The organism is Streptomyces sp. NPDC087420, from assembly GCF_044744165.1.
Classification (GTDB): Bacteria; Actinomycetota; Actinomycetes; order Streptomycetales; family Streptomycetaceae; genus Streptomyces.
On the sequence record NZ_JBIUXU010000014.1, the window covers coordinates 1 to 56,659 of the forward strand.

Consider the following 56,659-nt stretch of genomic DNA (forward strand, 5'->3'; position numbering starts at 1 on the left):
GCCCCCGCCCCCGCTTCGCCGCCCCCCGCGGGGGGGGGGCGGCGGGGGGGGGGGGGGCGCGCCCGGGGGGCGGGGGGGGGGGGGCGGCGCGCCCCCCCCCCCCCCCCCCCCCCCCCCCCCCCCACCGCCCTGGGGCCGACAGTCACTCATATGCCTCCACCGCCCTGCCGACATGACCGTTTCATGCTTATTTGGTCATGACCGCGGCTCGGAACTAGGTGGAGGCAGGCGCTCATGGCAAAGGGATTGAGGAACACCCTCCTCGGGGAGATGGCCGCGGAGTTCGCCGGCACGTTCATCCTCATCATGTTCGGATGCGGCGTGGTGGCGCAGGTGCAGGCACCGAACCTGGGTGACCACGACAGCATCGCCTGGGCGTGGGGCTTCGGCGTCATGCTCGGCGTGTACGTGGCGGCCCGGGTCAGCGGGGCCCACATCAACCCCGCCGTGACGCTGGCCCTCGCGGTCTTCCGGGGCTTCTCGTGGCGCAAGGTGGGACCGTACGCCCTCGCCCAGACGCTGGGCGCGTTCTGCGCGGCGCTGCTGGTGCGCTGGAACTACACGGAGATCCTGGCGAAGTTCGACCCGGGTCACACGTTCAAGACCCAGACGGTCTTCTCCACCCTCCCCGGCAACGGGGTGCTGCCGGTCAGTGAGTGGGGCGCGTTCCGTGACCAGGTCATCGGTACGGCGCTCCTGGTGCTGGTCATCTTCGCCATCACCGACCTGCTGAACACGCCTCCCGGCGCCAACCTCGGCGCGCTGATCACGGGTCTGCTCGTGGTCGCCCTCGGCATGGCGTGGGGCGCGGACGCCGGATACGCGATCAACCCGGCCCGTGACTTCGGCCCCCGCCTCGCGAGCTTCATCACCGGGTACGACACGGCCTGGCGGGACCAGTACGGAAACTTCTACTGGTGGATCCCGATCGTCGCCCCGCTGATCGGCGGACTGATCGGCGCGGCCTTCTACAAGTTCGTGATCTCCACGTTCCTGCCCGTCGCGACGAAGCAGGAACAGGGACGGGCCCCCATCTCGGACGTCTGACCGACCGGAGCCTCCCTGCGGCGGGTGCGGACCCTCACGGGTCCGCACCCGCCGTTTTGGCCGTTGCTTTACGTGCGCCTTGCAACCGCTTTGCCATGGTTCATGTCTGTATGGGTACAGGGGCGGCCAAGGGGGCGGATGTCAGGCCTTGGGGCACATGACGGAGTGGAGTACGGAATGGGCACGCGCACGCGCAGGGGCACCGCCAGGGGCTTCGCCACGAGCAGGATCAAGAGCGGCGGCATAGGCATCGCGCTGGCCGCCACCGCGGCGCTGCTGGGGGCGACCGCCTGCGGGGCGAGCGCCTCGGCCTCGGGCTCCGCCACCGGCGCCGCCTCGGGCGCCGGCGCGGGGACCGCCACCCACGCCGCCCACGCCGCCCACCCGGCCGCCGCGAGTCCCACCCCGTCCCGGCCGGCCGGCCCACCGATGCTGCTGGACACGATCGCCCCGCGGACCGGCACCACCGTGGGCGTGGCGATGCCGGTCTCGGTGAACTTCACCGACCCGGTCGCGCCGTCCGCCCGCGCCGGGATCGAGAAGCAGCTGAAACTGACCACGTCGGTCCCGGTCCATGGGGCCTGGCACTGGTTCGGCGACAAGCGGGTGGACTGGCGGCCCGCCTCGTACTGGCCGAGCGGCACGAAGGTGACCCTGGACGCCGAGCTGACCGGCGTCACCGACGGCCACGGCCGCTACGGCACCCACGCGTACCGCCACAGCTTCACCGTCGGCAGCGACACCGAGGCCACCGTCTCCGCCTCCGGCCACACGATGAAGGTGACCCGCGACGGCAAGACCGTCCGTACGCTGCCCATCGACGCCGGCAGCAAGGACTGGCCCTCCTGGGACGGGACGATGGCCGTGATGGGCAAGGCGAAGACGGTCCGTATGACCTCGTGCAGCGTGAACATCACCTGCGACAAGAAGGACCCCGACTTCTACGACCTGACGCTGCCCTGGGACGTCCAGCTCACCGCCTCCGGCACGTACCTCCACTACTCCACCGGCGACCCCCAGCCCGGTCACAGCAGCGGCTCGCACGGGTGTGTGCACCTGTCGCTGGCCGACGCCAAGTGGTTCTACGACTACGTCAAGCAGGGCGACCCGGTCACCATCACGGGCTCCCCGCGCGGCAACGCGGCGGCCGACAACGGCTACGCCGACTTCAATCTGACCTGGACGCAGTGGCTGGCGCGGAGCGCGACCGGCGCGCACGTGACGCCGGTCGCCCTGTAGGGCCTGTCGTTCGGATCTCCGTGGCGTCGCGGTGCGCTGATGCGATGACCACAGCGTCCTGACAGGTTCCTCATAACTTCACGCCAGCCTGGGAGCGAGCCAGGGACCCCGGCCACCGGGGCCCCCGGCTCGACCGAGTTCCCGCTGGAATGGAGCCACTCCCATGACTCACCGTCCCTCCGCGCGTTCCGCCGTGCTGGTCGCCGCGACGCTCTGCGCGGTCCTCGCGCCGTCCGCCGCCGCCTTCGCGTCCGACGCGCCCTCCGCCCGTGCCGAGCGGCCCACCGCCCGCGCGGCGGCGGGGACCGCCACGCCCGTCCCCGCACGGCCCGGGACCGCCAGGCCCGTTCCCGCACCGGCCGACGGGCGCCCCTCCGCGGTGCCGCGCGGCGGGGTGGCGGCCGGCGAGCGGCCCGCGTCGGGCGGCGGCGACACCGCCGCACTGGCCGGCTCGGCCGCGGGTCTCGCCCTGCTCGCGGGAGCGGGCGCGTACGTGATCCGCCGCCGTACGACCACCGCCCACCGCAGCAGCTGACCGACTTCCGAGGGGCCCCCGTCCGGCCGGGCGGGGGCCCCTCGGTGCGCCGCACCGCCCAGGAGACCCTCCATGCCCCGTCCGCAGCAGGACCCGCGACAACGCTCGCACCGCCGCCGCGCGCGCGCCCGCCTCACACTCGCCCCGGCGGCCGTCCTGGCCGTCCTCGCCGTCCTCACCGCCGGATGCTCGTCCGGCTCCGGCTCCGGCTCCGGCCCCGACACCAGGGCCGCCGCACCGCCCTCCGCGCCGGCCGGCTCCTCCGCCGCAAAAGGCTCCGGGGGTACGACCCCGCCCGCCGCCGACCCCGCCCGCGTCACCATCCCCTCCCTCGGCGTGGACAGCTCCCTGATGGCCCTCGGCCTCAACAAGGACGGCACGGTCGAGGTGCCCCCGGCGGACCGGGGCATGACGGCGGGCTGGTACACGGGCGGAGCCGTACCGGGCGAGCCCGGCGCCGCCGTGATCATCGGCCACAACAACACCCGCCTCGGCCGGGCCGTCTTCCACGACCTGAAGGAGATCCGCGAGGGCGCGGACATAGCCGTACGGAACACCCGGGGCGCGACCGCCCACTTCACCGTCACCGGCACCGAGACGGTCGGCAAGAAGTCCTTCCCGTCGCAGAAGGTCTACGGCCCCACCGACGCGCGGGCGCTGCGGCTGATCACCTGCGACGGCGCGTTCGACGCGCAGGGGCACCCGGTGGACAACCTCATCGTGTACGCGACCCTGAGCTGACGTCGCCGTCCTCAACCCGCCCCGGAAGCCTGGGCGTTGGTGTGGCAGGATGCCTCGGGGCGGTGGTGGTCCGCGGCGGGGGACAGGTCGGCACACATCTCAGCCCCGTGGCCCGGCCAGACACCCTTGGAGCCCTTCATGACGCCCGGTACGCCGAAGTCCCAGGTCGACACCAGCAAGCCGCACCCGGCCCGGATCTACGACTACCTGCTCGGCGGCAAGGACAACTACGCCGTCGACCAGGCGCTGGCCGACCAGCTGACCCCCGAGGCACAGGAAGGCGCCCGGCAGAACCGCGCCTTCATGCACCGGGCGGTCGGCTGGGTGGCCCGCAGCGGCATCGACCAGTTCCTGGACATCGGTACGGGCATCCCGACCGAGCCGAACCTCCACCAGGTCGTCCAGGAGGTCGACCCCAAGGCGCGAATCGTCTACACGGACAACGATCCCATCGTCCTGCGGCACGCCGAGGCCCTGCTCATCAGCACCCCCGAGGGGCTCACCGACTACATCGAGGCCGATGTACGGCGCCCCGAGGAGATCCTCGACCACGCCCGCTCGCTGCTCGACTTCCGGCGCCCGGTGTCGCTGTCCCTGATCGCCCTCATGCACTTCGTGCCGGACGAGGACGACCCGTACGGCATCACCCGTACCCTGATCGACGCCCTGGCGCCCGGCAGCTGCCTGGTGCTCTCCCACCTGACCGGGGACTTCCTCACCCCGGAGCAGAACCGGATCTCCGAGTACCGGTCCAGCGGCATCAACCTGCGCCCCCGTACCCGCGCGGAGGTCGAGCGGTTCTTCGAAGGGCTCGACCTCATCGACCCGGGCCTCGTCACCCACTGGTACAAGGACACACCCGCGCCCGCCGACAGCACGGGCACGGACCTCCTCTACTCCGGGATCGCCCGCGTCCGCTGAGTCGGTCCGGTGAGCCAGTCCGGTGAGTCCGCCGGTCCCGCCCGCCCGGCGGACTCATATGCGCCCCACAGGTTCGCCACACTGAGGTGACAGCGGCCGCCGCGACTGTCGGAGCATGCGAACCGACACTGTGTGGGGCGCCCTCCCGGCCCGGGAGCATCTCCTGGCCGACGCGACCGTCGCCCCCTTGCTCGACGTGACGATCCCCGTCCACAACGAGGAGCGGGACCTTGAACCGTGTGTGCGGCGCCTGCACGATCACCTGACCGCCACCTTCCCGTACAGCTTCCGGATCACCGTCGCCGACAACGCCTCCACGGACGGCACCGCCGAGGTGGCCGCGCGGCTGGCCGCCGAGATCCCCGAGGTGCGCGCGTACCGCCTGGAGGAGAAGGGGCGGGGGCGGGCGCTCCGTACCGTCTGGACCGACTCGGACGCGCCCGTCCTCGCCTACATGGACGTCGACCTGTCGACCGACCTCAACGCGCTGCTGCCGCTGGTCGCCCCGCTGATCTCCGGGCACTCGGACCTGGCGATCGGGTCGAGGCTCTCCCGGTCGTCGCGGGTGGTGCGGGGTCCCAAGCGGGAGTTCATCTCGCGGTCGTACAACCTGATACTCAAGTCCTCGCTCTCCGCGCGGTTCAGTGACGCGCAGTGCGGCTTCAAGGCCATTCGCGGTGATGTCGCCGAGCGGCTGATGCCCATGGTCAAGGACAGCGGGTGGTTCTTCGACACCGAGATGCTCGTCCTCGCCGAGCGGGCGGGACTGCGCATCCACGAGGTGCCCGTGGACTGGGTCGACGACCCCGACAGCCGGGTGCACCTCGTGAGCACCGCCGTGGCCGACCTCAAGGGTGTCTGGCGGGTGGGCCGGGCCCTCGCGGTGGGCGCGCTGCCGCTGGACCGGCTCGCCCGGCCCTTCGGCGACGACCCGCGGGACCGGCAGATCTCGGGCGTGCCCCGGGGGCTGGCCCGGCAGCTGGTCGGTTTCTGCGTGGTCGGGGCCCTGTCCACGCTGCTGTATCTGCTGCTCTACTCCGGCTTCCGTACGGTCGGCGGACCGCAGATCGCCAACGGCGCGGCGCTGCTGGTGTCGGCGGTCATCAACACGGCGGCGAACCGGCGGCTGACCTTCGGTGTACGGGGGCGGCGGAGCGCGGTCCGGCACCAGGCGCAGGGTCTGGTGGTGTTCGCGATCGGGCTCGCGCTGACCAGCGGCTCGCTGGCGGCCCTGGACGCGGCTTCCGGAGATCCCGCGCACTCCACGGAGCTGGCGGTGCTGATCGCGGCCAACCTGGCGGCCACCGTGGTGCGCTTCCTGCTGCTGCGCGCGTGGGTCTTCCCGGACCTGCCCGACCCGCGAGACCGCTCCGAAGTGTCCGACCCGCACGACCGCTCCGAAGTGCCCGACCCGCACGACCGCTCCGAACTGCCCGACCTGTCCGACCCGTACGACCCGAGGACGGCCCGATGACCACGACCCTGCACCCCGGAGTCCCGGCGGAGGCCGCGGACGGACACCGCCGTACCACCGGAGGCGCCCTCGGACGCTTCTGGCGGGGCAGGCCGGAGGACTCAGCCGCCGTACGGCCGGCTCTGTTCGCCGTCCTCCTGGCCGCGCTCGTGCTCAACCTCTGGGACCTGAACGCGTCCGGCTACGCCAACTCCTTCTACTCCGCCGCCGTGCAGGCGGGCAGCGAGAGCTGGAAGGCCTTCTTCTTCGGTTCGTCCGACGCGGCGAACTCCATCACGGTCGACAAGCCCCCGGCCGCGCTGTGGCCGATGGCGTTGTCCGTACGGCTCTTCGGGCTCGGCGGCTGGCAGATCCTGCTGCCCCAGGCGCTGATGGGCGTCGGGACCGTCGCGGTGCTGTACGCGGCCGTACGCCGCCGGTTCAGCGCCTCCGCTGGGCTGATCGCGGGTGCGGTGCTGGCGCTGACGCCCGTCGCCGCGCTCATGTTCAAGTTCAACAACCCCGACGCGCTGCTGGCGTTGCTGATGACCGCCACCGTCTACTGCGTGCTCCGCGCGCTGGAGCGCGGGCGGACGAAGTGGCTGGTGTGGGCGGGGGTCGTGATCGGGTTCGCGTTCCTGACGAAGACGCTCCAGGCGTTCCTGATCCTGCCGCCGCTGGCGGTGGTGTACGCGGTGTGCGCGCCGGCGTCCCTGCGGCGCAGGTTCGGCCAACTCGCCCTCTCCGGGCTGGCCGTGGTGGTCGCGGGCGGGTGGTGGGTGGCGATCGTGGAGCTGTGGCCCGCCTCTTCGCGTCCGTACATCGGTGGTTCGCAGGACAACTCGTTCCTTGAACTGACCTTCGGCTACAACGGCCTGGGCCGCCTCAGCGGCGACGAGGCCGGCAGTGTCGGCGGGGGCGGTGGCGGGAACAGCGCCGGCGAGACCGGTATCGGCCGGATGTTCAGCGAGTCGGTGGGCAGCCAGATCGCCTGGCTGCTGCCGGCCGCGCTGCTGCTGCTCGTCGCCGGGCTCGTGGTGACGCGGCGGGCGGCCCGTACGGACGCGACCCGTTCGGCGTTCCTGGTGTGGGGCGGGTCGCTGCTGATCACCATGGGTGTCTTCAGCTTCATGGCGGGGATCTTCCACCAGTACTACACCGTGGCGCTCGCGCCGTACCTCGCCGCTCTGGTCGGCATGGGCGCGGCCGTCCTGTGGCGGGAACGCGCGCACCTCCTCGCCTCCCTGGCGCTCGGGGTGACGGTGGCGGTGACGGCGGTGTGGTCGTACGTCCTGCTCGGCCGGACCCCGGACTACCTGCCGTGGCTGCGCTGGGCGGTGCTCGTCGGCGGTCTGCTCGCGGCGGTCGCGCTGCTGGGGGTGGGGCGCTTCGGACGGCGACTCGCGCTCGGGGCCGCCGGGCTGGGGATCGCGGCCTCGCTGGCGGGACCGTTCGCGTACACCCTGACGACGGTCGGCACCCCGCACTCGGGGTCGATCATCACCGCGGGTCCGTCCGGTGGCCGGTTCGGCGGCGCCGGTGGGCGTGGCGGTGGGGGTGGCGCCAGGTTCGGCGCCGGTGGCGAGGCGCCTCCCGGCGCCGTACCCGGGCAGCAGGGGCAGGGCCGGCCCGCCCAGGGCGGCGGTCAGGGAGCCGGACAAGGCGCGGGCCAGGGCGGCGGACAAGGAGCCGGACAAGGCGGCGGTCAGGGCCAGGGCCAGGCCGGGGGCGCGATGCCCGGTGGCGGTACGGCTCCGCAGGGCCGGGCCGGCGGCGGCGCGACCGGTGCCGGTGCCGGAGCCGGCGCGGAAGCCGGGGGCGCGGCCGGGATGATGGGCCTGCTCAACGGCACCACGGTCAGCGACCAGGTCGCGGCGGCGGTGAAGAAGAACGCGGGGGACTACACCTGGGTCGCCGCCACCATCGGCTCGCAGAACGCCGCGGGCTACCAACTCGCCACCCAGCAGCCCGTGATGGCCATCGGCGGCTTCAACGGAACCGACCCGTCGCCCACCCTCGCCCAGTTCAAGCAGGACGTGGCCGACGGCAGGATCCACTACTTCGTCGCCGGGGGCCGGGGCTCGAACGGGGGCAGCAGCGGGCAGATCACCGCGTGGGTCGAGGCCGGGTACAAGACGGTCACCGTGGACGGCACGACTCTCTACGACCTGACCGCTCCGAAGGCCACGACGGGCTGACGGGCTGACGGGCTGCCGGGCTGCCGGGCTGACGGGCTGACGGGCCGACGGCCCGACCGCGCCGGGTCACCGCTCCGCGGTGTCGGCGGGGGCCGCGGTGACCAGGAGGACGGCGGCGTCGTCGGCGAGCAGTTCCCCCTCGGAGTGCTGGACGAGGGCGGTGCGCAGGCGCTCCAGCAGTTCGCCGGGCGGGAGCCCGGCCAGCTCCCGCAACGTGTCCGTCAGGGGGAAGAACACCCCCTGGCGGTCACGTGCCTCCGTGACCCCGTCCGTGCACAGCACGAGCACACAGTCCGCCGTGATGGTCGAGTCGAGCGGTGTGCGCGGTACGCCGATCAGCGGGCCCAGCCCGAGCGGGAGACCGGGCTCGCTCATCGCGACCTCCGTCACCCGGCCGTCGGACACGACGTAGTGGGGCACGTGCCCGCACACCACCGTCGTGGTCCGCCCGTCGGGCCCCGCCTGGATGACCGTGGCGGTGACAAACCGTTCCATGTCGGCGCCGTCGACCGACGCGGTCGCGTTGTAGCGCAGGAGCGCGCTTTCCATCTGCTCCGTCAGCCGGACGACGTCCGGCTGGTGGAAGGCGGCCTCCCGGTACGCGGTGAGGACGGCGTGCGCGGCTCCCAGCGCGGCGAGGCCGTGGCCCTGGACGTCCCCGATGAGGATCCGTACCCCGTACGGCGAGTCCACCACCTCGTAGATGTCACCGCCGACGCGGGCGCCCTGCTGCGCCGCGAGGTAGAACCCGGTCGCCGTGAGGGGCCCCGCGGTCAGCGGGAACGGCTGCAACAGGGTGTTCTGTACGGCGTTGGCCACCGCGCGGGTCTCCGCGAGGAGGTGCTCCCGCTGGATGCGGACCCGGGAGATCAGCAGGGTCGCGAGCACGAACAGCGCGGTGGTGACCAGCGACAGGGCTTCGAGGACGGGCCGCCCCAGGGGGTCGTTCACCGCCTCGGCGACACTCACCGCCGCGACGGCCGCGGCGGAGATCAGCGACTGGCGGCGGGTGCCGAGCAGGGCGGTGGCGAGCAGCCCCAGACCTGACAGGCCGGCGAGCCGGATGTCGTTGCTGACGACCACGTCGGCGAGGAACAGGCCGACCGACAGGACGACCGACACCACACACGCCCAGAGACCCCAGGCCGGGGACGGTTCGTCCAGGTCGCGGATCTCGGCCGCCAGCCGCGCCCGCGCACGGCGGAACGGCTTCCACGTCACGGGTGGCACCGGGCCCGGACGTCCCCCGGCGGACAAATCGTATGGTCGCGCACCGGATCAGTGTCACCGACGCCACGGCGCGGGCGCCGAATGCCACGCCGTCCCGCCCGGCGGCGGTGCACGGCGCGGGCACCCCATGGCGCACCAAAAAACAGGCAAAGGACCAGGAAATAAATCGGCCCCGCGCGCCCCCCGGACCCTGTCCGATATGTAGTCCAACCGCCACTCCGCACCGGATGTAACTTTCTCATTAACTTGCCGCGTGCTCTTTGTCTATTTGGCCTGGTCGACGTCCGGGGTGTGCGCAGACGAATCGGCGGACAATTTCTTCCGGTGGCCGCCGCCGCCAAATCTTTCAACCTTCTGTTTGATTTCCTTTGGCCTTCTTTCTGTCGTGTTCGTTGTCTGTGGACGCCTCTAGTAGCGTTGTTGGCGGCAGAGCGGTCCACGTAGGGGGACCGCCAAAGGAAAAGGAATTGGACATGGCAGTTTTTGAATCTTCGGCGGCGGCCGAGGAAATCTTCGGACGGCTTTTCGGAATTCTGCTGGAGGACGAGGCATTCACGTCCCAGCTGCGCGCGCACGATTTGAGCATCCGGCTGACCCAGACCGGCCCGGACTGCCACATTCACGTCTCCGCCGACAAGCTGATCGTCGGCGCGGATGCTCCCGAGGACGCGACCATAAAGATCAAGATGTCGAGTGACACGGCTCACTCCCTCTGGCTCGGCAAGCTGATGATGCCCACCGCCATAGCCACCGGAAAGGTGCGCATCCGGGGAAAGGTGTCCCGTGTTCTGGAGCTGGTTCCCATCCTGCGTCCCGCATTCGACGAGTACCCGGAGATCGCGGCGAAGGCGGGCCTGCCTGTCTAGGCCGGGTCCCGGCCGCGCATTCGGCCGCGCCGGAACCCTCGTACACCAGCACCCCCGTTTACCAGCCTTGGAGGATATGCGATGTCCGATGTGTACGACAACACGCAAGAACTGAACTTCGACGTGCTCCCCGGCGAGCTGGAGAAATTCCGGCTGCGTGTCCGTGAGTTCGCGCAGGACGTGGTGGCGCCCCGCGTGCAGGACCTCGACGCGGCGCCGGCGGACGACTTCGACTGGGACATGGTCACCCAGGGCCACTCCATCGGCCTGACGCGTGTCGCGATCCCGCGGGACTACGGCGGGCTCGGATTCGGCATGCTCGGCGCGGCGGTCGCGCTGGAGGAGGTGGCCACGGTCTGTGCCGGCACCGCCCTGATCTTCGGCGCCGCCATGCTCGGCCAGGCCCCCGTCCTGCTGTCCGGCGACCCCCGTATGCAGGCCCGTTTCCTGCCGCTGTTCTCGGGCGACGCGCCCGTACTGGCCTGCAACGCGGTCACCGAGGAGGAGGCCGGGTGCGACCTGATCATCCCTGACAACGCTGTCCACGCCCGTGACGTCATGACCGCGCGCCTCGACGGTGACCACTACGTCCTCAACGGCCGCAAGCGCTTCATCACCAACGCGCAGGTCGCCACCTTCGCCTCGGTGTTCGCCAACATGGAGGGATCACCCGGCGCGACCGGCCTCACCTCCTTCATCGTGCCGCTCGACGTGCCCGGCGTGGTGCGCGGTCCTGTCGCCGACAAGCTCGGCTACCGCCTCTGCCTCGGCAGCGAGCTGACCTTCGACAACGTCCGCGTACCGGCCGAGAACATGATCGGCGGGGAGGGCGACGGCATGGCGATCAACATCGCGCAGAGCAACATGGCGCGTGCCTCCGTCGCCGGTATCTCCACCGGAGTCGCCCGGGGCGCCCTCGCCCTGGCGATCGACTGGTGCGACACCCGGGTGCAGGGCGGACGTCCGCTGCGGGAGCACCAGTTCACCGCGGCCAAGCTCGCCGAGATGACCTCCAAGGTCGACGCCGCCCGGCTGCTCTACCTGCGCGCCGCCCACAAGGTGGACAACGAGCTGCCCGCCCCGCAGTACGAGCCCGCCGTGGCCAAGTACTTCGCCGACCGGGTCGCCATCGACGTCGCCGACATGGCGATGTCCCTCGCCGGGGCCCGCGGCTACCTCAAGTCCTTCGGGCTGGAGAAGCGCCTCCGCGACGCCTACGGCGCCCGCATCTACGAGGGCACGCCCGAGGTGCTGGCGCTCGCGATCACCGAGAGTCTGTACGACGAGGAACGCGCATGACCCGAGCGGCCGTGGCCGACGGCGGTACCAGACACGAGGGGTCGCCCACCGGCCCCGTCTGGGAGGCACCGGAACTCCCGAAGGATCCGGAGAACCGATTCGTCAGGGACATCGTCCATCTGCACTCCACGATGGACTTCCGCGATCTCCCCCAACACCTCTCGGGCGCCCCGCTCTACCACCGCCACGACGAGCGGGACCACCTGATCACCCTGACGGTCACGGACGACCAGCTTCCCCTGCGCTACCTCAACGGGATCATGGGCTTCCGGCTCGTCCAGTACCTCCGCCTCGGCTGGATCTCCTCCCAGCTCGTCTACCGCCGGGCGGTCTTCCGCGAGACGGTCACCCACCCGCCGGGCGTGCAGAACATCCACACCATCAGCCTGTGCACCAGGACCGGCAGGATCCGCGGCTACATCAGCCTCGCCTGCACGGCCGACCGGCTGCCGTTGCCGCTGGACCATCCGCGCCGCTACCGCTTCTCCACCGAGACGGCCCACCGCATCGACCTGCTGGGGCAGTTCGCCGCGCCGGGTCTCGGGACCCACCAGGTCTTCGAGATCAAACGTTTCGTACGCGACCTCCACATGCCGCAGGGCCGGATCGCGGAGCGCGTGCCCTGGCACCTGCTGCTCGGCCTCGGACAGACCATGGTGGACCTCGGTGACCAGGTACGGGTGGTGTTCGGCGACGCCAAGGAGCACGTGGCGCTGCGGCACTTCCGGCTCACCGGCTTCGATCTCCAGGTGCCGCGCGGGACGACCCCGAACCTGCCGGAGTCGGACCTGATGGCGCCCATCTACCACCAGGACGTCGTGGCCGTCCCCTTCGTGGCGCCGGTGCCGCCCGATCTGGGGGACTACATGGACCTCATCCGGGGCCACCTCGACGAACGCCAGGATCTCCTCTCGCTCAAGGACATGGTCACCTCCATGAACGCGCGCAAGGTGGCGTCGCGGCGACAGGCACGACAGAACGCGGAGCAGCTCGGAAAGGGCGGCACAAGTGATCACCGAGAATGACGTCACCGAGGACACCACGGGCGGGACCCCGCAGGCCGGCCCCGCGGGCGGTCTGAGCCCCGACGACTTCTACGCCGAACTGACCACCCGTAACCGGGGAGTGGTCAGCGCCGCCGAGCAGGACGCCCTGCGCACGTCGACGATTCTGGTCGCCGGCTGCGGATCGATCGGCGGGGCCGCGGTGGAACCACTGGTCCGCCTGGGTGCCCGGTCGTTCCTGCTGGCGGACCCGGGCGAGTACGAGGTGAACAACCTCAACCGGCAGAGCGCCACGGCCGCCGACACGGACCGCAACAAGGCCCTCGTCGCGTCCGAGCGGATCCTCGGCATCAATCCCCATGCCAGGACAGCCGTCTTCACCCAGGGCGTCGGCGAGGACACCATCGAGCGGCTGACGGCGGACTGCCAGGTCATCGTCGACGGCATCGACGTGACCACCATGTCCGGCTGGCGGGCCAAGCACCTGCTGCACCGCACCGCCGTGGCCCGCCGGCTGCCGCTGGTCACGGGCTGGGACATCGCGGGCGCGCAGTACGTGCGCTGCTACGACTACCGGACCGTACGCAAGCCGTTCGACGGAGCCATCAGCGAGGCCGACATCGAGAACCTCACCTCGTGGCAGTTGCTCCTCAAGGCGATCCCGCTGCGGTACGTCCCGGTCGAGATGCTCACCGAGGTGAAGGACAACCTCGGCCGCCCCGACTACAGCTTTCCCCAAGTCACCTACGTGGCGCTGACGTTCGGTGCGATCACCTCCCACATGGTGGTGAAGCTCCTCGCCGGCGAGCAGGTACGTCCCGAGGTCTACATCGACGTCCACCAGGAAATCCGGTCGAACTGGGGGCAGTTGCTGACGCGCCTGCGGTGGGTCGGCGAGCTTGCCTCGCTCGCCCCGAAACTCCTCAAGCTCTCCCGGGGCGCCCAGGCCTGACCCGCGCGGCGGACCCCGGCGCACGCGTCACGTACACCCCCACTACAGCGGAGCACCCCTTCATGGCTGAACTCCACGATCTGACCGCTCTCGAACAGGGAGCGGCCGTCGCCGGGGGCGAGTTGTCCTCCGTCGCGCTGACGGACCACTACCTCGACCGCATCGACCGGGAGGACGGGTCCCTCGGCGCGTACCTCACCGTCACCGCGGACCTCGCCAGGGAACAGGCGGCCGAGGCCGACCGGGACACGGCCGCCGCCAGGAGGGACGGCACGCGGCTGTCCCCGCTGCATGGCGTCCCGCTGGCGGTCAAGGATCTCGTCCAGGTCGCCGACGTGCGGTACACCGCCGGCTCCCGGGCCTTCACGGACCGCGTCGGGGACCTGGACGACCACGTCGTCACCCGGCTGCGCGCCGCGGGCACGGTCCTGCTCGGGAAGACCAACCTCCCCGAGTTCGCCCTGCCGTGCTACACCGAGAACCGGCTCGGTCCGCCCACCCGCAACCCGTGGGACCCGGAGCGTTCCCCCGGCGGGTCCAGCGGCGGGTCCGCGGCGGCCGTCGCCGCCGGGCTCGCCCCGCTGGCGCACGGCACCGACGCCGGCGGATCCGTCCGCATCCCGGCCTCCGCCTGCGGCCTCGTCGGGATCAAGCCCAGCAGGGGCCGGGTGAGCAACGGCCCCTCACGGCCCGACATCACCGGCCTGTCCACGCACGGCGCGCTGGCCCGTACGGTCGCGGACGCGGCGGCGCTCATCGACGCGATGGCCGGCCGCATGCCGGGCGACGTGTACACGGCTCCCGGCTATCCGGGCGGCGGCACGCTGCTCGACCACGCCGGCAGGGAGCCCGGCCGGCTCCGGATCGCGGGCCTGCGCGCCCCGATGGTGCCGGACGCCGAACTCCACCCCGACTGCGCCGCCGCGTACGGCGCCGCCGCCGGGACTTTGGCCGCCCTGGGTCATACGGTCGAGGAAGTGGAGATGCCCGCCGACGGCGGCATCGTCGAGGCGTTCACCCACGTGTGGTCGGTGGAGGCTGCGAGCTACGAGCTGGAGCCTTACGAGGAAGGGGAGTTGATGCCGTTCACCGCGTATCTGCGTGACATTGCGGACACGGTCACCGCCCGGCAGTACCATCAGGCTCTCCGCACGTTCCGCGGGGTCGGCCAGATGCTCACCGACCTGCTGTTCAGCGCGTACGACGTGATCCTGACCCCGACGCTGGCCGAACCTCCCGTCCTCACCGGCGAGTTGTGCGAGGACAAGGATCCGGCGGCGGATTTCGCGCGGATGACCGCGTTCATGCCGTACACCACCGTCTACAACCTCACCGGACTCCCCGCCGTGAGCGTCCCGTTGAGCTGGAACCCCGACGGGCTCCCCACCGGCGTGATGCTCGGTGGGCGCTACGCGGACGAGCCCTCCCTGGTCTCGCTCGCGGCGCAGCTCCACGCCTCGGCGTCGCTGACACCGCGTCACCCGGCCATGTGGTGACCGTATAGGGAGAGCGCGTCTTCACCGCGTATTGCTGAACAGGCAAGGCCCGCATGCGTATTCATGTGCGGGCCTTGCCCTTTCACGAGTTCCGGAGAAAATTGATCGAGAAAAGTAGGTACCATGCAGGACGTGCAGGTTGTCCGCTGGCCGACCGAGCTGACGAGGCTGGCCGCTCTGCGACGTGAGGGAATTCCCTGTGTTCTTCTGGTGGCCCCGGGCGTCTCCGTTCCGGAGCTGAAGGGGACGGGCGAGGACTGGATCCGGGTCCCCGTCGATCCGCTGGAACTCAAGGCCCGGATATCATCCCTGCGGGCCAAGGTCGGCCACTATCCGCAGCCTTTGGTGGACGAGGACGGAATACTGCGGTTCGGCACGTCCCTCACCCCCCTGACCGCCACGGAGACCGTGGTGGTGCGCTTCCTCGTCGAGCGGATGTCCAAGGTGGCCGGCCGCCAGGAACTGGCGGCCAGGCTCTCCTCGGCCCATCGCTCGACGAGCAGGAACGCGTTGGACCTGCACATCATGCGGCTCAGGCGCAAGCTCTTGTCCGTGGGGCTTTCGCTGGACACGATTCATGGCCGGGGATATCTGCTGAACAGAATGGACGCCTGATCCCCGCCGACCGGTCTCAGGTGGCCGGGGTGTTTTCCTCGCGTACCGGTTTCCGTACGGGCTTCCCGGGACCTTCCGTTTCCCCGGCCGCGCTGTCGCCGGCCCGGCCCGGCAGCCAGACCGCGGCCACCACGGCGGCCACGGCGAGCGCGCTCGCGGCGATCGCGAAGGAGAAATGCATCGCGGCCATGTACGAATCCTGGGCGGCGCCGAGCAGGTGGGGAAGCGCCTCCTTGACCGGGGCCGATCCGGCCGTGCCGCTCTCCTGGATCCGCTGGGCCACGGTGAGTGTGCCGCCCAGTGATTCGGATGCGGACTCCCTCAGATCCGGCGGGAGCACGTCGGTCGCGGCGCCCAACTCGTCGCGGTAGCGCACCGAGAGCACCGAGCCGAGGACGGCCACGCCCAGCGCGGCGCCGACTTGACGCAGCGTATTGTTCACGGCCGCTCCGACCCCGGCCTTCTCCGGCGCGACCACCGCCATCGTGACCGTGGTGGAGGTGCCCATGACGAGCCCCAGCCCCAGGCCCGACAGCCCGAGGTTGATCTCGAACAGCCACAGCGCGGTGTCGGCCTTGACCCACGCCTGCCAGGTGAAGGCCAGCGCGAGCAGGAGAAGACCGCCGGTGACGGTCGCCTTGGGGCCGAACTTGCCGGCCAGGGTGTTGCTCTGCGTCGCGGAGACCACCGTACCGACGGCGACCGGAAGGAGGATGAGGCCCAGCTCCAGGGGGCTGTAACCGCGTACACCCTGGATGTAGAACACCATCAGGAACGTGCCGCCGGTGAGGGCGAAGAAGGACAGGGCCAGGGAGGCGGTCCCGGCCGCGAACGCCTTGTTGCGCAGGAGTTTCACGTCGAGCGCGGGCAGCGCGGCGCGGCTCTCGAACCGGATGAACAGGGCGAGCAGCGCCACACCGCCCAGAATGGAACCGAGGACTTCGGGGCTCGTCCAGTGGTTCGTGTCGCCGCCGCGGATCACTCCGTAGATCAGCGCACCGATGCCGACGATCGACAACAGAACGCCCGGCAGGTCGAGTTGAGGCTTCGCGGCGGCGCGGGACTCGGGGAGGATCAACAGGAGCAGCACCGCGCAGCCGACCACGACGGGCACGTTGATCAGGAAGACGGATCCCCACCAGAAGTGGTTCAGGAGGAAGCCGCCGATGATCGGGCCCAGCGCGATGGACAGGCCGCCGAGCGCGGACCAGATGCCGATCGCCTTGCCGCGCTCCTCGCGGGGGAAGATGTCGTTGATGACCGCCAGTGTCGCGGGGGGTACGACCGCGCCGCCGACGCCCATGACGGCCCGCCAGAAGATGAGCTGGTCGGGGGTGTCGGCCCAGGCCGCGAAGCCCGACGCCACCCCGAAGACGACCAGGCCGATCAACAGCACCCGGCGGCGGCCGAAGGCGTCGGCGAGGATGCCGGCGGAGAACATGAGCGCCGCGTAGAAGAGGATGTACGAGTCGAGCGCCCACTGGAGCTCCGCGTTGGAGGCCCCCAGCTCGGTCTGGAGCGTCTGGAGCGCGACGTTGAGGATGGTGTTGTCCATCATCACGACGAGGAAACAACCGCCCAGGACAGCCATCACCAGACCTCGGTTGACCTGAGCGCCTGCTCCTCCGGTGTCAACGGGTAGCGAACTCATGGGACTTCCTCCACAGCTGTCGATGACTTGTCTCGCGCGGACGGACACCACGCATCTACTACGTGTGGATAGTAGTTGGGGTGGGGGTGCACGGGTCGGCGATTGAAAGATTTCCGACAGACGTGACGCCGCCCGGCCGGACGGCAGGGGTCAGGCCCCGGGCCCTTCCACCATCAACCGCTTCAGGCGGGCCAGCAGATCGGGGGAGTTCTGGGCCTCGGTGATGAAGTGCGCCACGGCGTCCACCCCGAAGTCGCGGATGACCTCCCGTACGGCCATCGCCGCCTCGTCCGACACAGCGGCCGAATAGCAGTAGCAGCGACCGGATTTGACCCGGTCGGCCGCACCCTTGTCCGACAGCCGGTTCATGACCGTCATCACCGTGGTGTACGCGAGGGGCGTCTCGCGGGCGCGGTTGAGCCGCCCGAGGACGTCCCGGACCGTCAACGGCTCCGGCGCGTCCCAGAGCACGTCCATGATCTCGCCTTCCAACGGCCCGAAGACGATGCAGTTCTGCGCTTTGACGGACGTCACCCGGCGAATTCTACGTTGCCCACGGGCCGGTGTCAGAGTGCTGTGTGATGATCACGAATGACTGTCGGCCCTGGGGAGGGGCCGGGCGTGTGCGAAGAGAGACGGGGAGCGCGTCGTGGGTGAGGGGTCCATACCGGACGAGGAGTGGGAGCGGTTCCTGCGCGAGGCCGAGGCCGGGACGCCGGGCGCGCCCGAGGAGCCGTCGGCACGGGCACGGATGGTGACGCGGCGGCTGGCGGAGCAGACCGGCCCCCCGGCGGGGTGGCGGACCCACACACCGGCCCGGCGGCGCCGGGGCAGGGGCTGGTACGTGCTCGGACTGCTGGTCGCGATCGGTGTGCTGGTCGTGGCACTGCTGCCGGGCCGGGTGACCGGATGGTGGGGGAACGGGGACGCCGTCGCCGACAGCGCGCCGCCCGCCGCCGAGACGGTACGCCCCGACCAGCCGCCGCCGACGGAGGCGGCGGCCGGACTCCCCACCGTCGACGACCCGTTCAGGGGGTCGCCCGCACGGCTGTGGAGCGACGGGGCGACGGGTCTGGGCCTGCCCGCGGCACGGGCGACCGGCTGGATGACCAAGGCGGAGGTCGCGCGGGCACTCGACCGGAGCCGCGACTTCCTGATCGCGTCCAGCCTGGACCCGGCGGTCCTGCGCGGAGAGCGGCCGGCGAAGGCGATCGCGGCGGTCAACCCCCGTCAGCAGGACGTCCGGGACTACCTGGCGACCACGTTCACCGCGCCCACCCGGGAGAACGACCCTCTGCTGCTGTTCAGCCGGTTCGACAGCGCGAAAGTGCGGCTCGCCGGTGACGTGGTCAAGACCCGGGGGCTGATCACGTACCGGGAGGGCGAGCGCGGCGCGGTCGAGGTGAGCACGGATGTCACGTACGTCTATCCGCTCGTACGGGCCTCGTCCGGCAGCGACGAGGTCGCGCGCACGATCGTGCGCCGCGAGGTGGTGATGAGCTGGGACGACCCGGCGAAGGTGTTCATCGAGCCGGGCACGTTCTCGCTCGTCTCGTACAAGGTGGACTCCGCCAATGGCGGCTGCTCCACGTTCACCGGCTACTTCACCCCCGCGTTCAGCGCCGAACGCGCGGTCGCGGACCGGGGAGAGGGCGCCGAGGCCGACCCGTACGACCGCAGCACCCCGATGGACACCCGCATGCGGGACGCGGACGGCGTGGGGTGCGGAAAAGCCAGCCGGCTGTGAGATGAGTCCGGTGGCGGTGGCAGGCACAGGGTGCCGTGTTCGAGATCGAGTCGCTGGACGTCACCGCCGGGGACGAGGTGGCCTTCCCCACACCTCCGACGCCGGGGCCGCCCCCGCCGCCGCCGAGCAGGAGGTGCGCGCGGTCCACCATCGGTGGTACGACGGCACCGCCGCGAACGATCTGGACGGGCTGATGTCCCACATCGCCGAGGACGTCGTCTCGTACGAACACAATGCGCCGCTTCAGTACCTCGGCAGGGAAAGCATCCGGGAGGAGTGCGAGCGGGGGCTCGAAGCGGCTGCCGGAGCCGTCGACTGGGACGTCCCGGACCTCAGGATCCTGGTCCGGGAGGACGTCGCCGTCGCTTGGGGCCTCAACCGGATGCGGGCGGAGCGGCCTGACGGAGAGACAGCGGAAAGCTGGTCACGGGGCACGCGTGTGTTCCGGCGGAGGGACGGCGAGTGGACGATGGTCCACCAGCACGTCTCCTTCCCCTTCGACCCGGAGACCGGCCGGGCGAAGTCCGGCCTCCGTCCGTAAAAGGTACGTACGCGCCCGCCCGGCGGTCTCGTCCTAGCACTCGATGATGTTCACCGCGAGGCCGCCGCGGGCCGTTTCCTTGTACTTGACGGACATGTCGGCGCCCGTCTCCTTCATCGTCTTGATGACCTTGTCCAGGGAGACCTTGTGGCTGCCGTCGCCGCGCAGGGCCATCTTCGCCGCCGTGACGGCCTTCACCGCCGCCATGCCGTTGCGTTCGATGCACGGGATCTGGACCAGGCCGCCGACCGGGTCGCAGGTCAGGCCCAGGTTGTGTTCCATGCCGATCTCGGCGGCGTTCTCGACCTGTTCCGGGCTGCCGCCCAGGACCTCGGCCAGGGCGCCCGCGGCCATCGAGCAGGCCGAGCCGACCTCGCCCTGGCAGCCGACCTCGGCGCCGGAGATGGACGCGTTCTCCTTGAAGAGCATGCCGATGGCGCCCGCGGAGAGGAGGAAGCGGACGACGCTCTCGTCCTTCTCCGCCGCGGTGGCGCCGCCGGCCGCGAAGTTCATGTAGTAGTGCAGGACCGCCGGGATGATGCCCGCGGCGCCGTTGGTGGGGGCGGTGACCACCCGGCCGCCGGCGGCGTTCTCCTCGTTCACGGCCATCGCGTAGAGCGTGATCCACTCCATCGCGTGCGCCTGCGGGTCGCCGTCCGCGCGCAGCTGGCGCGCGGTGTTCGCGGCCCGCCTGCGGACCTTGAGGCCGCCGGGCAGGATGCCCTCGCGGGACATGCCGCGCGAGACGCAGGCCTGCATGGCCCGCCAGATCTCCAGCAGCCCGGCCCGGATCTCGTCCTCCGTGCGCCAGGCCTTCTCGTTCTCCATCATCAGCGCGGAGATCGACAGGCCCGTCTCGCCGGCCAGCCGCAGCAGCTCGTCGCCGGTGCGGAAGGGGTGGGTGAGGACCGTGTCGTCCAGCTTGATGCGGTCCTCGCCGATCGCGTCGTCGTCCACGACGAAACCGCCGCCCACCGAGTAGTACGTCTTCTCCAGGAGCAGGCCGCCGTCGGCGTCGTACGCGAGGACCGTCATGCCGTTCGCGTGGTACGGCAGGACCTCGCGGCGGTGCAGGACCAGGTCCTCGTCCACGTCGAAGGCGATCTCGTGCATGCCCAGCAGGTTGAGGCGCCCGCCGGTGCGGATACGTTCCGCCTCGGCGTCCGCGCGCTCCACGTCGACCGTGCGCGGGGAGTTTCCCTCCAGGCCGAGGAGGACGGCCTTGGGGGTGCCGTGGCCGTGGCCGGTCGCGCCGAGGGAGCCGTACAGCTCCGCCCGTACCCTCGCGGTGTGGGCGAGGAGCCCCTCGTTCTTGAGCCGGCGGGCGAACATGCGCGCCGCGCGCATCGGGCCGACCGTGTGGGAGCTGGACGGGCCGATGCCGATCGAGAAGAGGTCGAAGACCGAGATGGCCACGGGAGGGACTCCTAGCTGGTTGGTAGACGCCGTTGTCTGCCGGGGTGGTGCAGAGATCACGGGTGTACGGGGTGCGGGGCACCGCGCTCACGGTCCAGTGTGCGCGGTGCCTCACGAACGCGGGCCGTACGGAGAGCCGTACGGTCGATGACGATCCGCTGAGGCGGCGGGGGCCCGGGTGGGGCCCGGTGCCTACAGGCCGGGGTAGAGCGGGTGCTTCGCGGCCAGCGCGGTGACCCGCGCCGCCAGTGCCTCGCGGTCGAAGTCCGGCTTGAGCGCCGCGGCGATGATCTCCGCGACCTCGGCGAAGTCCTCGGTGGTGAAACCGCGGGTCGCGAGCGCCGGGGTGCCGATCCGCAGGCCCGAGGTGACCATCGGGGGGCGCGGGTCGTTCGGGACGGCGTTGCGGTTGACCGTGATGCCGATGCCGTGGAGCCGGTCCTCGGCCTGCTGGCCGTCCAGCTCCGAGTTCCGCAGGTCGACCAGGACCAGGTGCACGTCCGTACCGCCGGACAGGACGGACACACCGTGCTCGGTGACGTCGGCCCGGACCAGGCGCTCGGCGAGGATCCGGGCGCCGTCCAGGGTGCGCTGCTGGCGCTCCTTGAACTCGTCCGAGGCCGCCACCTTGAAGGAGACCGCCTTGCCCGCGATGACGTGCTCCAGCGGGCCGCCCTGCTGACCGGGGAAGACCGCGGAGTTGATCTTCTTCGCCAGCTCCTGGGTGGAGAGGATCACTCCGCCGCGCGGGCCGCCGAGGGTCTTGTGCGTGGTCGTGGTGACGACGTGGGCGTGCGGCACCGGGTTCGGGTGCAGGCCCGCCGCGACCAGTCCGGCGAAGTGCGCCATGTCGACCATCAGGTAGGCGCCGACCTCGTCCGCGATGCGGCGGAAGGCCGCGAAGTCCAGCTGACGGGGGTACGCGGACCAGCCGGCCACGATCAGCTTCGGACGCGACTCCTTGGCGAGGCGCTCGACCTCGGCCATGTCGACCTGACCGGTCTCGGTGTCGACGTGGTACGCGACGACGTTGTAGAGCTTGCCGGAGAAGTTGATCTTCATGCCGTGGGTCAGGTGCCCGCCGTGGGCGAGGTTGAGACCCATGATCGTGTCGCCGGGGGAGAGCAGCGCGAACATCGCGGCCGCGTTCGCCTGGGCGCCGGAGTGCGGCTGCACGTTGGCGTGCTCGGCCCCGAAGAGCTCCTTCACGCGGTCGATCGCGATCTGCTCGATCACGTCGACGTGCTCACAGCCGCCGTAGTAGCGGCGGCCGGGGTAGCCCTCGGCGTACTTGTTGGTCAGGACGGAGCCCTGCGCCTCCATGACGGCGACCGGAGCGAAGTTCTCCGAGGCGATCATTTCGAGGGTGGACTGCTGACGGTGGAGTTCGGCGTCGACAGCGGCGGCGACGTCCGGGTCGAGCTCGTGGAGCGGGGTGTTCAGAAGCGACTTCGAAGACATCACAGTCCCTGGGGTGTCTAGTTGCCGGAAAATTCCGTGTACTCGTCAGCGGTGAGCAGGTCTCCCGGCTCCTGCGTGACGCGCACCTTGAACAGCCAGCCACCCTCGAAGGGGGCGGAGTTCACCAGCGAGGGGTCGTCCACGGCGTCCTGGTTGGTCTCCGTGACCTCGCCGCTCACCGGCGAGTACAGATCGCTGACCGACTTCGTCGACTCCAGCTCACCGCAGGTCTCACCGGCGGTGACCGTGTCACCGACGTCGGGGAGCTGGACGTACACGACGTCACCGAGGGCGTTGGCCGCGAACTCCGTGATGCCGACGGTCGACACACCGTCCTCGGCGGCCGTCAGCCACTCGTGCTCCTTGCTGTAGCGCAGCTGCTGGGGGTTGCTCATGGGCTGAATTCTCCTGTACGAGGGGGAGTGGTCCGGACGGCCGTCTTGAGGATCGAGACGGCCGGGAGGGGCGGTCGGGCCGCCCGGCCGGTTCCGGCCGGGCCGTGGAGTCGCGGGACTGTGACGTCCGAGACGTCCGTATCACTTCCGGCGCTTGTAGAACGGGAGCGCCACGACTTCGTACGGCTCGTGGGACCCGCGGATGTCGACCCCGACACCCGCCGTCCCGGGCTCGGCGTGCGAGGCGTCGACGTACGCGATGGCGATCGGCTTGCCCAGGGTGGGGGAGGGGGCGCCCGAGGTGACCTCGCCGACGACCGCGCCGCCGGCGACGACCGCGTACCCGGCGCGGGGGACGCGGCGGCCCTCGGCGACCAGGCCGACCAGCTTGCGCGGCGGGGCGGCGGCGGCGCGCTCGGCGGCGGCCTCCAGGGCCTTGCGCCCGACGAAGTCGCCTCCGTTGGAGGTCTTGTCGAACTTGACGACCCGGCCCAGGCCCGCGTCGAAGGGGGTGAGGGCCGTGGACAGCTCGTTGCCGTACAGCGGCATGCCCGCCTCCAGGCGGAGGGTGTCCCGGCAGGACAGCCCGCAGGGCACCAGGCCGACCGGGGCGCCGGCCTCGGTCAGCGCCTGCCAGAGCGTCTCCGCGTGCGCGGGCTCGACGAACAGTTCAAAGCCGTCCTCGCCGGTGTAGCCGGTACGGGCGATGAGCGCGGGGACGCCCGCGACCGTGCCGGGCAGGCCCGCGTAGTACTTCAGGCCGTCCAGGTCGGCGTCCGTGAGCGACCGCAGGATGCCGGGGGACTCCGGGCCCTGGACCGCGAGCAGCGCGTACGCGTCCCGGTCGTCCCGTACCTCCGCGTCGAAGCCCGCCGCGCGGGTGGTCAGCGCGTCCAGGACCGTCTGGGCGTTCGAGGCGTTGGCGACGATCATGTACTCGTCCTCGCCGAGGCGGTAGACGATCAGGTCGTCGAGGATCCCGCCGTCCTCCTGGCAGATCATCGTGTAGCGGGCGCGGCCGACGGCGACCGCCCCGATGTTGCCCACCAGCGCGTGGTCCAGCAGCTGGGCCGCCCGCGGCCCGGTGACGGTGATCTCGCCCATGTGCGAGAGGTCGAACAGGCCGGCCTTCGTACGGACGGCGAGGTGTTCGTCGCGCTCGCTCCCGTACCGCAGGGGCATGTCCCAGCCCGCGAAGTCGGTCATGGTCGCGCCCAGCGCGCGGTGCACCGCGTCGAGGGCGGTGAGGCGGGGGGTGCTGCTCGGGGCAGAGTTCATGGTGGTGACTCCCAGGGCATGACGACGAGGACGGTCCTCCCCATCTGTCATCGGAACCTGAGAGGTTCACCACGACCGTACGGAACCACGGACGACTTTCCGTACGTGCTCACGGTCGTGACTTGCACCTTGGGTGGGACCGCGACGGCGGCCCGCTTTTCAGATCTGCCTCATCCACGCGGTACGGGGCCTGAGAGATTCAAGGGGAGAACTTGCTCCTTCGGCGCCCGGCGCACACGGTGAACCGGGACTCTCCCGCGTGGATTCAAACGGCCTGTATGCAGTTGGCGCCGTCATCATCGCACGCATCGCACGCGGGTGGGGGAGAGAGGCCCTGAACGTGGCGACGACCCGCCACGCCCCGTGAAAGGCTTGCGTGGCATTACCAATTCTTTACACTTTATTGGGCAAGGGTCTGGCAGGGGTCGAGGGCCAGTCAAGGGCCAGGGTGTCCGACCTGACAGGGGGACGGCGATGACGTCGCAGGGGTCCGGTGCGTATGTGACAGCGACAGGGGTGGCGGCGTCGGGGGCGGCGGGCGTGTCGGCGTCCGGGGTGCCCGTCCAGCCGGGTGTGACCGCGGCCCGGGACGTCCCGGCGCGGCCCGCACCGGTGGTCCGTGACCTGCGCGGCCGGGACGGCAGGGTGCCGGGCACCCTCTTCTTCGCGCCGGGGGACGTCGTGGTCGTCTCCGGCCTGCCGGGCAGCGGCAAGTCCACGTTGATACGGAGGACGGCCGCGGGCGGCGGCATCGACTCGCAGGACACCAGGGACCGCTGGGCGGGCCGGCTGCCCCGCCGCCTGCCGTACGCGGTGTACCGCCCGCTGGTGCGGATCGCCCACTACGCCGGGCTGTGGCGCGCGCTGCGCTCCGGCGAGAGCGTGATCGTGCACGACTGCGGTACGCAGACCTGGGTACGGCGCTGGCTGGCCCGCGACGCCCGGGTGCGCGGCCGCCGCCTCCACCTCGTCCTGCTGGACGTCACGCCCGGGGTGGCCCGCGCGGGCCAGCGCGAGCGCGGCCGGGGCGTCTCGGGGTACGCGTTCGCCCGCCACCGGCGCGCGGTCCGCCGCCTTCTCAAGGACGCCGAGTCGGGCCGCCTCCCGGGGGGCTGCGCCTCGGCGACCCTGCTGGACAGGCCGGCGGCCAGGACCCTGTCCGCCATCGCGTTCACGGGCGGCACACCCTAGGGTGCTGCCGCAGGGAAGCAGGTGAGTGGAGGGGTGGAGCGCGTGGACACAGCATGGCCCGGCAACGAGCTCGAAGAGGTGCTCGCGGCCTCGCTCGGGAACGACGCCGCGGGCGGACGGCTCGTGGAGGTGCTCGGGCGCAGCCAGGTCTGGGTGCCGCTGCCCCAGGGCGGCGGCCCCGACAGCCAGAGTCTCGACCTGCCGACGATCGAGATCGAAGGCGCCCCGTACGTCCCGGTGTTCAGCTCCGAGCAGCAGTTCATGGGGTGCGTCGGTGCCCACATGCCCTTCACCGTGGCCCCGGCGCGCGAGTTCGCCCGCGGGCTGCCCCCGCAGCTCGGGATCGTCGTGAACCCCGGCGGCGCGGTCGGCATGCCGCTGCCGCCGCTCGCCGTCGCCGAGCTGTGCCGGGTGGGCCGCACCCCGCTCGACGGCCCCGCCACCGGCGGCCGGGTCAGGCTCTTCCAGCCGGACTGGCAGGAGGACCCGGTCGACTTCCTCGCCGCGGCCTCCGCCGAGTTCGAGGCGTCCGGGGTCGTCGTCTCGGCCCGCCGCGCCCTCGCCAGCGTCGAGGGCGAGCCGCCCGTGCTCTTCGTGGGCGTCCAGCTCTCCTCCTGGGAGGCCACGGACCCCACGGACCGCAACGCGCCGATGGACGCCCTCGGGCGCGCGCTCGGCCGGGTCCAGGTGCCCTGGCCGGTCAACCTCGTCCTCCTGGACATGACGCAGGACCCGGTCGGCGCCTGGATGCTGGCGCGCGTGCGCCCGTTCTACCGGCGCGGGTAGGGGTGGGCCGGGCCGGCCGGGCCTGGGGCGCGCGGACGACCCGGGTGGGTACCCGCGTGGCCGCGTCCCGGGACGTACGCCCCGGGACGCGCGGCCATGCGGTCGGGGCGCTGTCATAAGCGCCGCTTAAGCTGGTTTCATGACGGGCCGCGCCGCGTTGCGGGGGGAGACGGTCGAATGGTGGATCGAAGAGGGGCGGGACCCAGGGTGAGCGCGTCAGGTACCGCGGCGGCCGGCCGGGCCGAGCAGCTGCTCCGCCAGGTGACGCCAGGACGCTACGACGCGTACGAGGCGCTGCTCCAGGCCCTGGCGGAGGACCGGGTCTGGATGCTCCTCTGGCAGGGCCGCGCGGGCTCGCCCGACGCCCAGTACGGCAACATGCAGGTGGAGGGCCTCGGTTACGCGCCCTGTGTGACCTCCGCCCAGGAGCTGGCCGTCAGCGGCTGGACCCGTACGCACGAAGTGGTCACGGGCCGCGACATCGCCCGTGTCCTGTATCCGGACCGCTGGGGGATCTGGCTCAATCCGCACACCCCCGGCGGCGGCCTCGGCATCCCCTGGCTCGACCTGCGCCGGATCGCCACCGGCCTCGACCGGATGCCCGCGGGACCGCTGCGGCTGTCCGAGCCGGCCATCGAGATCCCGCAGTTCTACGCCCAGCTCACCCAGAACGCGCACCGCACCCCCGCGGTCCGGGCGCTGCGCCGTGCCTGGGTCCAGCCGGCGCTCGGCGCCCCGTACCTGGCCATCGGCCTGGACCTGTACGACACGAGCCCCGGTTCCGTCGACTCCGTCCGCACGATGATGCGGCAGTCGGTCGGCGCGGTCCCGGACGGGCTGCCCGTCTCGACGGTCGCGATGTCCGACGAGTACGACCCGGTGACGATGTGGCTGCGGGCCAACACGCGGCCCTTCTACGACCGCGAGGCGCACGCGTCCCCGGCCCCGGCGACGGGGTACGGATATCCGCCACCCGCGTCCCGCGCTTACTGAGGGTCGCGCGCTCACTGAGACGGAGCGCTCCGCACGGAGCGTGCACACTACATCCACCCGTGTCCGGCAAAACAGGCATTGCGGGCGGAAGGTCGGGCCGGACGCGCGTAGAGCCGCCCGGGTCGTGAGCTTGAGGGCGGAATGTCCACTATTCGCCGGAAGGTGGGGGCTTGGCGCGCTTGGTGGTCATATCGCCGCCAATGGCAGTCGTCCGCCCATGGTTACCCGCAGTCCGGATAACGGAACACCTCTAACAGCATCACGGTTAGGCATCCATTCCCCTGGGGGGCTGGCGGGTGATCACAGCGGCAATGAAGACTCCCCGCATGCATGGCCTTTCGGGCCTGTGTGCGAGTAGCTCGGCCCGCGTGACGGAGTCAGACCACTGCTCGCGCTGCTTAAGGGAACGGGCCGCTACAGCGGCAAGTGCGGGCCGGTCACCGCCGGTTGAGAGAGGGTTTCTGCCACGATGACGGCACCATTGCACGAGCCGACCACCGAAACGGCCCCGAGCGCGACTGAAGAAGTCGCCGCCGTTGCGGGGAAGTCGGTCCAGGGGCGTTCCCTCAGCCGGATCGCCTGGGGGCGCCTGAAGCGGGACAAACTGGCTCTCGCCGGCGGCACCGTCGTGCTTCTGCTGATCCTGGTCGCGATCCTCGCGCCCCTGATCACCCACCTGGCAGGGCAGTCGCCCGACGACTACCACGAAGACCTGATCGACCCTCTCTTCTCGACCCCGACGGGATCCTTCGGCGGCATCAGCGGTGACCACTGGTTCGGCGTCGAGCCGGTCAACGGCCGCGACATCTTCGCCCGGATCGTCTACGGCGCCCAGGTCTCGCTGCTGGTCGGCTTCCTCTCCGCCCTCGTCGCGGTGGTCTTCGGCACGATCCTCGGCGTCCTCGCCGGCTACTTCGGCGGCTGGCTGGACTCGCTCATCAGCCGCGTGATGGACATGCTGCTCTCGTTCCCGCAGCTGCTGTTCATCATCGCGCTCGTCTCCGTCATGCCGAACGACATGCTCGGCCTGAGCGGCAGCGGTGTGCGGCTCCTGGTGATGATCCTGGTGATCGGCTTCTTCGGCTGGCCGTACGTCGGCCGTGTCGTCCGCGGCCAGACGCTCTCCCTGCGCGAGCGGGAGTACGTCGAGGCGGCCCGCAGCCTCGGTGCCGGGCAGACGTACATCCTGTTCAAGGAGCTGCTGCCCAACATCATCGCGCCGATCATCGTCTACACCACGATGATGATCCCCACGAACATCCTCACCGAGGCGGCCCTGAGCTTCCTGGGTGTAGGGGTGAAGCCCCCCACCGCTTCATGGGGGCAGATGCTCTCCTCCGCGGTGAGCTATTACGACTCGGATCCGATGTACATGATCATTCCGGGTCTGGCCATCTTCATCACCGTGCTCTCCTTCAACCTCTTCGGCGACGGCGTGCGTGACGCGCTCGACCCGAAGGGTTCGCGCTGAACTGCGGTACATCAAAGCCCGTCCATTCCACACGGGCAGTTACTCACACGGAGGATCCGAGATCGTGACATCCCTACGCACCAGAGGTCGGCGCAAGCAGGTCTTCGCCGCTGCGTTCGTGTCCGCGGCACTGCTGGGCACCGCGGCGTGCGGCGGCGGCAGCGACACGAAGGACGAGGGCGGCAAGAGCGCCGCCGCCGGCTTCGACGCGGGCAACAACAAGATCGCCAACGCGTCCGCCAAGAAGGGCGGCACGCTCAAGTTCGCGAGCGTCCAGGACACCGACTCCTGGGACACCACGCGCGCCTACTACGGCGTCGTGTGGAACTTCATGCGGTACTACAGCCGCCAGCTGGTGACGAACAAGGCGGAGCCGGGCAAGCCCGGCGCCGAGGTCACCCCGGACCTGGCGACGGGCCTGGCGAAGGTCTCCCCCGACGGGAAGACCTACACGTACACCCTGCGTGACGGCATCACCTGGGAGGATGGCAAGACCATCACCTCCGAGGACGTCAAGTACGGCATCGAGCGCCAGTGGGCGCAGGACGTGCTGTCCGGCGGTCCGGTCTACCTGAAGGACGTCCTGGACCCGAAGGGCAAGTACAAGGGCCCGTACAAGGACACGTCCAAGGACGGCCTGAAGGCCATCGAGACGCCGGACCCGAAGACGATCGTCTTCCACCTGCCGACGGCGAACTCGGACTTCCAGGAGATGCTCGCCCTGACCTCCTCGTCCCCGGTCCGCAAGGACAAGGACACCAAGTCCAAGTACGGCCTGCACCCGTTCTCCTCGGGCCCGTACAAGTTCGAGTCCTACACGCCCAACAAGGGCACGGTGCTCGTCCGTAACACCGCCTGGAAGCAGTCCTCGGACCCGGTCCGCAAGGCGCTCCCGGACAAGATCACGATCACGCTCTTCACCAACGCGGACGAGATGGACAACCGTCTCCTCGCGGGCGACTACGACCTGGACTTCTCGCAGACCGGTCTCTCCCCGCAGGCGCGCATCAAGGCGCTCAAGGAGCACAAGAACAACCTGGACAACCCGGTCTCGGGTTACATCCGGTACGCCGTGTTCCCGCAGAGCGTGAAGCCGTTCGACAACATCCACTGCCGCAAGGCGGTCATCTACGGGGCCGACCACAAGTCGATCCAGACCGCGCGTGGCGGCCCGCTCGCGGGTGGCGACATCGGCACCAACATGCTGCCCCCGTCGGTCCCGGGCTCCGAGGGCCAGCAGTACGACCCGTACAACGTGCTCGCCAACGACGGCAAGGGCGACATCGCGAAGGCCAAGGAAGAGCTCAAGGCCTGCGGTCAGCCCAACGGCTTCAAGACCACCATCGCGGTCCGCAACAACAAGCCCGTCGAGGTCGCCAGCGCCCAGTCGCTCCAGGCGTCGCTGAAGAAGATCGGCATCACCGCCGAGCTCGACCAGTACGACGGTGCGCAGACCTCGGGCATCATCGGTAACCCGACGATCGTCAACAAGAAGAACTACGGCATCATCATCATGGGCTGGGGCCCCGACTTCCCGTCGGTCCAGGGCTATGGCGTGCCGCTGTGGGACAGCAAGTACATCCTGCCCAGCGCCAACAACAACTTCGCGCTGATCAAGGACCCGAAGATCGACGCCAACTTCGACAAGTTCACCACCGAGCTCGACCCCGCGAAGAAGGCCTCCATCGCGACCGAGATCAACCACCAGGTGAGCGAGGGCGCGTACTACCTGCCCTTCACCTTCGAGAAGTTCATCAACTGGCGTTCCAGCCGGCTGACCAACGTCTACACGACGGACGGGTACAGCGGTAACTACGACTTCACCAGCCTGGGCGTTGTGAAGTAACCACCACCGGTACACCCGCCGTACGGCACGAAAGGCAGGTGAAGGCCGGCGTGGCGTGATCGCGGGCCACCGGACGAACTCCGGTGGCCCGCGGTCCCGCCGCAGGGCCGAGAGCAGTGCTCGCATACCTCATCAGGCGGCTCATGGCCGTCGCAGTGATGCTGGTGGTCATCATGTTGGTGGTCTTCTGCATCTTTTTCCTTGTCCCCAAGTGGGCGGGCGTCGACCCGGCCACGATGTACGTGGGCAAGACGTCCGACGCCGCGGCCGTGGAGGCCATCCGGCAGAAGCTCCAACTGGGCGACCCGATCTTCGTCCAGCTCTGGGAGTTCTTCAAGGGCATTTTTGTCGGGCGCACCTACTCGGCCGGCGGAGACGTCACCAACTGTGCCGCTCCCTGCTTCGGTTACTCGTTCCGCAGCGAGCAGGCCATCTGGCCGGTGCTCACCGACCGTCTGCCGGTGACCCTGGCGCTGGCGCTCGGTGCGGCCGTCCTGTGGCTGGTCTTCGGCCTCGCGGCGGGTGTCCTGTCGGCGCTCAAGCGCGGTTCCTTCTGGGACCGCGGCGCGATGCTCGTCGCGCTGAGCGGCGTCTCGCTGCCCATCTACTTCACCGGTCTGCTCTCGCTGGCGATCTTCCACTACAGCCTGGGCTGGCTGGACGCCTCGTACGTACCACTGGCGGACAGCTTCACCGGATGGTTCGGCGGCATGATCCTGCCCTGGGTCACGCTCGCCTTCCTGTACGCGGCGATGTACGCCCGCATCACCAGAGCCACCATGCTGGAGGTGATGGGTGAGGACTACATCCGCACCGCCAGGGCCAAGGGCCTGAGCGAACCCGTCGTCATCGGCAAGCACGCCATGCGCTCCACGATGACGCCGATCCTCACCCTGCTCGGCATGGACCTCGGCGCCCTCATCGGCGGCGCGATCCTCACCGAGACGACCTTCAGCCTTCCCGGCCTCGGCCAGGCCGTGCTCAAGGCGATCAACGACCGGGACCTGCCGGTGATCCTGGGCGTCACGCTGATCACGTCCCTCGCGGTGATTCTCGCGAACCTGGCCGTGGACATCCTGTACGCCGTGATCGACCCTCGAGTGAGGCTCGCATGACCGACCTGAGCAGGACGGGCTCCGCCATCGGCGAGCCCGTCGCCGGGGGCGCCCGCCCCTCCGAGGCGTTTCTCGACGTACGAGACCTCCGCGTCCACTTCCCCACGGACGACGGTCTGGTCAAGTCGGTCGACGGCCTCAGCTTCCAGCTGGAGAAGGGCAAGACCCTCGGCATCGTCGGTGAGTCCGGCTCCGGGAAGTCCGTCACCTCGATGGGCATCATGGGGCTGCACACCACCGGGCAGTACGGGAAGCGCAAGGCGCAGGTCTCCGGAGAGATCTGGCTGAACGGCGAGGAACTGCTCACCGCCTCACCGGACCGGGTGCGCAAGCTCCGCGGCCGGGACATGGCGATGATCTTCCAGGACCCGCTGTCCGCCCTGCACCCGTACTACACCATCGGCAAGCAGATCATCGAGGCCTACCAGGTCCACCACAAGGTGGACAAGAAGGCCGCGCGCCGCCGGGCCATCGAGATGCTCGACCGCGTCGGCATCCCGCAGCCCGACAAGCGGGTGGACTCCTACCCGCACGAGTTCTCGGGCGGCATGCGGCAGCGCGCGATGATCGCGATGTCGCTGGTCAACAACCCCGACCTGCTGATCGCCGACGAGCCGACCACGGCTCTCGACGTGACGGTCCAGGCCCAGATTCTGGACCTGATCCGCGACCTCCAGAAGGAGTTCGGCTCGGCGGTCATCATCATCACGCACGACCTGGGCGTCGTCGCCGAACTGGCCGACGACATCCTCGTGATGTACGGCGGCCGGTGCATCGAGCGCGGGCCCGCCGAGAAGGTCTTCTACGAGCCCCGGCACCCCTATACCTGGGGTCTGCTCGGTTCCATGCCGCGCATCGACAGGGAACAGACCGAGCGCCTCATCCCGGTCAAGGGCTCCCCGCCCTCCCTGATCAACATGCCGACGGGCTGCGCCTTCAACCCGCGCTGCCCCTACGCCGACGTACCCAAGGGCAACATCACCCGCACCACGCGGCCCGAGTTGACCCAGGTCGAGAGCGGGCACTGGGCGGCCTGTCACATGTCGGAGCAGGACCGGGACCGCATCTGGACCGAAGAGATTGCGCCCAAGCTGTGAGCGAGGACAAAGACGTGACGATTCCCGCCCAGAGCGCCGGCGCCGGCCTCCTGACCAAGGACCCCGCCCCGGGCGAGACGCTGCTCAGGGTCACCGGGCTCCAGAAGCACTTCCCCATCAGGAAGGGCCTGCTCCAGCGGCAGGTCGGCTCGGTCAAGGCCGTGGACGGCATCGACTTCGACGTGCGCTCCGGTGAGACGCTGGGCGTGGTGGGCGAGTCGGGCTGCGGCAAGTCGACCATGGGGCGGCTGATCACGCGTCTGCTGGAGCCGACCGGCGGCCAGGTCGAGTTCCAGGGCCGTGACATCTCGCACCTGGGTGTGCGCGGGATGCGCCCGATGCGGCGCGACGTCCAGATGATCTTCCAGGACCCCTACTCGTCGCTGAACCCGCGGCACACGATCGGCACGATCGTGTCCGCGCCGTTCAAGCTCCAGGGCGTCGAGCCCGAGGGCGGCGTCAAGAAGAAGGTCCAGAGCCTGCTGGAGCTGGTGGGGCTCAGCCCCGAGCACTACAACCGGTACCCGCACGAGTTCTCCGGCGGCCAGCGCCAGCGCATCGGCATCGCCCGCGCGCTCGCGCTCAACCCGAAGCTCGTCGTCGCCGACGAGCCGGTGTCCGCGCTGGACGTGTCGATCCAGGCGCAGGTGGTCAACCTGCTGGACGACCTCCAGGACGAGCTGGGCCTGACGTACGTGATCATCGCCCACGACCTGTCGGTCATCCGGCACGTCTCGGACCGGATCGCGGTCATGTACCTCGGCAAGATCGTGGAACTGGCGGACCGTGAGTCGCTGTACTCGGCTCCGATGCACCCGTACACGAAGGCCCTGATGTCCGCCGTGCCCGTCCCGGACCCCCGGCGGCGCGGTGTGAAGAGCGACCGCATCCTGCTCAAGGGCGACGTCCCGTCGCCGATCTCGCCGCCGACCGGGTGCCGCTTCCACACGCGGTGCTGGAAGGCGACGGAGATCTGCAAGACGATCGACCCGCCCATGCAGCTGCTCAAGCCGGGCCAGCAGGTGGCGTGCCACCACCCGGAGAACGCGCCCGACCAGGCGCCGCAGGACACGGTGCTGCTGGCGGCGGCGCGGGACGCGATCGAGCTGGTGGACGTGACGGGGCCGGCGTCGCAGGCTGTGACCTCTGAGGCTCCTGCCACCGCTCCCGAGGCGGGCGGCGCGCAGAGCACCACCAAGGAGTAGGCCGGGGGCAGGGCGGAGAAGAGGCGGGCCGGGAGCCTTCTGGTACCCCGGCCCGGGGCGCCCGGCACAATGACCGGGTGCTCCACGACCTCATCACCCCCTCCGTCCAGCACGCCCTGGACCTCGCCGGGATCTTCGTCTTCGCGATATCCGGCGCCCTGCTCGCCGTCCGGAAGAACTTCGACGTCTTCGGCATGGCGGTGCTCGCCGAGATCACCGCGCTGGGCGGGGGGCTGTTGCGCGACCTCGTCATCGGGGCCGTACCGCCGGCGGCCTTCACCGACCTCGGCTACTTCTCCACCCCGCTGGTGGCGACCGCGCTGGTGTTCTTCCTGCACCCCCAGGTGGAGCGGATCCAGGGCGCGGTCAACGTCTTCGACGCGGCGGGGCTCGGACTCTTCTGTGTCACCGGTACGACCAAGGCGTACGACCACGGCCTCGGCCTGACCGCGTCGGCGGCGCTGGGCCTGGCGACGGCGGTCGGGGGCGGGGTGCTGCGTGACGTACTCGCCAACGAGGTGCCGTCGCTGCTGCGCTGGGACCGCGATCTGTACGCGGTGCCGGCGATTGTCGGCGCGGCCGTGGTGGCGTTGTGCATACGCTTCGACGCGCTGAACGGGGTGACGAGTGGCCTCGCGGCGGTGACCGCGTTTGTGCTGAGGCTTTTGGCGATGCGGTTTCATTGGCGGGCGCCGAGAGCGTTGCGCCCGGTGTCTGGCGCGGGTCACTGATGTCCTCAATCGCCGGACGGGCTGGGTTTGTCGTGGTGGCGGGGGGCGGGGCCTCCGGAGGTACGTGTGTCCGGACTGCTATCCTCACCGCGCTTCGCGCGAGTTGCGACGCTTTACGTCCGGACACACGCACCTCCTCCGACCCCGCCCCCCTCACGCCGCCGGGGAGACTGAACGACCCCGCCCGCCCGGGTGGGCCAACGCCTCAACGCGGGCCCGGTAGCGGAGATGACTTCCCCCGCACCGGGGTGGGCCGGGTTTTGACGCGGGCCTGGAAGGGGGACGGGCAGGGGTCGTGTCCGGAACGTAGAGCGTGTTTTGTGTCGCATGGCGATCGTCACGCAATTCGGAGTCGTTGAACGCGACGTAAAACATGCAGTGCAGGACACGACCCCTGCCCGGCCCCCGGCGACAACCCGCACCAGGCCACCGGGCCGCAGCGGCACACCCAAGCCCGTCCGGCGATTGAGGACAAGCAGTAACCCGCACCCGGCACCCGCACCCGCACCGGCCCCGGCGGCGAGCGCTCGCTCCAACGGCTCGTAGAATCGAGCACATCATGGCTTACCTCGACCACGCCGCGACCACCCCGATGCTGCCAGAGGCGATCGACGCGATGACCGCCCAGCTCGGCCTCGCCGGCAACGCGTCCTCGCTCCACGCCCCCGGCCGCCGCGCCCGCCGTACCGTCGAGGAGGCCCGCGAGGCGCTCGCGGAGGCCCTCGGTGCGCGGCCCAGCGAGGTGGTCTTCACCTCGGGCGGCACGGAGGCCGACAACCTCGCCGTGAAAGGGCTGTACTGGTCCCGCCGCGACGCGGACCCGGCCAGGACACGCGTGCTGGCCAGCCCGGTGGAACACCACGCCGTCCTCGACGCGGTCGACTGGCTCGGCACGCACGAGGGCGCCACCGTCGAGTACCTTCCGGTCGACGCGTACGGCAGGGTCCGCCCCGAGACGCTGCGCGAGGCCATCGCGCGCGACCCCGACGACGTGGCCCTCGCCACCGTCATGTGGGCCAACAACGAGATCGGCACCCTCACCCACGTACCCGAACTGGCCGAGATCGCGGCGGAGTTCGGCATCCCGCTGCACTCCGACGCCGTCCAGGCCGTCGGCCAGACCGAAGTGGACTTCGGCGCGTCGGGACTCGCCGCGATGACCGTCTCCGGCCACAAGATCGGTGGCCCGTACGGCATCGGCGCGCTCCTCCTGGGCCGGGAGTACACCCCCGTGCCCGTCCTGCACGGCGGCGGTCAGGAACGCCATGTGCGCTCCGGCACCCTCGACGTGCCCGCCATCGCCGCCTTCGCCGTCGCGGGCCGCCTCGCCGCCGAGAGGCGCGCGGACTTCGCCCGGGAGATCGGCGCCCTGCGGGACGAACTGGTCGACGCGGTACGGAAGTCCGTCCCCGACGCGGTCCTCGGCGGCGACCCCGTCGACCGCCTGCCCGCCAACGCGCACTTCAGCTTCCCCGGTTGCGAGGGCGACTCGCTGCTCCTCCTGCTCGACGCCCAGGGCATCGCCTGCTCGACGGGCTCGGCGTGCACGGCGGGGATCGCCCAGCCCAGCCACGTTCTGCTGGCCACCGGCAGCGATCCCGACCTGGCACGCGGCACCCTGCGCTTCTCGCTCGGCCACACGTCGACCCGCGAGGACGTCGAGGCGCTCGCGGCCGCGATCGGCCCGGCGGTCGAGCGGGCCAGAAGCGCGGGCCTCAGCTAGGGATGCCCGGCGGATCTTTTGGTTCCTCCGGGGCGGTGTGGTCTTCCGTGAGCAGCGCCGCCACCGCGTCGGTCAGCACACGTCGCCGGTGGCTGCGCGAGTCCCTCTTCAAGTGGCCTTGGAGTTCGGGGAAGACGAAGGCCCACAGGAACGACAGGTGGAGCACCAGGTTCAGCAGATCGGCGGGCCGGTACCGCGAGGGCAGCACCCCCGCGACCTGAGCCTGGCGGATCGCTTCCAGCTCGTCGTGAATGGTGTCGGCCAGCACCTCGATCTGGTCGGTCGTGACGGTGCGCTCCAGGCGGTACCAGGTGGCGAGCCGGGCGACCCGCGGATTTTCCTCGTAACGGTCGAAGAGCTTCCCCGCGTAGTCCGGCAGGTCATGGACGTCGATGGGAATCTGGCTCGCGGTCTTGGCCACGAGGTCGTTCATCACCGCGTCGAACAAGAGGTTCTTGCTGCCGAAGTAGTGGTAGATCTGGGCCTTGTTGCTCTGAGCGGCGAGGGCGATCCTGTCGACCCGCGCCCCGGCGATGCCGTACTGGGAGAACTCTTCTGCGGCAGCCTCCAGCAGCCGCTGCTGGGTGGCCTGAGCGTCTCGTATCATCCCCCCAGAGTATCTTACTAACTGGTTGGTTGTCTCTGAGGACGGCCGGCCGGGGCGCTTCGAGGGCGGTCGGCCGTCGAAACGGCCTCGCGCGAGCTCGCGTACCGCGTCCGCGACGGCCGGCGAGGCCTCCGCTCAAAAACCCGAAGACACCCGCGGCTGAGGCCGACGGCTGTCCGGATGCGGCCGTCTTCGACTGAATGGTTGGAAAGATGCATGCATGTGGACTCTCTCAAATCAACCGTGCGGTTAGTTAACTGCAAGTGCATAGTCGCCTGCCGCAAGGGTTCTGGCTCAGTCATCGACTAACCGGATGGTTGACAGTGTGATTTGGCGCTGCTTCAATCAACTATCTGGTTGGTCGAAAGCGGCCGACCGTGCCGAAGGGTGATGTCTGTCATGGCAAGGTTCGCGGGCAAAGTGGCGCTGGTGACCGGCGCCGGGAGCGGTATCGGTGCGGCCACGGCCGAGCAACTGGCGCGCGAAGGCGCGGCGGTGGGGTTGGTCGGGCGGCGTCCGGCCCCCCTGAAGGAGGTCGCCGGCCGGATAGCGGAGGCCGGCGGGCGGGCGCTGGAGATACCCGCCGACGTGAGTGACGCGGAGCAGGTGCGCGCTGCGGTGGCGGCGACCGTCGAGGAGTTCGGCGCGCTGCACCTCGCCGTGAACAACGCCGCCGTGACGGGCGGCATCAGCGATCTGGGCGACCTCACCGTGGAGGCGTGGGACGAGACGATCGCGATCAATCTCTCCGCGGTCTTCTACGGGCTGAAGTACCAGATCCCCGCGATACGCGCCGCCGGTGGCGGGGCCGTCGTCAACGTGTCGAGCGTCTACGCGGACCGGGGCCTCACCGGGTACGGGGCCTACTCCGCGAGCAAGCACGGTGTACGGGGGCTGACCCGGTCGGCCGCCGTCGAGTACGCGGAACGCGGTGTACGGATCAACGAGTTGCAGCCCGGTGTGATCGCGACTCCCATGTCGGACACCGACGCCGAGTCGACCCGCCGTATCGCCGAGGGCATTCCCGCGCGGCGGGCAGGGCGGCCCGCCGAGACGGCCGAGGCGATCTGCTTCCTCCTGTCCGACGCCGCCTCCTACGTCACGGGCACCCACTTCTCCGTCGACGGCGGTTTCCTCGCCTGATCCGGGCCCGGCGCCGAGCGCCCGCCGTCACCGTCCCGGATCGCTTCGACTCCCCCTGAACTCTCCGTCCGGAAAGGACGATCCCCGTGACTCGCTGCTCCTCCTCGTCTCCCTCCCCCCTTTCCTCCCCGGTGTCCTTCGACGGCACCGTCGTCACCGGTCTCGACGCGAAGCTGATCGACGCCCAGAAGGAAGCCAATCTGGTACTCGCGCGGATGCCGGTGGTCGACGTCACTACCGCGGAGGGACTGGCCATGCTGCGGCTGATGACCACGCCCGCGCAGCCCTCGTCCGTCCTGCCGCCCGAGGACATCACCATCGCGGGCCCGGGGGGCGGCGATCTGCGCCTTCGTGTCTTCACACCGGACGGCCCGGTACGGGGGGTGTTCCTGCACATCCACGGCGGCGGCTGGGCCGCCGGGGCGCCGGAGGACGACGAAGCCTTCAACGACCGCATCGCCCGGGCGTGCGGGGTGGCCGTCGTCAGTCCGGACTACCGGCTTGTCCCCGAGGCGACCATCGCCGAACAGATCGACGACTGCCTGGCCGCGGCTCGCTGGGCCGCCGCCGAGGCCCGGACGCGGTTCGGCACCCGCAGCCTTCTGATCGGGGGCATTTCGGCCGGCGGACACCTTTCGGCCACCGTCACCCTCCGCCTGCGCGACGCGGCCGAGCCCGCCTTCGCCCTGCTCGACGGGGTCCTTCTCGACTGCGGTGCGTACGACCTGTCGTTCACACCCAGCGTCCGCCGCGCGGACGACACCACCCTTGTCCTGCCGCGCAGTTGGCTCGACGGCCTGACCGCCCTCGGTCTGCCCGGGCTGGACTCCGACGCCCGCAGGGATCCGTCCCTGTCCCCCCTCTACGCGGACCTCACCGGGCTGCCGCCCGCCCTGTTCACGGTGGGCGCGCTCGATCCCCTGCGCGACGACTCGGTCTTCCTCGCCGGACTCTGGCAGCTCGCCGGCAACCGGGCCGACCTGGACGTGTGGCCGGAAGCGGCGCACGCCTTCACCAACATGGGCACCCCGCTGGCCGACGTCGCTTTCGGGCGCACCGCCTCCTGGATCAACTCGCTGTACGAGAACGGCTCAGCGGCTCAGGCCCGCTGACGAGCGCCGACGCCCCACCCGTACGCCCCACCCGTACGCCTCACCTCCCTCACCGAAGGAGAACTCCCATGTCCACGTCCACCTGGACCACCGCCGACATTCCCTCCCAGCGCGGCAAGCTCGCCCTCGTCACGGGCGCCAACTCCGGCATCGGCTACCAGACAGCGCTGGAACTCGCCCGCGCGGGGGCCGCCGTCATCCTCGCCGGACGCTCCGCCTCGTCGATCGCGGACGCCGCGTCCGCCGTCGCCCGGGAAGTCCCCTCCGCCGAACTGATACCGCTGCAACTCGACCTCGCGGACCTCACTTCGGTGTCCGACGCCGCGGGGAAGGTGCTGTCCCACGGCCGGCCCCTCGATCTGCTCATCAACAACGCCGGCGTGATGGCCGTACCCGAACGCCGCACCACCAAGGACGGCTTTGAGCTCACCTTCGGCACCAACCATCTGGGGCACTTCGCGCTGACCGGCCACCTGCTGCCCGCCCTGCTGGGCGCGGACGCCTCCCGGGTCGTCACCGTCAGCGCCCGGGTCGCCCGCAGCCGGGGGACCACGTTCGACGATGTGGCGAGCGAGCGGAAGTACACCCCCATGGGCGCCTATACGAAGTCCAAGCTGGCCAATGTCGTCTTCACCCAGGAACTGGTGAGGCGCGCCGGCGGTACGAGCCTGAGCGCCGTCGCCGTCCATCCCGGCGCGGCCATGACCGGCATCCAGCGGCACGTGCCCCGGGTCGTGAAGGCCATCGTCTCCGGCGTGATCCAGCCCCTCATGATGCAGGCGCCCGACCAGGCGGCCCTGCCGTCGCTGTTCGCGGCGACCGACCCGGCCGTCTCCGCGGGCGACTTCGTCGCCCCCACGGGGCCGATGGAAGGACGCGGCACACCCGGCATCGTCGCCCTCCCGCCCGCCGCGGCCGACCGGGCGACGGCGAAAGACCTGTGGGAGCTGTCCGAACGCCTCACCCACGTCACCTACACCTTCCAGTGATCCAAGGAGCAGCGCTGTGAGCACACAGGAGAACCAAGCAGAGCCGGCAGAGATCGTCCACCGCTTCATCGAGGAGTGTGTCAACGGCGGTGACCTGGACGTGGTGGACGACCTCTGGGCCGAGGACATGATCTGGCGGGGCGGCAGCCTCGGTGAGATCCACGGCCGCGCCCCCTACAAGGAGATGCTGGCCGCCAACGTCGGGCGGGCCTTCACCGGGATGCACCTGGAGATCCTCAGGACCGTCACCGACGGCGACACCGTCGTGCTGCTGTTCACCAACAGCGGCACGCACGAAGGGGAGTTCCTCGGCGTCCCCGCGACCGGTGGGAGCGCCCGCTGGCACGGAGTCGGCTTCTACCGCGTCAGCGAGGGGCGGATCGCCGAGGCACTCTTCGTGGAGGACATCCTCGACGCACTCGTACAACTCGGTGCGATCGACCTGGCCCCCCGGGGCTGAGGGTCCCGCCTGCCTAGGCCTTCCGCGGTTTCGCCGTGGTCGGAGTCGGAGTCGGAGTCGGTGTGGGAGCGAGGGGCGGGTCCGGCGCGTCCCTCGCTTCCCGTACGAGCTTCAGGTACCGGCCCCAGTCCCAGTGCGGGCCCGGGTCCGTGTGGTCCGTGCCCGGGACCTCCACGTGGCCGATGATGTGCCGGCGGTCCACCGGGATGCCGTACCGCTCGCATATCCCGGCCGTCAGCCTCGCCGACGAGCGGTACATCGCCGTCGTGAACGAATCCCTGTCGTCCACGAACCCTTCGTGCTCGATGCCTATGGACCGTTCGTTGTACGACCGGTTCCCCGCGTGGAAGCCCACGTCCAGCTCGCGGATCATCTGCGCCACATGACCGTCCTTGCGCACCACGTAGTGCGCGGCGGCGGCGTGCCCCGGATCCCGGAAGACCTTCAGCGCCGTCGCGTAACTGCCCTGGACGACATGGATCACCACCCGGTCCACCCGGTAGTCGTCCGGGCGGTCCGCCCGCCGCCAGTTCGCCGAGGAGGCCGCGACCCACTCCGCCGCCGCGTAGTCCAGCTCGCCCTCCTTGCGCGGCTTCTCGATGCCGGGCACCCGCCACCAGTACGGCGCCAGCCTGTCCCGCGCCAGGACGCCCGCGCCCAGCACCGCGGCCGCGCCGCCGATCAGCACCGCCCGCCGCCCGGGTCTGCCGGTGTCCCCGCCGGTCCCGCCCGCACGCCGGCTGCCCTTTTTCTCGCCCATGTGATCGTCAACGCATACTCACGCGACTGTGGTTCCCCGGTCCACGTACTCTGGTGGAGCTATGACTCAGACAACCCAGCGTCCCCTCCGCGTGCTCGCCGCCATGTCCGGCGGTGTGGACTCCGCCGTCGCCGCCGCGCGCGCCGCCGAGGCGGGACACGACGTGACCGGCGTCCACCTGGCGCTCTCCGCGAACCCGCAGTCGTTCCGCACGGGCGCGCGGGGCTGTTGCACGATCGAGGACTCCCGCGACGCCCGCCGCGCGGCCGACGTGATCGGCATCCCGTTCTACGTGTGGGACCTCGCCGAACGCTTCCGCGAGGACGTGGTGGACGACTTCGTGGCCGAGTACGAGGCGGGCCGTACGCCCAACCCGTGCCTGCGCTGCAACGAGAAGATCAAGTTCGCGGCGCTCCTGGACAAGGCACTCGCCCTCGGCTTCGACGCGGTCTGCACCGGCCACTACGCGACGGTCGTCACCGGCCCCGGCGGCGCGCGCGAGCTGCACCGCGCGAGCGACATGGCCAAGGACCAGTCGTACGTGCTGGGGGTCCTGGACGAGCGCCAGCTCGCCCACGCGATGTTCCCGCTGGGCGACACCCTCACCACGAAGGACGAGATCCGCGCGGAGGCCGGGCACAGGGGCCTGGCCGTCGCGAAGAAGCCCGACAGCCACGACATCTGCTTCATCGCGGACGGCGACACCCAGGGGTTCCTGGCGAAGCGCCTCGGCAAGGCCGAGGGCGACATCGTCGACGAGTCCGGCGCCAAGATCGGCAGCCACGAAGGCGCGTTCGGCTTCACCATCGGCCAGCGCAAGGGCCTGCGGATCGGCCACCCCGCCGCCGACGGCAAGCCGCGCTACGTCCTGGACATCTCGCCGGTCGACAACACCGTCACCGTCGGCCCGGCCGCCGCGCTGGACGTCACCGCCCTGACCGCGATCAAGCCCCGCTGGTGCGGCGGTACGGCTCCGGAGGGGCGGGGCACGTACACCGCTCAGCTCCGCGCCCACGGCGACGAGACGCCGGTCGAGGCGGAACTGATCGACGGCACCCTGAGCGTCACGTTCGACGCCCCGGTCCGTGGTGTGGCCCCGGGCCAGGCGATCGTGCTCTACGACGGCACACGTGTGGTCGGTTCGGCGACGATCGCGACGACCGAGCGGCGCCGTACGGACGCGCTGGCGGGCTGACGGCCGCCTCGAACCTCCTAAGGAAGGGCTCACAGACCGTGGCCGAACACCGGCTGGACTCCGTGCCCGGCACGGTCACCAACGTCTTCTCGCGCGACCTGCCCCCGGTGCTGACCGTCGACCCGGGGGACACCGTCGTCGTCCACTCCCTGGACGCGTCGGGCCACCTGGAGCGGCAGCGCACCCCGGGGGAGAAGCGGCCCAAGATGTTCGACGGCCGGCCGGGGCACTGCCTCGCCGGCCCCATAGCCGTGCGCGGCGCCCGTCCGGGGACGGCGCTCGCGGTCCATGTGGAGTCGCTGCGGCCCGATCCGTGGGGCTGGACCGTGGCCGCCGCCGCGGACACCCCGCTCAACCGGCGGCTCGGCCTCACGGACACCGAGCCCTCCTGGCTGCTGTGGGAGCTGGACGCCGACGCGGGCACGGGGACGGACCAGTACGGGCACACCGTGTCGCTGGCCCCCTTCCTCGGCGTCATCGGCCTGCCGCCGGCGGAACCGGGCGAGCATCCGACCGTCCCGCCCCGGGTGGCGGGCGGCGGCAACATCGACTGCCGGGAGCTGGTCGCGGGATCCACGCTGTTCCTGCCGGTCACCGTGGACGACGCGCTGCTGTGCGTCGGGGACGGCCACGCGGTCCAGGGGGACGGCGAGGTGTCCGGTACGGCGGTGGAGTGCGGCATGACCACCCGGCTGACGCTGGACCTGGAGACGGCGCCGCCGGTGCCGACCGTGCACGCGGTGACGCCGGCGGGGCGGATCACGTTCGGCTTCGACGCGGACCTGAACGAGGCGTCGGCGCAGGCCCTGGACGCCATGCTGACGTGGATGGGGTCGCTGTTCGGGCTGGACCGCGCGACCGCCCTGGCGCTGGCGAGTGCGACGGTCGACCTGCGGGTCACGCAGGTCGCCAATCAGGTGTGGGGCGTGCACGCGCTGCTGCCGGCGGGCGCGGTGCGGTGAGCCCGGGCATGGAGCCGGGCAGGGGACGTCACGCCGTGAAGAAGTCCGTCAGCACCGGCGCCAGCACGTGCGGCGCCACCTCGTGCGTCTGACCCGTCAGGGTGCGGTGACGGCCGCGAGGCAGGGCCGAGGCCACTGCCTTCGCGGCCGTGCGTAACGCTCTCGTACTGGCTCCCCCGTCCACCACCATGCCCCGGGTCCCGATCGTCGCCAGCCGGTCCAGGGGAACCGGCTCCAGGCCCACCAGGGCGTTGTCGTACGCCAGGGTGTGCGCGAGCGCCCTCAGCCCTGGCCAGACCGCCGACCGGCGCATCCCGGCGATCAGGTCGTGCGGCGTGCCCACCATCGACAGGAACAGCTCCACCGCGCCGTCCCGCCGCCCCTGGGCCAGCAGGTCGGTCAGCCGCTCGGTGAACGCCTTACGGCCCGGCAGGACCGACGTGTCGGTGGCGTACGGGGGCTCGTACAGCGCGAACTGCGTGATGGGCAGCCCGGCCGCCGCCGCCTCCAGTACAAGAATGGCCCCCGCGGAGACGCCGTACACGGAAGCGCTGCCGCCCGCCTCCGCGATCAGGCTCGCCAGATCCTCGATCTCGCGCCGCACCTCGTACGGGCGGGTGTCACCGCTCGCGCCGCGTCCCCGGCGGTCGTAGACGAACACCTCGAAACGCGGCGCGAGCAGCTCGGCGAGCCGGGTCTCCGTCTCGGCGGTGCCGAGGGTTCCGCTCACCAGGATCAGGGGCGGTCCGCCGCCCGTGCGCCGGTACGCGATGAGAGTGCCGTCCCCCGACTTCGCCTTGCACGCAATGTTCATACCGGGGAGACCGGCGGGGCCGGCACAACTCATCGCTCTGGGGCGCACATTCTTTTCGCGGCCACGCCCACGCCCCTGACCGGCCCGCGCTCAGGCCGCGAGGACCTCGGTGTCGTAGAAGCAGAAGTGCCCCTTGATCTGCGCGACTTCCTCCTTCGGCTCCTCGTACCCCCAGACGAGGTCGGGGGCGTCGGGGAGCGACCAGTACGAGGCGTCGCCCTTCCACGGGCAGTGGGTGCTCGTGTCCGAGGAGGTCAGCAACTCGGTCCTGACGTCCTCCGGCGGGATGTAGTAACGGACCGGCAGGCCCGTCTCGTGCAGGAGCAGCGGACGGCGGCTCTCGGCGAGCACCTGCCCGTCCCGGACGACGCGTACGTGGGTGGTGCCCTGCTCGATGGTGATGGTGTGCCCTGCGGCCATGATCATCTGTCCCTTCGGGATGTACGGCGGGATGTACGGCGCTGTGTACCCGCCCACACCTTTCAGCACCGGAGAACCGCGTGGTCTTCCCGACACCCCGACCTTTACGGTGGTCGAATGAACATCTGTGTCTTCCTCTCCGCCGCCGACCTCGACGAGCGCTACACCCGCCCGGCCCGTGAATTCGCCGAACTGATCGGCAAGGGCGGTCACACGCTGGTGTGGGGCGGTTCGGACAGGGGGCTGATGGGGGTCGTCGCCGACGGGGTGGAGCGGGCCGGCGGCCGGCTGGTCGGCGTCTCCGTCGGATTCCTGGCCGACTCGGCCCGGGCCAAGGCCGACGAGATGGTCGTCGCCCGCGATCTCGCGGAGCGGAAGGCGCTGCTCCTCGCGAAGGCCGACGCGATCGTGGTCATGGTCGGCGGGCTGGGCACCCTGGACGAGGCGGCCGAGATCCTGGAGCTGAAGAAGCACGCCCTGCACAGCAAGCCGGTGGTGCTGCTCAACACGGCGGGCTTCTACGACGGGCTCAAGCAGCAGCTCCAGCGGATGGACGCGGACGGCTTCCTGCCGGTGCCCCTCCTCGACCTGGTCTTCTTCGCCGAGGACGGCGTCGGGGCGCTCGCGTACCTGGAGGAGTCGCTCGGGGTGCAGTGAGCCGGAGGAGGACGCGGGCGCGTGGGTGCGGGGCGGTGTTCCCGTGATGCGACGATGACCCCATGGCTACACATCTGATCACCGGGGCCGGCTCCGGCATGGGAGCGGTGGTCGCCCGCCGGCTCCACGAGCGCGGCGACGACCTGCTGCTGATCGCCCGCGACGCGGGCCGCGGCAAGGAACTCGCCGCCCTCTACCCCGGCTCCCGCGCGCTCGTCGGCGACCTCGCCGTCCCCGACCGGCTCGCCTGGGCCATGTCCCACCAGGTCCTCCCGGACCGCCTGGACTCGCTCCTGCACTTCGCCGGGGTGGTCGACCTCGGTCCCGTCGGGGACTTCTCGCCCAAGGGCTGGCACCACCAGCTCAACGTGAACCTGATCGCCCCGGCCGAACTGACCCGTCTCTTCCTGCCCCAACTGCGGGCCGCCAAGGGGCAGGTGATCTTCGTCAACTCGGGGTCCGGCCTGCGGGCGAACGCCGAGTGGGCCGCGTACGCCGCGTCGAAGCACGGGCTCAAGGCGCTCGCCGACGCGCTGCGCGAGGAGGAGCGGCCGAACGGGGTCCGGGTGACGTCCGTCTACCCGGGGCGTACGGCGACCCCGATGCAGGTCAAGATCCACCAGCACGAGGGCAAGGAGTACGACGCGTCGAGCGTGATCGACCCCGAGTCGGTGGCGACGGCGTTCCTCACCGCGCTCGACCTGCCGCGCGACGCGGAGATCCACGACATGACCATCAGGCCGGGCCGATGAGCGACGACCGGCGCGGCGACAACAGCCACGAGGACGGCGACGCGCCCGCCACCGTCCCGTGGGGCCCCGCCACCGGCGTCGGGTCCATGCCCGGCGGGGACGCGCGGGAGACGGCCCGTCAGGTCACCGGGACCTTCGAGGACTTCCCGTACCTGCCGGAACTGCCCGCCCGGGGGCCGGGCGCCGACATGATCGGACGGACGGTGGGCCTGCTCGCCGAGGTCTACGCGCGCGTGGAGCCCAGCGGCTGGCGCATCGGCGACCGGCCGGGGCGGGACACCAAGCGGGCCCGGTCCTGGCTGGGGGAGGACCTCGACGCGCTGGAGGAGTTCACCCAGGGGTACGAGGGCGCGCTCAAGGTCCAGGCGGTGGGGCCGTGGACGCTGGCCGCCTCCCTGGAGCTGCGCAACGGCGAGTCGGCGCTCAGCGACCCCGGCGCCTGCCGGGACCTCACGGCGTCCCTGGTCGAGGGGCTCACGGCCCACCTCGCGGACGTACGCCGCCGCATCCCGGGCGCGCGCGTGGTCCTCCAGCTCGACGAGCCGTCCCTCACCGCCGTCCTGCGCGGCCACATCCGGTCGGCCAGCGGCTACCGCACGCACCGCGCGGCGGACCGGCAGCTGGTCGAGGACGCGCTCCGGCAGGTCGCCGGGGTCGACGAGGGGGCGGTGGTCGTGCACTCCTGCGCGCCCGACGTGCCCTTCGCCCTGCTGCGCCGGGCCGGCGTGGCCGGTGTCTCGTTCGATTTCGGACTCCTCACGGAGCGTGACGAGGACATCATCGGTGAGGCGGTGGAGGCGGGCACCAAACTCTTCGCCGGGGTCGTGCCGGGCACCGACGCCGCATTGTCAGACCCTGCCGGTAGCGTCATGGGTGTCAGGACGCTGTGGCGCAGGCTGGGGCTGAATCCGGGGACTCTCGCCGAGTCCTTGGTGATCACCCCGTCGTGCGGTCTCGCGGGGGCCTCCCCCGCGTACGCACGCGAGGCGCTCGCTCACTGCGTCCGGGCGGCGAGATCACTCGCGGACAACCCAGAGTAACGGTAACGGGAGGACAAGACGGTGGCCGGCGAAAAGCACGCACAGCCCGCATCGGTGCCCGCGCAGGCGCGCGACCAGCACGCGCAGCTCGCTGAGCAGATCGAGGAGCACCGCTTCCGGTACTACGTGAAGGACCAGCCGGTCGTCAGCGACGCCGACTTCGACCGGCTGCTGCGCACCCTGGAGGGGCTGGAGGAGGAGTATCCCGAGCTGCGGACGCCGGACTCGCCCACCCAGAAGGTCTCGGGGGCGTACGAAACGGAGTTCACGGCCGTCCAGCACCGCGAGCGGATGCTGTCGCTGGACAACGCGTTCGACGACGAGGAGCTGGCCGCCTGGGCCGACCGGGTCGCCAAGGACGTCGGCACGACGGACTACCACTTCCTCTGCGAGCTCAAGGTGGACGGCCTCGCGGTCAACCTCACCTACGAGCACGGCAGGCTGACCCGCGCCGCCACCCGCGGCGACGGGCGGACGGGCGAGGACATCACGCCCAACGTCCGGACGATCCAGGAGATCCCGCACCGGCTGGCGGGGGAGCGGATCCCGGCCCTGGTCGAGATCCGCGGCGAGGTCTACTTCCCGATGGAGGGGTTCCAGGAGCTGAACGCACGGCTGGTGGAGGCCGGGGACAAGCCCTTCGCCAACCCCCGTAACGCGGCGGCGGGTTCGCTGCGCCAGAAGGACCCCAAGATCACCGCCACCCGCCCGCTGCACATGGTCGTGCACGGCATCGGCGCGCGCGAGGGCTTCGGCATCGACCGCCTCTCGCACGCCTACGAGCTGCTGCGGGAGTGGGGCCTGCCGACGGCCCGGCACAACCGGGTGGTCGACGGCCTGGACGGGGTGCGGGAGTTCATCACCACCTTCGGCGAGAGACGCCACTCCGTGGAGCACGAGATCGACGGAGTGGTCGTCAAGCTCGACGAGATCTCCCTCCAGGGGCGCCTCGGCTCCACCTCGCGCGCCCCGCGCTGGGCGATCGCGTGGAAGTACGCGCCGGAGGAGGTCAACACCAAGCTGCTGAACATCCGCGTGGGCGTCGGCCGCACGGGACGGGTCACGCCGTACGCGCAGGTGGAGCCGGTCACGGTCGCCGGCTCCGAGGTCGAGTTCGCCACGCTGCACAACCAGGAGGTCGTGAAATCGAAGGGCGTCTGGATCGGCGACACGGTGGTCCTGCGCAAGGCGGGCGACGTCATCCCGGAGATCCTCGGCCCGGTGGTGGACCTGCGTCCTGACGACGCGTACGAGTTCGTGATGCCGGCGGAGTGCCCCGAGTGCGGTACGGCGCTGCGCGCGATGAAGGAGGGCGACATCGACCTCCGTTGCCCCAACGCCCGCTCCTGCCCCGCCCAGTTGCGCGAGCGGCTGTTCTACCTCGGCAGCCGCAAGAGCCTGGACATCGAGAACTTCGGCTATGTGGCCGCCGCCGCCCTGACGAAGCCGCTGGAGCCCGCCACCCCGCCGCTGCTGGACGAGGGCGACCTCTTCGACCTCACCGTCGAGCAGTTGCTGCCCATCAAGGCGTATGTCCTGGACCAGGACAGCGGATTGCCCAAGCGCGACGCGAAGACCGGCGAGGACAAGATCGTCACCGTCTTCGCCAACCAGAAGGGCGAGCCGAAGACCAACACCCTGGCCATGCTGGAGCACATCGCCGCCGCCAGGCAGCGCCCGCTGGCCCGGATCATCACGGGTCTGTCGATCCGTCATGTCGGCCCGGTCGCCTCGGAGGCGCTGGCCCGGGAGTTCCGCTCCATCGACCGGATCGAGCAGGCCTCCCAGGAGGAGCTGGCGGCCGTCGAGGGCGTCGGCCCGACCATCGCCGCGTCCGTCAAGGAGTGGTTCGAGGTCGACTGGCACCGCGAGATCCTGCGCAAGTGGCGGGCCGCGGGCGTCCGTACGGAGGACGAGGGCGGCGGCGAGGACGAAGGCCCGAGGCCGCTGGCCGGCCTCACGGTCGTGGTCACGGGCACCCTGGAGAACTTCACGCGTGACGGCGCGAAAGAGGCGCTCCAGGCCCTCGGCGCGAAGGTCGCCGGGGCCGTTTCGAAGAAGACGGCCTTTGTGGTGGCGGGGGAGAACCCCGGGTCCAAGTACGACAAGGCCATGCAGCTCAAGGTGCCGGTCCTGGACGAGGCGGGGTTCGGGATCCTGCTCGAACAGGGCCCGGAGGCGGCCACGGAGGCCGCGGTGACCCCCGAGGTCACCGTCGGGACCCCGGCGGGCACCACGGCCGGAACGGCCCCTGAGCAGGCCCCTGAGCAGGTCCCTGAGCAGGCCGCCGCGTCGGACCCCCCGTCAGACCCCGGGAAGTAGCGGGCCGCGGGGGCCGGATCGGGGCCTCAAGCTCACCCGTTCGGCGCAAATCCGTTGGATACGGATGGGCGGGTTGCATTCGGGCAACAGCTGTAGAGCGCTGCCCGCCAGGGCACTTGGCGGCCTACTGTTGAGTCGTGCGCCTGTCGTGCACGGCTGCGTGGAGGGATGCCGGCCGTGGTGGCATGACAACGTGCCATCGCGTGGCATCGGCTCCGCCGGCTGTGAGAGGGACGGGAATGAAACCGACCGAGAGCGCCGCCCCGGTCTCACCCCCGCGCGGTTTCGCGGCATTTGCGGGGATGACGGAGAGATTCCCCGCCGCTGTCGTCGGAATCGCCGTGGTCGTGCTGACCACCGGCATCGTCCGCACGGTCCAGGAGGACCGGGCGCTCTTCCCCGGCGGCACGGAAGGCTGGTCGCTGGCCGTCCTCACCGGCATCATCGTCGGACACCTCGTCGCGCTCGGCCGTGACCGCTGGTGGGGCGGCACGGGTTCCGGCGCGGCCCTGACCCTCGCCGTCCTGCTCCTGTACGGCTGGGTGCCGGCCGGACTGGTCAGCCTGGCCGTCGTGGTGCTGGTCGGCGTCGCCCGCCGCCACCGCTGGCGCCAGGGCGTCCTGAACGGCGCCGCGGACATCCTGGGCATCGGCTCCGCCGCGCTGGTCCTCGCCCTGTTCGGGGACGTCCCGACCGTCGCCAGACCCTGGCAGCCGCTCGACTGGGGCATCGGCGGCGTCGCCGAGATCGTGCTGGCCGCCTGCGCCCATCTCGTCGTCATGCGCGTCCTGCTCTGGTACGCGCTCACCCCGCAGGGCGGCGGCCTGCCCCACCTCGCCCGTACGGCCCTGATGCGCCAAGGCCTGGTCGCCGCGGCGCTGCTCGGCATCGCCCCGCTGATCTGCGTGGTCGCGGTGTCGCTGCCGGTGCTCCTGCCGCTCTTCTCCATCCCGCTCATCGCCCTCGACTCCACGCTCTGGATCGCCCGGGCGCGGGCCGAGGAGCAGCTGCGCGACCCGCTCACCGGGCTGCCCAATCGCCAGTGGCTGCTGGAGCGCACCTGGTCGGCGCTGGAGGAGGCCGAGTCGCTGGGCGCCAGGTCCGCGCTGGTCCTGATAGACCTCGACCGCTTCCGTTCGGTCAACGACACGCTGGGCCATCTCGCCGGTGACCGGCTGCTGTTGCAGATAGCGGACCGGCTGCGCCTCGCCCTCCCGCAGGGGGCGGAGGCGGCCAGGCTCGGCGGCGACGAGTTCGCCGTCCTGCTCCCCACGTGCGACTCCACGACCAGCGCGCAGCGCGTGGCCCGCCACCTGGTGGCCGAGCTGTCCTCACCGCTGGACCTGGACGGCCTCACGCTCGTCCTGGAGGCCAGCGCCGGGGTCGCCGTCTACCCCGAGCACGCGCTGGACGCGGAAGGGCTGCTGCGCCGCGCGGACGTCGCGATGTACCAGGCGAAGCGGGACCGCACGGGCGTCGAGGTCTACGAGTCCAAGCGGGACTCCAACACCCCGGACCGGCTGGGCCTGCTGGGCGACCTGCGCCGGGCGCTGGACGCCGGCGAGGTGGAGCTGCACTACCAGCCGAAGGTCCGCTTCGACGGCCAGGTGGCGGGGCTGGAGGCGCTGGTCCGCTGGGTGCACCCGGAGCGCGGGCGGGTCCCCCCTGACGAGTTCATCGCCATCGCCGAGTCCTCGGGGCTGATGCCGCACCTGACCGAGTACGTCCTGGACACGGCCCTCGCCCAGGTCGCCCGCTGGCGGGCCCAGGGACTGATGACCCCGGTCGCGGTCAACGTGTCGCCGCGCGACGTCCACACCCCCGGCTTCGCGGGTTCCGTCGCCGCCCGCCTCGCCCGGCACGGCGTCCCGCCGGGCTCCCTCCAGCTGGAGATAACGGAACACGTCCTGCTGGAGGACCCCCAGCGGGCCGCGGACACCCTCGCGGGCCTCACCGGGCACGGCGTGAAGATGTCGCTGGACGACTTCGGTACGGGGTACTCCTCGCTGGTGCACCTGCGCCGCCTGCCGGTGAGCGAGCTGAAGATCGACCGGTCCTTCGTGGCCCGGCTCGCCGTCGACAACGAGGACGCGGAGATCGTCCGGTGCACGGTCGACCTGGCGCACTCCCTGGGCCTGGTGGTCGTCGCGGAGGGCGTCGAGGACGACGAGACGTGGGAGCGGCTGCGGGACCTGGGCTGCGACGCCGTCCAGGGCTGGCTGGTGGCCGCCGCGATGCCGCCCCACGAGGCCACGGCCTGGCTGCGGGCGAGGAGCGAGCACGGCTGGCAGCGCCCGGCGGAGCTGGCGGCGGCCGCGCGCCGCGAACAGTCCGGCCAGGCCGTCCCGTAACGGATCAGGCTGTTCCGTAACGGATCGGGCCGTCCGGCGACCCGGTCCGGAGGCGCCCCTCGCGCTCACCCGGACGGGTCAGCGGCAAACCGTTTCGTGGGGAGGGGGCTCCGACCCATAGGATTGGGCCCGAAACCACTCTCACTCACCCCTGAGGATCGCCGCATGCCTGGCATCACGCGCGAGGAGGTCGCTCACCTCGCACGGCTGGCGCGTCTGGAGCTGAAGGCCGAAGAGCTCGATCACTTCGCCGGACAGCTCGACGACATCATCGGCGCGGTCGCCCGCGTGTCCGAGGTCGCCGACCAAGACGTACCGCCGACCTCCCATCCGCTGCCGCTGACGAACGTCATGCGCGCGGACGAGGTCCGTCCGTCGCTCACCCCCGCGCAGGCGCTCTCCGGCGCCCCGGCCCAGGAGCAGCAGCGTTTCAAGGTGCCGCAGATCCTGGGGGAGGACTAAACAGCCATGACGGACAGCAACACGGATGGCGGCACGACCATCAAGACCGACATCATCAGGCTCACCGCGGCCGCGATCGCCGAGAAGATCGCCTCGGGCGAACTCACGGCCGTCGAGGTCACCGAGGCGCACCTCGCCCGGATCGAGGCCGTGGACGAGAAGGTCCACGCCTTCCTCCACGTCGACCGGGAGGGCGCGCTCGCCCAGGCCCGCGCGGTGGACGCGCGGCGCGCGGCCGGCGAGGAGCTGGGCCCGCTCGCCGGGGTCCCGCTCGCGCTCAAGGACATCTTCACCACCGAGGGCGTGCCGACCACCGTCGGCTCCAAGATCCTCGAAGGCTGGATCCCGCCGTACGACGCGACGGTCACCAAGCGGCTCAAGGCCGCGGGCGTGGTCATCCTCGGCAAGACCAACATGGACGAGTTCGCCATGGGGTCCTCCACGGAGAACAGCGCGTACGGCCCCACCGGCAACCCGTGGGACCTGACCCGGGTCCCCGGCGGCTCCGGCGGCGGTTCGTCCGCCGCGCTGGCCTCGTACGAAGCACCCCTGGCCATCGGTACGGACACCGGGGGCTCGATCCGCCAGCCCGCCGCGCTCACCGGCACGGTCGGCGTCAAGCCGACCTACGGCGGGGTCTCGCGGTACGGCATGGTCGCCTTCTCGTCCTCCCTCGACCAGGGCGGCCCCTGCGCCCGTACGGTCCTGGACGCGGCCCTGCTCCACGAGGTGATCGCCGGACACGACCCGATGGACTCCACGTCCATCGACGCGCCGGTCCCCTCGGTGGTCGAGGCGGCCCGCAACGGCTCGGTCGCCGGGATGCGCGTGGGCGTTGTCAAGCAGTTCTCCGGCGAGGGCTACCAGGCCGGGGTCGTCCAGCGCTTCGACGAGGCGGTGGAGCTGCTCACCAAGCTCGGCGCCACCGTCGTGGAGCTGGACTGCCCGTCCTTCGACCTCGCGCTGTCGGCGTACTACCTGATCGCGCCGTCCGAGTGCTCCTCGAACCTCGCGCGGTTCGACGCCATGCGCTACGGCCTGCGGGTCGGCGACGACGGCACCCGGTCGGCCGAGGACGTCACCGCCCTGACCCGCGAGGCGGGCTTCGGCGACGAGGTCAAGCGCCGCGTCATCCTCGGTACGTACGCGCTCAGCTCCGGCTACTACGACGCGTACTACGGCTCGGCCCAGAAGGTCCGCACCCTCATCACCCGCGACTTCGAGAAGGCCTTCGAGCAGGTCGACGTGATCGTCTCCCCGACGACCCCGACCACCGCCTTCCCGATCGGCGAGCGCGCCGACGACCCGATGGCGATGTACCTCGCGGACCTGTGCACCATCCCGGCCAACATGGCGGGCAACGCGGCCATGTCCCTGCCCTGCGGCCTCGCGCCGGAGGACGGCCTGCCGGTCGGGCTCCAGATCATCGCCCCCGCCCTGAAGGACGACCGGCTGTACAAGGTCGGAGCCGCCGTCGAGGCCGCCTTCGTGGAAAGGTGGGGGCACCCGCTGCTGGAGGAGGCACCGTCACTATGAGTAACACGATCAGCAAGGCCAAGGGCTTCAAGAAGTCCAAGTCCGCCAAGTACCTGTCCATGGTCACCACGGCCGCCAGCGCCGTCACCGTCGCCAAGCAGTTCAAGAAGGCGCGTGCCGAGCAGGACACGCTCCGCCTCGTCGATGCCGCCATCTCCGCCGCGGCCATCGTCACCGGCCTGGCGATCGTGTACCGCGAGCTGAAGCGCCTGGGCGACGACGACGTCCTGCTGGGCTGAGAGGGAATGTTTCAACCGTGACCGTCACTGAACTCGTGCCGTACGAGGACGCCCTCGCTACGTACGATCCCGTCATGGGCCTGGAGGTCCATGTCGAGCTCGGCACCAGGACCAAGATGTTCTGCGGCTGCTCGACCGAGCTGGGGGCCGACCCCAACTCGCAGACCTGCCCCACCTGTCTGGGTCTGCCCGGCTCGCTCCCGGTCGTCAACGCGATCGGGGTCGAGTCGGCGATCAAGATCGGCCTCGCGCTCAACTGCGAGATCGCCGAGTGGTGCCGCTTCGCCCGGAAGAACTACTTCTATCCGGACATGCCCAAGAACTTCCAGACCTCGCAGTACGACGAGCCGATCGCCTTCAACGGCTACCTGGACGTCCAGCTCGCCGACGGCGAGGTCTTCCGGGTGCAGATCGAGCGCGCCCACATGGAGGAGGACACCGGCAAGTCGCTGCACGTCGGCGGCGCCACCGGCCGTATCCACGGCGCGTCCCACTCCCTGCTCGACTACAACCGCGCCGGGATCCCGCTCATCGAGATCGTCACCAAGCCGATCGAGGGCGCGGGCGCCCGGGCCCCCGAGGTCGCCAAGGCGTACGTCGCGGAGCTGCGCGAACTCATCAAGGCGCTCGGGGTCTCCGAGGCGCGCATGGAGATGGGCCAGATGCGGTGCGACGTGAACCTGTCGCTGCGCCCGCACGGCCGCGAGGAGTTCGGCACCCGCTCCGAGACGAAGAACGTCAACTCGCTCCGGAGCGTGGAGCGCGCCGCCCACTACGAGATCCAGCGCCACGCCGCGGTGCTGGACTCGGGCGGCACGATCGTCCAGGAGACCCGCCACTTCCACGAGGAGGACGGGTCCACCACGGCCGGCCGCATCAAGGACAACGCGGAGGACTACCGGTACTTCCCGGAGCCCGACCTCGTACCGGTCGCCCCCGCCCGTGACTGGGTCGAGGAACTGCGCGCCGGGCTGCCCGAGATGCCGCGCGCGCGACGGAACCGGCTCCGCGAGGAGTGGGGCGTCACCGAGCACGACATGCAGTCGATGCTGAACGCCGGCGCGATCGAGCCGATCGTCGCGACGATCGCCTCGGGCGCCCCGGCCGACCAGGCCCGCAAGTGGTGGATGGGCGAGCTGGCCCGTAACGCCAACGAGTCGGGCCGCGCGCTGGACGAGCTGCCCATCACCCCGGAGCAGGTGGCCCGGGTGGCGGCGCTGGTGGTGTCCGGCGATCTCAACGACAAGCTGGCCCGGCAGGTCCTGGACGGCGTTCTCGCCGGCGAGGGCGACCCGGACACCGTCGTCGAGAAGCGCGGCCTGAAGGTCGTCTCCGACGAGGGCGCGCTGGGCCTGGCCGTGGACGAGGCGATCGCGGGCAACGCGGCGATCGCCGACAAGATCAGGGCGGGCAAGGTCGCCGCGGCGGGCGCGCTGGTCGGCGCGGTCATGAAGGCCACGCGCGGCCAGGCGGACGCGGCGCGGGTGCGCGAGCTGATCCTGGAGAAGCTGGGAGCCGAGGGCTGATCCTCGGTCGGGGCGGGGGCTGACCCCGCGCTGTACGTGTACGTATGCCACCGGGGGTGGCGCACCTGACGGGTGCGCCACCCCCGAGCCATGCCGGGTGCCTTCAGGAGTGCGCTCTGAACGTCGTTGTCGCGGAAACCGTCTCCGTCGCGCTGCTGCTGGCCGTGCTGGCGTTCGCCGTCGTACGCCCCCGCGGGTGGCCGGAGGCGGTCGCCGCCGTACCCGCCGCGCTGCTGCTCGTCGCCCTCGGTGCCGTATCGCCGCACGAGGCGTGGCAGCAGACGCACAGCCTGCTGCCGGTGGTCGGCTTCCTCGCGGCGGTGCTCGTCCTGGCCCAGCTCTGCGCCGACGAAGGGCTGTTCAAGGCGGCGGGGGAGCTGGTGGCGCGGGTGTGCGGGCGCCGGCCCCGGCGGCTGCTGGGCGGGGTGTTCGCCGTGGCCGCCGTCATCACCGCGATCCTCAGCCTGGACGCGACGGTCGTGCTGCTCACACCGGTGGTGTTCGCGACTGCCGCCAAGCTCGGTGCCCGGCCCCGGCCGCACGTCTACGCGTGCGCCCATCTCGCCAACTCCGCCTCGCTGTTGCTGCCGGTCTCCAACCTCACCAATCTGCTGGCGCTCACGGCGAGCGGGCTGTCGTTCACGCGGTTCGCGCTGCTGATGACACTGCCGTGGATCGCGGCGGTGGGGGTGGAGTACGTGGTCTTCCGGCGGTTCTTCGCGGCAGACCTCGATGCGGATGCGGATGCGGACACCGGCGTGGGCACCGATCCGGTACGCGAAAAGACCACCCCCGTCCCCGTGTTCACCCTCGTGGTCCTCGGCCTGACCCTCGCCGGGTTCGTGGTCACCTCGTTCGCCGGGATCGAGCCGGTCTGGGCGGCGTTCGCCGGTGCGGTCGTCCTCGCCGTCCGCGCCCTGGTGCAGCGCCGTACGACCGTGCCCGGTCTCGTCCGCGCGGCCTCGCCGCTCTTCTGCCTCTTCGTCCTCGCGCTCGGCGTGGTGGTCAAGGCCGTCGTGGACAACGGCCTCAACACCGGGATCGAGCGCCTGCTCCCGGACGGCTCGTC

At 70.8% G+C, this 56,659-nt stretch carries 52 protein-coding genes and 1 riboswitch (1 of these 53 cut by a window edge); of the genes, 41 read left to right on the plus strand and 11 right to left on the minus strand.

The window, feature by feature from the left end; translation table 11 throughout:
- Window positions 1-234: 234 nt before the first annotated feature.
- The 7 genes from ACIO1C_RS27600 (at window position 235) to ACIO1C_RS27630 (ending at window position 8,134) form a co-directional block, all read left to right on the plus strand.
- The gene (locus tag ACIO1C_RS27600) at window positions 235-1,047 is read left to right on the plus strand and encodes an MIP/aquaporin family protein (protein ID WP_401868156.1); all 813 of its coding nucleotides are present in this window, start codon (window positions 235-237) and stop codon (window positions 1,045-1,047) included.
- Between the two features lie 177 nt (window positions 1,048-1,224).
- Complete coding sequence (locus ACIO1C_RS27605) at window positions 1,225-2,286, plus strand: Ig-like domain-containing protein (RefSeq protein WP_401868158.1); 1,062 nt, start codon at window positions 1,225-1,227, stop codon at window positions 2,284-2,286.
- A gap of 163 nt (window positions 2,287-2,449) precedes the next feature.
- On the plus strand, window positions 2,450-2,821 hold the full coding sequence (locus ACIO1C_RS27610; RefSeq protein WP_401868160.1) for a hypothetical protein: 372 nt from the start codon (window positions 2,450-2,452) through the stop codon (window positions 2,819-2,821).
- A gap of 72 nt (window positions 2,822-2,893) precedes the next feature.
- On the plus strand, window positions 2,894-3,562 hold the full coding sequence (locus tag ACIO1C_RS27615; protein ID WP_401868163.1) for a class F sortase: 669 nt from the start codon (window positions 2,894-2,896) through the stop codon (window positions 3,560-3,562).
- A 138-nt stretch (window positions 3,563-3,700) separates the two neighbouring features.
- Window positions 3,701-4,483: an SAM-dependent methyltransferase gene (locus tag ACIO1C_RS27620; RefSeq protein ID WP_401868165.1), complete on the plus strand. Its 783-nt coding sequence runs from the start codon at window positions 3,701-3,703 to the stop codon at window positions 4,481-4,483.
- A gap of 115 nt (window positions 4,484-4,598) precedes the next feature.
- Window positions 4,599-5,957 carry a glycosyltransferase gene (locus ACIO1C_RS27625; protein ID WP_401868168.1) on the plus strand — a complete coding sequence of 453 codons (1,359 nt, stop codon included), beginning with the start codon at window positions 4,599-4,601 and terminating at the stop codon, window positions 5,955-5,957.
- A complete protein-coding gene (locus tag ACIO1C_RS27630; RefSeq protein WP_401868171.1) occupies window positions 5,954-8,134 on the plus strand; it encodes a glycosyltransferase family 39 protein in 2,181 nt (726 codons plus the stop codon). The genes ACIO1C_RS27625 and ACIO1C_RS27630 overlap by 4 nt, the downstream gene beginning before the upstream one ends.
- Before the next feature lie 66 nt (window positions 8,135-8,200).
- On the opposite strand, the gene ACIO1C_RS27635 is transcribed toward ACIO1C_RS27630, so the two are convergent.
- Window positions 8,201-9,355 carry a PP2C family protein-serine/threonine phosphatase gene (locus ACIO1C_RS27635; protein ID WP_401868174.1) on the minus strand — a complete coding sequence of 385 codons (1,155 nt, stop codon included), beginning with the start codon at window positions 9,353-9,355 and terminating at the stop codon, window positions 8,201-8,203.
- A 482-nt stretch (window positions 9,356-9,837) separates the two neighbouring features.
- Here ACIO1C_RS27635 and ACIO1C_RS27640 point away from each other — a divergent pair, with 482 nt between their 5' ends.
- From ACIO1C_RS27640 to ACIO1C_RS27665, 6 genes are all read left to right on the plus strand, one after another.
- Window positions 9,838-10,230 (plus strand): SCP2 sterol-binding domain-containing protein, encoded by a 393-nt coding sequence (locus ACIO1C_RS27640; RefSeq protein WP_401868176.1) that lies wholly within the window; start codon window positions 9,838-9,840, stop codon window positions 10,228-10,230.
- 81 nt (window positions 10,231-10,311) lie between these two features.
- Entirely contained in the window at window positions 10,312-11,529 is a 1,218-nt protein-coding gene (locus ACIO1C_RS27645; RefSeq protein WP_401868178.1) for an acyl-CoA dehydrogenase family protein, read from the plus strand.
- Window positions 11,526-12,554 carry a hypothetical protein gene (locus ACIO1C_RS27650; protein ID WP_401868180.1) on the plus strand — a complete coding sequence of 343 codons (1,029 nt, stop codon included), beginning with the start codon at window positions 11,526-11,528 and terminating at the stop codon, window positions 12,552-12,554. The genes ACIO1C_RS27645 and ACIO1C_RS27650 overlap by 4 nt, the downstream gene beginning before the upstream one ends.
- Window positions 12,538-13,485: a ThiF family adenylyltransferase gene (locus ACIO1C_RS27655; protein WP_401868183.1), complete on the plus strand. Its 948-nt coding sequence runs from the start codon at window positions 12,538-12,540 to the stop codon at window positions 13,483-13,485. Before ACIO1C_RS27650 ends, ACIO1C_RS27655 begins: the two co-directional genes overlap by 17 nt.
- Window positions 13,486-13,547: 62 nt before the next feature.
- Window positions 13,548-14,981, plus strand: coding sequence for an amidase (locus tag ACIO1C_RS27660; protein ID WP_401868185.1), 1,434 nt, complete (start codon window positions 13,548-13,550; stop codon window positions 14,979-14,981).
- A 123-nt stretch (window positions 14,982-15,104) separates the two neighbouring features.
- Window positions 15,105-15,596: a winged helix-turn-helix domain-containing protein gene (locus tag ACIO1C_RS27665; RefSeq protein WP_401868188.1), complete on the plus strand. Its 492-nt coding sequence runs from the start codon at window positions 15,105-15,107 to the stop codon at window positions 15,594-15,596.
- Between the two features lie 16 nt (window positions 15,597-15,612).
- On the opposite strand, the gene ACIO1C_RS27670 is transcribed toward ACIO1C_RS27665, so the two are convergent.
- A complete protein-coding gene (locus tag ACIO1C_RS27670; RefSeq protein ID WP_401868191.1) occupies window positions 15,613-17,247 on the minus strand; it encodes a DHA2 family efflux MFS transporter permease subunit in 1,635 nt (544 codons plus the stop codon).
- A 150-nt stretch (window positions 17,248-17,397) separates the two neighbouring features.
- Complete coding sequence (locus ACIO1C_RS27675; protein WP_401868194.1) at window positions 17,398-17,781, minus strand: BlaI/MecI/CopY family transcriptional regulator; 384 nt, start codon at window positions 17,779-17,781, stop codon at window positions 17,398-17,400.
- A 115-nt stretch (window positions 17,782-17,896) separates the two neighbouring features.
- Between ACIO1C_RS27675 and ACIO1C_RS27680 the strand changes: the two genes are divergently transcribed.
- Both ACIO1C_RS27680 and ACIO1C_RS27685 read left to right on the plus strand, forming a co-directional pair.
- Complete coding sequence (locus ACIO1C_RS27680) at window positions 17,897-18,994, plus strand: hypothetical protein (protein ID WP_401868197.1); 1,098 nt, start codon at window positions 17,897-17,899, stop codon at window positions 18,992-18,994.
- Between the two features lie 133 nt (window positions 18,995-19,127).
- Window positions 19,128-19,535, plus strand: a complete 408-nt coding sequence (locus tag ACIO1C_RS27685) for a YybH family protein (RefSeq protein ID WP_401868200.1) — start codon at window positions 19,128-19,130, stop codon at window positions 19,533-19,535.
- 33 nt (window positions 19,536-19,568) lie between these two features.
- Here ACIO1C_RS27685 and ACIO1C_RS27690 read toward each other — a convergent pair whose 3' ends face one another.
- From ACIO1C_RS27690 to gcvT, 4 genes are all read right to left on the minus strand, one after another.
- Complete coding sequence (locus tag ACIO1C_RS27690) at window positions 19,569-20,951, minus strand: L-serine ammonia-lyase (RefSeq protein ID WP_401868203.1); 1,383 nt, start codon at window positions 20,949-20,951, stop codon at window positions 19,569-19,571.
- A gap of 192 nt (window positions 20,952-21,143) precedes the next feature.
- Window positions 21,144-22,412, minus strand: coding sequence for a serine hydroxymethyltransferase (gene glyA / locus ACIO1C_RS27695; RefSeq protein ID WP_401868206.1), 1,269 nt, complete (start codon window positions 22,410-22,412; stop codon window positions 21,144-21,146).
- A 17-nt stretch (window positions 22,413-22,429) separates the two neighbouring features.
- Window positions 22,430-22,807 carry a glycine cleavage system protein GcvH gene (gcvH, locus tag ACIO1C_RS27700; protein ID WP_401868209.1) on the minus strand — a complete coding sequence of 126 codons (378 nt, stop codon included), beginning with the start codon at window positions 22,805-22,807 and terminating at the stop codon, window positions 22,430-22,432.
- Window positions 22,808-22,948: 141 nt separating this feature from the next.
- Window positions 22,949-24,085: a glycine cleavage system aminomethyltransferase GcvT gene (gcvT, locus tag ACIO1C_RS27705; RefSeq protein WP_401868211.1), complete on the minus strand. Its 1,137-nt coding sequence runs from the start codon at window positions 24,083-24,085 to the stop codon at window positions 22,949-22,951.
- Between the two features lie 169 nt (window positions 24,086-24,254).
- A riboswitch (glycine riboswitch) is annotated at window positions 24,255-24,353 on the minus strand.
- Between the two features lie 206 nt (window positions 24,354-24,559).
- On the opposite strand from gcvT, the gene ACIO1C_RS27710 reads away from it, so the two are divergent.
- The 10 genes from ACIO1C_RS27710 to ACIO1C_RS27755 all read left to right on the plus strand — a co-directional run bounded on the left by ACIO1C_RS27710 (window position 24,560) and on the right by ACIO1C_RS27755 (window position 36,243).
- Window positions 24,560-25,276, plus strand: a complete 717-nt coding sequence (locus tag ACIO1C_RS27710) for an AAA family ATPase (RefSeq protein ID WP_401868214.1) — start codon at window positions 24,560-24,562, stop codon at window positions 25,274-25,276.
- Window positions 25,277-25,318: 42 nt separating this feature from the next.
- A complete protein-coding gene (locus ACIO1C_RS27715) occupies window positions 25,319-26,062 on the plus strand; it encodes an enhanced serine sensitivity protein SseB (RefSeq protein WP_401868216.1) in 744 nt (247 codons plus the stop codon).
- Between the two features lie 207 nt (window positions 26,063-26,269).
- Window positions 26,270-27,055: an enhanced serine sensitivity protein SseB C-terminal domain-containing protein gene (locus ACIO1C_RS27720; RefSeq protein ID WP_401868218.1), complete on the plus strand. Its 786-nt coding sequence runs from the start codon at window positions 26,270-26,272 to the stop codon at window positions 27,053-27,055.
- 469 nt (window positions 27,056-27,524) lie between these two features.
- On the plus strand, window positions 27,525-28,526 hold the full coding sequence (locus ACIO1C_RS27725) for an ABC transporter permease (protein WP_161309848.1): 1,002 nt from the start codon (window positions 27,525-27,527) through the stop codon (window positions 28,524-28,526).
- Window positions 28,527-28,590: 64 nt separating this feature from the next.
- Complete coding sequence (locus ACIO1C_RS27730) at window positions 28,591-30,372, plus strand: ABC transporter substrate-binding protein (protein ID WP_401868220.1); 1,782 nt, start codon at window positions 28,591-28,593, stop codon at window positions 30,370-30,372.
- 116 nt (window positions 30,373-30,488) lie between these two features.
- Window positions 30,489-31,487, plus strand: coding sequence for an ABC transporter permease (locus ACIO1C_RS27735; RefSeq protein ID WP_161309850.1), 999 nt, complete (start codon window positions 30,489-30,491; stop codon window positions 31,485-31,487).
- Window positions 31,484-32,584, plus strand: coding sequence for an ABC transporter ATP-binding protein (locus tag ACIO1C_RS27740; protein ID WP_401868223.1), 1,101 nt, complete (start codon window positions 31,484-31,486; stop codon window positions 32,582-32,584). Before ACIO1C_RS27735 ends, ACIO1C_RS27740 begins: the two co-directional genes overlap by 4 nt.
- A gap of 14 nt (window positions 32,585-32,598) precedes the next feature.
- Entirely contained in the window at window positions 32,599-33,789 is a 1,191-nt protein-coding gene (locus tag ACIO1C_RS27745) for an ABC transporter ATP-binding protein (protein WP_401868226.1), read from the plus strand.
- 77 nt (window positions 33,790-33,866) lie between these two features.
- On the plus strand, window positions 33,867-34,520 hold the full coding sequence (locus ACIO1C_RS27750) for a trimeric intracellular cation channel family protein (protein ID WP_401868229.1): 654 nt from the start codon (window positions 33,867-33,869) through the stop codon (window positions 34,518-34,520).
- 559 nt (window positions 34,521-35,079) lie between these two features.
- Window positions 35,080-36,243 carry a cysteine desulfurase family protein gene (locus tag ACIO1C_RS27755; protein WP_401868232.1) on the plus strand — a complete coding sequence of 388 codons (1,164 nt, stop codon included), beginning with the start codon at window positions 35,080-35,082 and terminating at the stop codon, window positions 36,241-36,243.
- Here ACIO1C_RS27755 and ACIO1C_RS27760 read toward each other — a convergent pair.
- On the minus strand, window positions 36,236-36,850 hold the full coding sequence (locus tag ACIO1C_RS27760) for a TetR family transcriptional regulator (RefSeq protein ID WP_401868235.1): 615 nt from the start codon (window positions 36,848-36,850) through the stop codon (window positions 36,236-36,238). The genes ACIO1C_RS27755 and ACIO1C_RS27760 overlap by 8 nt on opposite strands.
- A gap of 399 nt (window positions 36,851-37,249) precedes the next feature.
- Here ACIO1C_RS27760 and ACIO1C_RS27765 point away from each other — a divergent pair, with 399 nt between their 5' ends.
- The 4 genes from ACIO1C_RS27765 (at window position 37,250) to ACIO1C_RS27780 (ending at window position 40,554) form a co-directional block, all read left to right on the plus strand.
- The gene (locus ACIO1C_RS27765; protein WP_401868237.1) at window positions 37,250-37,993 is read left to right on the plus strand and encodes an SDR family NAD(P)-dependent oxidoreductase; all 744 of its coding nucleotides are present in this window, start codon (window positions 37,250-37,252) and stop codon (window positions 37,991-37,993) included.
- Window positions 37,994-38,079: 86 nt separating this feature from the next.
- A complete protein-coding gene (locus tag ACIO1C_RS27770; protein ID WP_401868240.1) occupies window positions 38,080-39,105 on the plus strand; it encodes an alpha/beta hydrolase in 1,026 nt (341 codons plus the stop codon).
- Window positions 39,106-39,173: 68 nt separating this feature from the next.
- Window positions 39,174-40,094 carry an oxidoreductase gene (locus tag ACIO1C_RS27775; protein WP_401868241.1) on the plus strand — a complete coding sequence of 307 codons (921 nt, stop codon included), beginning with the start codon at window positions 39,174-39,176 and terminating at the stop codon, window positions 40,092-40,094.
- Between the two features lie 16 nt (window positions 40,095-40,110).
- The gene (locus tag ACIO1C_RS27780; protein ID WP_401868244.1) at window positions 40,111-40,554 is read left to right on the plus strand and encodes an ester cyclase; all 444 of its coding nucleotides are present in this window, start codon (window positions 40,111-40,113) and stop codon (window positions 40,552-40,554) included.
- 13 nt (window positions 40,555-40,567) lie between these two features.
- Here ACIO1C_RS27780 and ACIO1C_RS27785 read toward each other — a convergent pair whose 3' ends face one another.
- Complete coding sequence (locus ACIO1C_RS27785; protein ID WP_401868247.1) at window positions 40,568-41,314, minus strand: N-acetylmuramoyl-L-alanine amidase; 747 nt, start codon at window positions 41,312-41,314, stop codon at window positions 40,568-40,570.
- Window positions 41,315-41,375: 61 nt separating this feature from the next.
- On the opposite strand from ACIO1C_RS27785, the gene mnmA reads away from it, so the two are divergent.
- On the plus strand, window positions 41,376-42,509 hold the full coding sequence (gene mnmA / locus ACIO1C_RS27790; RefSeq protein WP_401868250.1) for a tRNA 2-thiouridine(34) synthase MnmA: 1,134 nt from the start codon (window positions 41,376-41,378) through the stop codon (window positions 42,507-42,509).
- A 38-nt stretch (window positions 42,510-42,547) separates the two neighbouring features.
- The gene (locus ACIO1C_RS27795) at window positions 42,548-43,471 is read left to right on the plus strand and encodes an acetamidase/formamidase family protein (RefSeq protein WP_401868252.1); all 924 of its coding nucleotides are present in this window, start codon (window positions 42,548-42,550) and stop codon (window positions 43,469-43,471) included.
- A gap of 28 nt (window positions 43,472-43,499) precedes the next feature.
- On the opposite strand, the gene ACIO1C_RS27800 is transcribed toward ACIO1C_RS27795, so the two are convergent.
- Both ACIO1C_RS27800 and ACIO1C_RS27805 read right to left on the minus strand, forming a co-directional pair.
- The gene (locus tag ACIO1C_RS27800) at window positions 43,500-44,285 is read right to left on the minus strand and encodes an alpha/beta fold hydrolase (protein WP_401868255.1); all 786 of its coding nucleotides are present in this window, start codon (window positions 44,283-44,285) and stop codon (window positions 43,500-43,502) included.
- Window positions 44,286-44,375: 90 nt separating this feature from the next.
- Window positions 44,376-44,705: a DUF427 domain-containing protein gene (locus ACIO1C_RS27805; protein WP_401868257.1), complete on the minus strand. Its 330-nt coding sequence runs from the start codon at window positions 44,703-44,705 to the stop codon at window positions 44,376-44,378.
- 117 nt (window positions 44,706-44,822) lie between these two features.
- On the opposite strand from ACIO1C_RS27805, the gene ACIO1C_RS27810 reads away from it, so the two are divergent.
- The 10 genes from ACIO1C_RS27810 to ACIO1C_RS27855 form a co-directional block, all read left to right on the plus strand.
- The gene (locus tag ACIO1C_RS27810; RefSeq protein ID WP_401868260.1) at window positions 44,823-45,362 is read left to right on the plus strand and encodes a TIGR00730 family Rossman fold protein; all 540 of its coding nucleotides are present in this window, start codon (window positions 44,823-44,825) and stop codon (window positions 45,360-45,362) included.
- Window positions 45,363-45,424: 62 nt separating this feature from the next.
- The gene (locus tag ACIO1C_RS27815) at window positions 45,425-46,114 is read left to right on the plus strand and encodes an SDR family oxidoreductase (RefSeq protein ID WP_401868263.1); all 690 of its coding nucleotides are present in this window, start codon (window positions 45,425-45,427) and stop codon (window positions 46,112-46,114) included.
- Window positions 46,111-47,154 carry a methionine synthase gene (locus tag ACIO1C_RS27820; RefSeq protein WP_401868265.1) on the plus strand — a complete coding sequence of 348 codons (1,044 nt, stop codon included), beginning with the start codon at window positions 46,111-46,113 and terminating at the stop codon, window positions 47,152-47,154. Before ACIO1C_RS27815 ends, ACIO1C_RS27820 begins: the two co-directional genes overlap by 4 nt.
- A 21-nt stretch (window positions 47,155-47,175) precedes the next feature.
- Entirely contained in the window at window positions 47,176-49,476 is a 2,301-nt protein-coding gene (gene ligA / locus ACIO1C_RS27825; RefSeq protein ID WP_401868267.1) for an NAD-dependent DNA ligase LigA, read from the plus strand.
- Window positions 49,477-49,715: 239 nt separating this feature from the next.
- On the plus strand, window positions 49,716-51,827 hold the full coding sequence (locus ACIO1C_RS27830) for a putative bifunctional diguanylate cyclase/phosphodiesterase (RefSeq protein ID WP_401868269.1): 2,112 nt from the start codon (window positions 49,716-49,718) through the stop codon (window positions 51,825-51,827).
- 165 nt (window positions 51,828-51,992) lie between these two features.
- Window positions 51,993-52,289, plus strand: coding sequence for an Asp-tRNA(Asn)/Glu-tRNA(Gln) amidotransferase subunit GatC (gene gatC / locus ACIO1C_RS27835; protein ID WP_105871234.1), 297 nt, complete (start codon window positions 51,993-51,995; stop codon window positions 52,287-52,289).
- A gap of 6 nt (window positions 52,290-52,295) precedes the next feature.
- Window positions 52,296-53,825, plus strand: coding sequence for an Asp-tRNA(Asn)/Glu-tRNA(Gln) amidotransferase subunit GatA (gatA, locus tag ACIO1C_RS27840; RefSeq protein WP_401868272.1), 1,530 nt, complete (start codon window positions 52,296-52,298; stop codon window positions 53,823-53,825).
- Entirely contained in the window at window positions 53,822-54,064 is a 243-nt protein-coding gene (locus ACIO1C_RS27845; RefSeq protein ID WP_401868275.1) for a hypothetical protein, read from the plus strand. The genes gatA and ACIO1C_RS27845 overlap by 4 nt, the downstream gene beginning before the upstream one ends.
- Before the next feature lie 17 nt (window positions 54,065-54,081).
- Entirely contained in the window at window positions 54,082-55,590 is a 1,509-nt protein-coding gene (gene gatB, locus ACIO1C_RS27850) for an Asp-tRNA(Asn)/Glu-tRNA(Gln) amidotransferase subunit GatB (RefSeq protein ID WP_401868277.1), read from the plus strand.
- 116 nt (window positions 55,591-55,706) lie between these two features.
- Window positions 55,707-56,659 carry the 5' portion of an SLC13 family permease gene (locus ACIO1C_RS27855; RefSeq protein ID WP_401868688.1) on the plus strand. The gene runs 325 nt beyond the window's last position, so only the first 953 of its 1,278 coding nucleotides appear in the window; the start codon lies at window positions 55,707-55,709; its stop codon lies off the right edge, out of view.

What these genes read in the sequence shown, in the direction of transcription:
- ACIO1C_RS27600 (WP_401868156.1), top strand. Translation starts at nt 235, where the DNA reads ATGGCAAAGGGATTGAGGAACACCCTCCTCGGGGAGATGGCCGCGGAG.
- ACIO1C_RS27605 (WP_401868158.1), top strand. Translation starts at nt 1,225, where the DNA reads ATGGGCACGCGCACGCGCAGGGGCACCGCCAGGGGCTTCGCCACGAGC.
- ACIO1C_RS27610 (WP_401868160.1), top strand. Translation starts at nt 2,450, where the DNA reads ATGACTCACCGTCCCTCCGCGCGTTCCGCCGTGCTGGTCGCCGCGACG.
- ACIO1C_RS27615 (WP_401868163.1), top strand. Translation starts at nt 2,894, where the DNA reads ATGCCCCGTCCGCAGCAGGACCCGCGACAACGCTCGCACCGCCGCCGC.
- ACIO1C_RS27620 (WP_401868165.1), top strand. Translation starts at nt 3,701, where the DNA reads ATGACGCCCGGTACGCCGAAGTCCCAGGTCGACACCAGCAAGCCGCAC.
- ACIO1C_RS27625 (WP_401868168.1), top strand. Translation starts at nt 4,599, where the DNA reads ATGCGAACCGACACTGTGTGGGGCGCCCTCCCGGCCCGGGAGCATCTC.
- ACIO1C_RS27630 (WP_401868171.1), top strand. Translation starts at nt 5,954, where the DNA reads ATGACCACGACCCTGCACCCCGGAGTCCCGGCGGAGGCCGCGGACGGA.
- ACIO1C_RS27640 (WP_401868176.1), top strand. Translation starts at nt 9,838, where the DNA reads ATGGCAGTTTTTGAATCTTCGGCGGCGGCCGAGGAAATCTTCGGACGG.
- ACIO1C_RS27645 (WP_401868178.1), top strand. Translation starts at nt 10,312, where the DNA reads ATGTCCGATGTGTACGACAACACGCAAGAACTGAACTTCGACGTGCTC.
- ACIO1C_RS27650 (WP_401868180.1), top strand. Translation starts at nt 11,526, where the DNA reads ATGACCCGAGCGGCCGTGGCCGACGGCGGTACCAGACACGAGGGGTCG.
- ACIO1C_RS27660 (WP_401868185.1), top strand. Translation starts at nt 13,548, where the DNA reads ATGGCTGAACTCCACGATCTGACCGCTCTCGAACAGGGAGCGGCCGTC.
- ACIO1C_RS27665 (WP_401868188.1), top strand. Translation starts at nt 15,105, where the DNA reads ATGCAGGACGTGCAGGTTGTCCGCTGGCCGACCGAGCTGACGAGGCTG.
- ACIO1C_RS27670 (WP_401868191.1), bottom strand. Translation starts at nt 17,247, where the DNA reads ATGAGTTCGCTACCCGTTGACACCGGAGGAGCAGGCGCTCAGGTCAAC.
- glyA (WP_401868206.1), bottom strand. Translation starts at nt 22,412, where the DNA reads ATGTCTTCGAAGTCGCTTCTGAACACCCCGCTCCACGAGCTCGACCCG.
- gcvH (WP_401868209.1), bottom strand. Translation starts at nt 22,807, where the DNA reads ATGAGCAACCCCCAGCAGCTGCGCTACAGCAAGGAGCACGAGTGGCTG.
- gcvT (WP_401868211.1), bottom strand. Translation starts at nt 24,085, where the DNA reads ATGAACTCTGCCCCGAGCAGCACCCCCCGCCTCACCGCCCTCGACGCG.
- ACIO1C_RS27710 (WP_401868214.1), top strand. Translation starts at nt 24,560, where the DNA reads ATGACGTCGCAGGGGTCCGGTGCGTATGTGACAGCGACAGGGGTGGCG.
- ACIO1C_RS27725 (WP_161309848.1), top strand. Translation starts at nt 27,525, where the DNA reads ATGACGGCACCATTGCACGAGCCGACCACCGAAACGGCCCCGAGCGCG.
- ACIO1C_RS27740 (WP_401868223.1), top strand. Translation starts at nt 31,484, where the DNA reads ATGACCGACCTGAGCAGGACGGGCTCCGCCATCGGCGAGCCCGTCGCC.
- ACIO1C_RS27755 (WP_401868232.1), top strand. Translation starts at nt 35,080, where the DNA reads ATGGCTTACCTCGACCACGCCGCGACCACCCCGATGCTGCCAGAGGCG.
- ACIO1C_RS27760 (WP_401868235.1), bottom strand. Translation starts at nt 36,850, where the DNA reads ATGATACGAGACGCTCAGGCCACCCAGCAGCGGCTGCTGGAGGCTGCC.
- ACIO1C_RS27765 (WP_401868237.1), top strand. Translation starts at nt 37,250, where the DNA reads ATGGCAAGGTTCGCGGGCAAAGTGGCGCTGGTGACCGGCGCCGGGAGC.
- ACIO1C_RS27775 (WP_401868241.1), top strand. Translation starts at nt 39,174, where the DNA reads ATGTCCACGTCCACCTGGACCACCGCCGACATTCCCTCCCAGCGCGGC.
- ACIO1C_RS27785 (WP_401868247.1), bottom strand. Translation starts at nt 41,314, where the DNA reads ATGGGCGAGAAAAAGGGCAGCCGGCGTGCGGGCGGGACCGGCGGGGAC.
- mnmA (WP_401868250.1), top strand. Translation starts at nt 41,376, where the DNA reads ATGACTCAGACAACCCAGCGTCCCCTCCGCGTGCTCGCCGCCATGTCC.
- ACIO1C_RS27800 (WP_401868255.1), bottom strand. Translation starts at nt 44,285, where the DNA reads ATGAACATTGCGTGCAAGGCGAAGTCGGGGGACGGCACTCTCATCGCG.
- ACIO1C_RS27805 (WP_401868257.1), bottom strand. Translation starts at nt 44,705, where the DNA reads ATGGCCGCAGGGCACACCATCACCATCGAGCAGGGCACCACCCACGTA.
- ACIO1C_RS27810 (WP_401868260.1), top strand. Translation starts at nt 44,823, where the DNA reads ATGAACATCTGTGTCTTCCTCTCCGCCGCCGACCTCGACGAGCGCTAC.
- ACIO1C_RS27815 (WP_401868263.1), top strand. Translation starts at nt 45,425, where the DNA reads ATGGCTACACATCTGATCACCGGGGCCGGCTCCGGCATGGGAGCGGTG.
- ACIO1C_RS27820 (WP_401868265.1), top strand. Translation starts at nt 46,111, where the DNA reads ATGAGCGACGACCGGCGCGGCGACAACAGCCACGAGGACGGCGACGCG.
- ACIO1C_RS27830 (WP_401868269.1), top strand. Translation starts at nt 49,716, where the DNA reads ATGAAACCGACCGAGAGCGCCGCCCCGGTCTCACCCCCGCGCGGTTTC.
- gatC (WP_105871234.1), top strand. Translation starts at nt 51,993, where the DNA reads ATGCCTGGCATCACGCGCGAGGAGGTCGCTCACCTCGCACGGCTGGCG.
- gatA (WP_401868272.1), top strand. Translation starts at nt 52,296, where the DNA reads ATGACGGACAGCAACACGGATGGCGGCACGACCATCAAGACCGACATC.
- ACIO1C_RS27845 (WP_401868275.1), top strand. Translation starts at nt 53,822, where the DNA reads ATGAGTAACACGATCAGCAAGGCCAAGGGCTTCAAGAAGTCCAAGTCC.